A 54218-nucleotide genomic window follows, 5' to 3' on the forward strand; every position below is an offset into this window, starting at 1 on the left:
AGAGATCCGCTCCTTAACATGATAGGTTTATTCTACAAGCCCTTATTTTTCTTGTCCAATCAAGTGTAGCCGATCCACACACAATTCTGATGTGCAATACCTTAGGACAAGTTAAATTTTAGTGGTTTGGTTCTAACTTAATTTAACGAATAAAAAAATGTTACGTTGTTGTCTCAGCAATGCAGCACATATTATCTGTAAATTATAAGTTTTCACGTTACTTATAGTGATTGATTCGATAGCTCTTTAATTTAACTGAGGTTCAGCATTCACAATAAAGGAGGCTAACATGCAGGTTAATAGTAAAACAGCGAAAAAAATCTTAACTGAAATGAAAGGAGATTCCACTGTCGGTTTCACACACTCATTAAATCCGTATAGTGGTTGTGCTTTTGGATGTAAGTACTGCTATGTTAGAGAAATGCCTATTCAAAGGTACAGTGATACTCCGTGGGGAGAGTGGGTAAGTATCAAAACAAATGCGGCCGAAAATTATCGGAATGAGATGGCCAATCTCCGCCGAAGAAATAAACCCATTAATCTTTTTTTATCTACTGCAACTGATCCCTATCAACCACTGGAACGGAAGACGGAGCTAACTCGCTCTATTCTAGAGGAAATGATCAAACACCCTCCAAATTTCCTTCAGATACAAACTCGAAGTCCTCTTGTCGTAAGGGATCTAGATCTCTTACTTGAACTAAATCAAAAATGTGAGGTCCTTGTCTCTATGACTATAGAAACAGATCGGGAAGATATGAAACAATTGTTCGCTCCCCATGCTCCAGGCATTAAATTACGCTTGAAGGCATTAAAAGAAGTGAATAACGTAGGAATTGCTACCCAAGCTTCCATTTCGCCTGTTCTTCCATTCACACCCGATTTTCCTAAAACACTGGAGTCTTTCGTTGATCGGATCTATATCGACACACTTAACATTGGAGATGGGACAAGGGGAAAACGTTCTGAGCGCTTAGGAATGCCATTTTTGTTTAAAGAGAACGAGTTGTCCGAATGGTACCACATGGATATACATCTTAGAGTGGAAAAGTACTTTAAAAAGTTTTTTCCCGAAGAAATGATATTTGTTTCTTCCGATAAGGTGTATCCCTTAAAAGGAAAAGTATTTAAATAGTCGGGTCCTACCCTACTCTTATGGATAGGAAGATAAAGGAGAATGAACTATTGAATTTTACAGCCATTGATTTTGAAACTGCAAACTTTAACCGATCGAGTGCGTGCTCTCTGGGTTTAGTTCAAGTTAGAGATGGGATTGTAACTGGTGAATATGAATGGCTAATTAATCCACAACAGTCGTTTAATCGAATGAATATTGCCATCCATGGTATTACACCTTCCATGGTTGACAAGCAACCAAGAACTTTGGACAACCATTGAACCATTAGTATCTGGAGAAATTATTATTGCACATAATGCTGTTTTTGATATAAGCGTATTAAGGTATTGCTTAGATGCCGCTGAAAAAAGCTATCCAGAGATACAATATTTATGTACGTACAGAATCGGGAAAAAGCTGCTACAAGAGCTATCCTCCCATAAATTAGACATGATCTCTAACCATTTCGGTATCAGCCTAAATCACCATAACGCACTCGATGACGCCCGGACATGTGCCCAAACTATGTTAAATTTAATGGAACAGTATAAGGAATGTAATCCGCTTCATTTTGCGAAATCCCTGGGATTTCAGGCGGGATCACTGTATTCAGGGGGATATACGCCTTTTAGGAAATGTAAAATCAATCCTAAACAGGTAAAAAACAAAGCGGAATAAACACATGTTAACAACCCGTAATTTTCTATGGTAGGTGGCTGCGGCATTCAAGATATCTTCCCTCAAGTTGGACGTGTACACACCAACACAGCATCCTTAATCACTCTAAGGAAGATGAGATTAACTTCCATGTCCCAAATATGTCATTTTAAGTCTAGATTTCACCTTTCATTATTATAAACAATGACCTAAAATGATCATAATGCTTCACCTATGAAAGGAGAAATACAAATGAAACCTGACCACACTCTCAAAGGAAAGAATCATCATACGAACAACACGGATACCACTGCCCGAGCGATCCGCTCCTGGCTGGGCATCCCCTACGCCAGCGCAGAACGCTTCCGTCGCCCCATCTTGCTACCGTTCAACCCTGATCTGCCATACGACCAAAAGGGACCCGCACCGCTACAACCCGGCGACAATAGCTGGTTGGAGGCCGACAACGGATTCAGTGAGGACTGCCTTAACCTCAACGTCTGGGCACCGAAAGACGCTGGCGACGAACCGCTCCCCGTGATCGTCTACATCTACGGTGGAGGCTTCGAACGCGGCGCAAACACACAGACTACCTCGAACGCCTCAGGCCTCGCAGCCACCGGCCGCGCCATTGGGGTGTCCCTGAACTACCGGCTCGGCCCTTTCGGCTGGCTCTCGCTCTCCCAATACGGTGGCGCGTTCGCGGACGCCACCAACCTCGGCCTACAGGACATCATCACCGCGCTTAGATGGGTGAAGGAGAACATCGCTCGCTTCGGTGGTGACCCTCAGAACGTCACCGTCACCGGCCACAGCGCCGGCGCGTTCTCCTCGATAGCGCTCCTCGCAGCGCCGGCAGCTGACGGACTCTACCAGCGCCTCGCTGCGTTCTCCGGCGGCGCCTCTCGGATCGTTCCGGCTTGGTGGGCTGAAGAACTAGCGAACAAGTTTCTCACCGAACTTGGCATCGCGGAAGATCCCGAACAACTGCTCACCCTGGATGGAAAGCTCCTCTCTGAGACGCTCTTCAAGGTTGGCCCACGTGACATCGGCGACCGAAACGGCATCGACAACACGACGATTGGCATCGTGAACGATCACTCTCAGACCGGTGGCGTTCTCGTCGACACACCGCTGCGAGTTCTCGAATCCGGGCGTCACCACGATGTCGACATTCTCTTTAGCACGGCGACGAATGAGGTAGACTGGTGGGTTATTAACACGACCGAGCAGTTCGACCCGGGCAGCATCGACAACCTTGTTGACGAGCTGATAACGAAGTCTCGGATCCCTCGAAGCCGTGCTCGGGATATCGTCGCCGCCTACGACGTCAAAGGTCGTACTCCAGTCGAAGTACGCGGGGCGCTCTTGACCGACTACATCTATACCCTACCCGCAGCCCGTGCCGCACTCGCCCACGCCGCTGCAGGGGGAAAAGCCCACCTGCTCGCCGTTGGTCCTGTCGAGGGTGCGCCAGCGGTACACGGCACGGAGATGTACGGCATCGTCGGCCAGCAACGCCCCCGACATAGCGACGAGCAAGCGATCCGGGATAACCTTGTCCGAGACGCCCTCCTCGACTTTGCCGCAGGCAAACACGAACAGCTTTGGAACTCCGTAACTACGGAACCTATCACACATGGGATTGGCAATCCACCATTCGACCCCACCGCCCATGCGGCCGAAGTCCTGCGCATCTTCGCAGGCATTGAACGGCCCTGACCTAGCCCCATCGGCTTGAGGTTGATTAACGATCCAACTCACTTAGCTCCGCCGGCGGCCTCGCCGGTAGCACGTGAGATGACTACAAGCACCGAGAAAAGGAATAAGGTGGCCTGTTAAGGCAGCAAGTCCATTATCCGTTCCGGCAATGCGGACCAGTACTTGTCTCTCGGCCTAAAGCTATAGTACTATATGCATTTTAGTTGGATTCTCGACGAATATAGAATTAGTATATATTCAAGTCTAATTGATCCATCTGATTATACAACTAACCTGCCCGTTAGCTTAATGAAATAACGGGCAAATAACGATTAGATATACATCTAATCTGGAATAGGAACATGTTCTTGTCCATTCCGGCAATCGGTACAAGTTCTTGTCCTTGGCTCGGGACAAGAACTTGTACCTATAAAATAAAAAAGCCGCTAAAATAGCGACTTCAATGGGACCATGTTCTTGTCCCTCGACAAACATTGTTCCATTGATGTTAATTTGCTCTCTTCACTTTTTTTATGCTTCAACTTATTTTTGAATCATTTTATATTCATCAGTTTGGTTACTTATGACCTTGAGGTGTATAAGACCTCATTGATTGAACGTCGAGTCGTCATCATCTTTAAATTCGATTATTATTCATTCGTAAACAAGAACCCAATATTTTGCCCCAGGCTCTCCTTCTTCGACAACAGCTCTCCAGCCCCGCTTCTTATAGAAACTCAACGCTTTATGATTTTCGGAGACACATTTTAACGTGACGGGTGTGCCCAATTCTGCCACAGCGCTTTTGAGTAATAGATCGCCAACGCCTCTACCTGCAGCAGCCGGATGTACAAACAAATTGTGAATAAAGCGATTAGGTACATATAGTGAGGCGAATCCAAGGACTTGGTCGTTCTCTTCTGCCAAAAGAATTTGTTCTTCCGATGTATCCCGGTCAAAATCTTCAAGAGACATCTCATCGGCATTGGCCCAGTGAAAGCTCTCCCGACGGGACTCCAGATAGATTTGTCTCAATTGCGGATAGTCTTCAATACTCGCTTCTCTGATGAACATCAGATCAATCCCCCTATTCTTCTCCATATGTAGATGCAGCTTAATTTGGCTTCTACAATTCGTTTTGCCTGTGCATGGCCAGCCAGTAATAATTCCTAGGTTCTTGTACTTCTTGTTCATTTGATGCAGTGCCTTCTGCCAGGCTTACATATGGACTAATTAAGGCCAGTTGCAAACTTAAGCTAATTTTCTTGAAATCACTTTCTTGCTCCTCTATAAGTAAATTATAATATAGAACAATTTACAAGTATATTTATATTAGAGTCTGCTTCTCCAATCGCCATTTAATTGTTTCATATAATAGATTAATGCTTGATTCAGCCATTCTTCTTCTTCCTCTGTAAATGGAGAAGGCATCATTTCTTTAATTTCAGTAAAATCTAACGTCTCTACGTTTTTCTCAGAAAAACTTTCTATAATCTCTGGTCCGCTGTACGCTAAGGATACTTCCAGATATTTTTGCACTAATGCTTGAACCTCTGGTTTCTCAATAGGTGTACTGTATAGTTGTTTTATTTCCTTGTACACTTTTTGAATGGCCGATATTGATTTTTCGATATGCGTGTAATCTCTTCCAAGCTATACCCTAAGAACTTTAAATTCATAATTTTTTGCAGGGTTATAAGATCTTGATATGAGTAGATACGATGGCCCGAGCTCGTATCCCGTTCAGGTTTTAAAACACCGATTCTCATCATAATAATGCAAGCTTCGAATAGAAAGCCCCGTCTTTTCCGAGAATTCCCCAATAGCGTACTTGTTATTGTTATTCATAAATACCTCCTTTGTAATTTAGATTAATTATAAAATCTCACGTCACTGGAGGTGCAAGAGTATTTTTTAATACAAGGGATCTAAATTTAGTAGTTTCCGTTTTTTTGAGTCTATAAACGAGAAAATACCTGCCCTTCTCCTGGGCAGGTATTAAAGGTGAATTGTATGAATGGCTTAGCATCGATCACTAAATATTAGTCCAGAAGGTTGTAAATCTGAATGCTCTCCACCTTGGCATCCTTGATATGAAACGACATCACATCCACATAATTGGATGGCTCATAGCGGAAGTCATCCTCCTCATTAGGGGCTCCATCACCAAGCAGTTTCCCCTCAGGGTAGGCGTTTTTGAGTGTATCCAGGCTATCTCCTGCTTTAATGTTTCGCACTGTCGCGTACTTAGGATTTGTAATTTCGATATGAAAGATGGAGTCTTGTTTGCCCTCCGGTATACTGATTGTTTTAATCTCCAGACCAGGATACGTATAAACCTTTTCTGTAAAACCGATTAACGTATCCATGTTTGTTCCATCGCCGGCACTGTACGTATGAGATTTCAGGTTATCCGGTTTGCCCAGCATCTGTTGCATCTGATCTTCATTCGCTGTATCCGAAATCGCAATGGTGTGCTCATTATAGACAAAAGCAAGCTCCTTCAGCACCACATTGCCCTCCTTCTCCATCGAACCTTCCTTAATAGCTTCAGCACTCTGTCCTTCCGAATTTTCTAAAGCAGGCGCAGTAGAATTTGAGGCTCCTTCGCCTTTGGCCTGTTCGTTCGACGTGTTTTTTTCAGCCGAGTTCTGCGCCGCTTCTGGCGACTTGGCACCATTGGACTGACAGCCCGTCAGTGCCATCGTTAGTAAAATACTCAGCAAGATAACAGCTGTAGCTTTGTTTATCCATTTCATCATGATCCCTCCATAAATGTGTGATTTCTTCTTATGAAGTGATTATAAAAAAAGCATTAGTTAGTCTCATAGCAGAATTGTATTAATCTTGTAACGTAACTATTTACGCGCCTGTTTACGCACGGGGTAACACAATCGTAACGGTCGTTCCTTCCCCGATTTGACTTTCCAAGTCGATATATCCATTAAACCGCTCTACAATCTCTTTGCAAATAGAAAGTCCAAGACCTGAACCGTTCGCTGTGCTTGCATTTTTCGCCCGGTAAAAGCGTTCCTCCACTCTCTCCAGCTCATCGCCCGCTATACCGATACCTTGATCACGTATCCGTATAACTACCTCACTTGGCGTATATTCCAACTTCAATTCGATTAGCGATGGACTGCCTGAATATTTGATGGCATTGTCCACAAGGTTGGCGATCGCATGGGACATCAGCATTGGATTCACGTTGGCGTGGACTCTCGTCAGAAGCTTATCCTCCGGTTCCGCTTCCGCCTCCCTGAACATAATCTCGATTCCTTTATCTTTGGCCTTGGCCCCCATACTCGTTGCGACTTGCTGAATCAGTACGTTCATTTCCGTCTTCTCGACTTCCAGTTCGTTAGAACCAGCCTTGTCGAATCGGGATAGCAACAATAGTTCATTAATCAAGCGCGTCAGCCGATCCGATTCCTGCAGCAGATGAGCATAGATTTTTTGCAGCTCCTTGTTCTCGTTCTCCCCTTCAACCAAGTATTGAGAGAAACCACGAATTGCTGCCAATGGTGTTTTTAACTCGTGAGATACGTTGGAGACAAATTGTTTCTGGTACTGAATGTAATCATGAAGCTGTCGCCCCATGGAATCCAGCCCATCTGCCAGCATGCCCAGCTCATCCTTCCGATTTAGATGAACTCTCCGAAACTCCTGTCTGGAGAAACTTTGCGCAGCGCCAAGCAACAGCTTAATCGGCTTGGTTGTGTTGCGGGCAATCCACAGACTGGATAACGTAATCAGTACAATAAATCCGCCTGCACCCGCAAACAGGATATAGCGGATTTGATCCATAATCGCATAAAAGTAGGAAATGTCCTCCACGAACTCATACACATAAGCGTTTTGGTAGTATTGATCCCGAATGGGAGTGGCAAAATAAAGCAGATGATCTTCCGTTACAGTGTAGGCATAACTGCCGCTCAGGGCTTTCTCAATATTCTTTTCAAAAATAAGAGGTTTGCCATCATTAATGATGATGCCATCCACAGCCAAGCCCAGCAACTGCTTGGAGCTATCATAGATACGTACTTCCTTGCCTGAAGCTTTCAGCTTCTCCAGAGCAAGTCTGACAATTTCTTTGGTCTGCGGCTCTCCTGTCGATGATCTATGCTGTGCCAACACCTCACGGAAGGACAACTCGGACAGATCCGCCTTCTCCATCATCTGTTTTTCAATAGTAATGAAGCTGTAGTAATCGATGGCTTTATTCACCGCGAAAATGATGATGCCAAAGGACAGTACGGAGAAAAATAAATAATTCAGCAGTAACCGGGTTGCATACTTCAGGCCTCGCCACCTCCAAGTTGATAGCCAAATCCATAGATCGTCCTGACATACTTCGGTTCGTCCGCGTTATCCTCCAGCTTCTTCCGTAATCGCATGATGGTCATATCCACACTGCGACTGTCTCCCATAAAGTCATATCCCCATCCGATCTGCAGCAGCTCATCCCGGGTAAAGATTTTGTCTGGCCTTTTGAGTAATGTTTCCAGAATTTTAAACTCTTTGGCCGTTAAAGACACGGGGACGCCGTTTTTCAGCACCCTTCGGCTTTCCAGATCAAATGTCAGCTCTTCATGAATGATGCGCGTAGATTTTACTTCTGTTCCTTCACTTGATTCCTCCTTGTTCTCGTTTCTTCTCAGAATCACCTTGATCCGAGCGAGCAATTCACGATTGTCAAAGGGTTTAGTCATGTAATCTTCCGCCCCTAGCTCCAGTCCCAACACCTTGTCGATTACCTCATTTTTGGCAGAGAGCATGATCACAGGAACGGAACGTTTCCCAGTGATTTGCTTGCACAGGTCATATCCGGAGCAGTCAGGCAGCATCAAGTCAAGCACCACCAGGTCCGGTTGGAAAGCATCCAGCAGCTGCAGGGCTATTTTACCGTTTTCAGCCGTTTGAACGACGTAGTTTTCTCTTCTCAGTACGAGCTCAATTAAATCTCTGATTGCGATTTCATCGTCAATGACAAGTATTTTCTTCAATGTGCACCCCTTCTAGCCCGTTCCCCAGCTTGAATCATTAATTTATTTTTCCCTCATCTTAGCACAGACACTTTAGATTCCTCCACCAACTGGAAGATGTGGTATTTCACTGAGCCCAATATAACTTATAATAAACCCGAAGAATGGAGAACAATCCATGGATCTGCTCGTGGTACTCATTGTTGGTGGACTTATTGGCTGGTTAAGCGGCAACCTGGATAGGGCGGGACGTACCGAGTGGTGTACTTGGGAATATAGTTAGATATTCATATAATCGGGAATCGGATCAGCTTCTTGTTCTTTGTGGTAATCGATACAAGTTTTATCTTATTTATCCATAGATATAGAAACAGCGGCATGGCAGGACACAAATATCCTGGAATGCCGCTGTATGATTCATACTATAAACACTCACCCGCCAGTATAACAATGCATCATCTCTGCAGTACAGAGGAGTTAATGTACAATGAGAACTGGGCAAATTGATAGCTGTGAAACCTTGTGGCTGACACTTCCAAGCATTATTTCTTTTATGCCGCTTAGCCCACGGCTTCCAATAATAATGAGTTGCTGCTCAGTATCCCTTGCATATTTTAATATTTCATGTGCAGGGTTTCCCTTAAGATGAACTGTTTTCGGGTTAATCCCCGCAGATTCTAATTTGGATTTGGCTTGTTGTAATTGTTCCAGACTCGCTTTCTCCATTTCGTTCAATATTTCTTCCAAGAAATTCTCTGGTACATATGTCATGCCATTCGATACATATTCCTGGCTGACATTAATTAAGGTAACTTGAGCTGGTTTGTTTCGGGCTATTTCAACGGTTGCATCGAGGATTTTGTTCGTTATTTCATCTTGATCAATGGCCACCATAATGTTCTCAAACATTTTTATCGTCCTTTCCGTGCAGCTCGTAATGATATTGGAACTTCCGTAAAGAAGTCCGAGCGTTCCCGTCAAAAGCAAATTGGTTGTGATGACCACTAACTATACCCATAAACAAGGTTACTTGCCAGGCAAGAGGGGATCGCCAAACATTCACATTGTTGCTGTCCTTCTGTTGGCTCGTAAATATTAGTGCAATCAAAATGATGCGTTCACCCCCATACATTCGTCCTAATTTGGGTACTAGAGGCGATAATAAAGCAAAGGCAAGCAAGGGTAGCGTTGTTATTTTGTCTGTTCGGCATTCTTCAATTCTCCTTTTCTGAATTCATACGCATTGTTTGTTTCCTGCTGATTGAAAAAAAAGAGGCAATAACATCCGCGTGGACAAGAAAAGTATATTATAATATATTATTTTTTACAATAAACATTCTATAATATAATTAAAATCGTTTAAAAACAAAAATACAACTCTGAATTCCCGTCATGGAATTCGGAGTTGCATGATAAGTAGAATTTTGATTTTTAGAAACCATACTTTAAGGAGATATGGAGCACTGTTTCGCTATTCGTAGGATTGGTATAAGAGTGAGGACAATCTGCACGAAAACTGATCGTATCATATTGATTCAATGTGTAAATCTCTTCGTTGACTTGAATTTCAATGGAACCAGTCATTACTGTTGCAATTTCAGTTGTATTCACATGATGACCTTCAGGGTGATACGAGCTATTCGGCTGTAAGTAAGCCCGACACATTTCAATACCGTTGCTTTTAAAGACTGGTTCAATGATCCAATTTTTTTGATCATTAGAAAATCGCAGTCCTTCGCCTGCTCGATACAAACTAACAGAGTCTTCTGATTTGAACAAAGCCAATAGCGGTAAAGATATACCTTTTGATATTTTCCATATAATCGCCAAAGTTGGATTGGTCTCGCCACGTTCGATATTCCCCAGAGTAAGTTTGCTTACGCCCGTTAATTCCGCTAAGTCATCTAAGCTCATATTTTTTTCTTTTCTGTACTTTTTCAAGGCACCGCCCAATTGTAATACAATTTGTTTTGATTCATTGACTTCATCCATTTAATATTCACCCCAACAATAAACTGTTATAGCTAGTATATTGTTTATCTGAATTCTTTTCCATACGATTAGTATTTGTTCCGTTACTAGCTTCTGCTAATGAATGTGTTAGGGGGAATTATTCCAATAAGCAAAATATATAGTTCACAAATATTTGAGATTTACAACATTATACTTTATGCTTTTAATAGAGACGAGGGATCCAATCCTCACTGGAGAGTTCTCGTCCTGATCAATGACCTTTTCTACTACCGATGAAGTTTATAATAAGGCAATAATTACTGCTTCTTTAAAAGGATAAAATGACGAGCATCTAACGGGTTTTATTCGAAGAATGGTATGAGTTATGAAAGGTGGTTTAGCAATGAAGATTCTCATCGTTGGCTATTTTAGCGAGACCTCAAAATCAAATATTGTAAGGTATTTTCCGCAAGACTGGAACGTTGTAGTTGTCCCGCCCGGAAAAGAAATGCTGCATCATATTGAAGATTGCCAGGTAATCATCCCTGAACATATTAAAGTGGATCACACCCTGCTTTCTGTCGCAAAAAAATTAAAATTGGTACAGACGGGTGCAGGATTTGATAATGTAGATGTTCCTGCCTGTACACAGCTCGGCATTTGGGTCGCTAATGCTGCAGGGGTGAATGCACAGGCAGTGGCCGAGCACGTAATGGCAATGATATTGTCTTTTTATAAAAACATATCGTTTCTTGATACTTTCATGAAAAACAAGATGGATGAAAATCAATTGGACTATACAGGGAGTGAATTAAAGGGCAAAACGATTGGGATTATCGGTTTGGGCGCTATCGGAAAAAAAGTAGCTGCGTTTTGCAGGGTTTTTGATATGAATGTGCTGGCTTATGCGAGAAATGCCAATGTACAATCGGATGGTTTTGTGAAAATGACGGATTTCGATACTCTTGTAAGCACATCGGACATAGTCAGTGTACATATTCCTTTGAATCAGCAAACCAAACAACTGATCAACAAAGCGGTATTCAAGAAAATGAAGAATACCACACTTTTTATCAATACAGCCCGCGGCGGGATTGTCAACGAAAGAGACTTGATTAATGCATTAAAAAACGGGGATATTTCAGGCGCATGTCTGGATGTGTTTGAATCTGAACCGCTTCCTATGGACAGTGAGCTCCGGAATCTGGGTAATGTGATACTTACCCCCCATACAGCAGGAATGCCTGATGGTCGGAAATTTCATAAAAAAAGATATGATTTCTTTATAAAGAATATAAAACGTGTAGAAAATGGTGAAGAGCCTGAAAGCAAGCTCAATCAGATATTATAGTTTTGGCGCAATAAAAATGAGCTATCGGACGCAGTTCGAGTAAAAACTCGTGTTTCTTTTGCATGTTGTATCCCCTGTCTATTTTTTTACAGCAAGAAGATTACTTGTATTATGCTCATTTTGTTCGCTCTACAGAATACAGAAAAAATTCCATATCTATATTCCTAAAATTCTTAGTATCTTTATCAATAATATTCATACCGTTTCGAACAGCAACTTTTTGAGAGGCTATATTTGTGTCCCTAATAATAGAATAAACCCTATTTGCATTAAGAACTGAGAAAGCGTATTCCTTGCAAGCAATTGCCGCTTCTGTTGCGTAACCTTTGTGCCAATACGCTTTTTGAAACAAAAATCCTATTTCCAAAATTTCTTTTTCTCTCCAGCCTTGCATTGTCAAGCCACATTGACCAATCATTTTGTTTGTTTCTTTTAATACAACAGCCCAAAGTCCAAAACCATACTCTTCATATCTTTTGAGATGTCTGTTAAGCCAATTTTGTGCTTCTTCTAAGTTGAATGCACTTTCATAAGCAGCACGCATTACTTCCTCATCACACAATATTCCGCACAATGCATCATAATCGGACTGCACCATTTCTCTAATTATAAGACGTTTTGTTTCTATCAAAAATCTCCCACCTTTCTATCAGCTCCATCCCCCAGTTAATTGGTATCATTATCCGAGGTTTCATTAATAATGCTAATTAAGGAGTTCAATAGTCCCCAACGATTAATATAGTCCATATCAATCACTCTCTTCTCTTCGTTGTGTGGGAATAGCATAGTTATTTCTTCATGTTACCCTTTGTTAATATAATTATTCTCATGAGGAATAAGCAACATAAAAATCTTTTTAAGAAAAGCTGACCTTTAGAATCACAAACCCTTACCATACCCAAAATATAAAAAAAGTCACTTTAATATCGACTAGTACAAGCTCTATGGTTGAGCTGAGTTCATCTTACCTGTAGAAACTCTTGCCTATCCCTTAAAACTTCCATACTACTTGACATGTGAATTAATTATCGTTATAGTGAGAATCAATTCACACTTCACCTTAAGGAGTACTCTATGCCAAAAAATACTTTCTTTCGTTTAGATGAACCAAGGCGCGAGGAAATATCGAATAGCGCTATGCATCTTTTTGTTGATCATCTTTACGAGGATATAACTATGAAGATGGTTTTGGATCGTTTGTCCATGCACCCTGGAACATTTTATCGGTATTTTGAAGACAAAGATGACCTTTATTGTCTCTTAATACGTAATGTGACCCAAAAAAGAGCTGCGTATTTTAATAACAGTAATGAAGATTCCCTTTTCCAGTTTTTCCTTACCGGCTTATTTGGTAACGTTAATGGCACTGTGACTGAGCCACTGAATGAGTTGGAGATCAAACTCATTGAAACATTTTTATACATTCCTGAGAATGTTTTGCTTAAAGTATATCTGAATGTGCTAAAGGGTGAGTCATTCCCCTTAATCAAGGACATTTTACGCCGAATGAGGGTTGATGGATATCTCCGACCTGATATTGACGACGACCTGATTTCTTTTATGTTTGAGTCAATGCAGTTTAATTTAGTCATGTTTTTTAGGGAATTCGATATTAAGGACTCTAAGCTGCAACATAAGATTAGCAAGTACTTTGCTGACTTTATGGGTCATGGGCTGCTTGAAGATCATAAATATTCTGAAATTGTTAGCGAACTCAAGAAAGCCAAGGGGGAACAAGAAAATGAAAACTTTTGACGCATTTCCAGAACCAATTGGCGGCTATACTGTCGGTCGAACCCAGATGGACTTTGAGTACACGGCATCAGATCACTCAAAAAGAGAACTGACGGCGTTTGTGTACTATCCGTCCGACAGTAACGAAGGTAAGACTACATCAACGTACATGTTTCCTGAAGTCTACGAGATGTTGAATGAGCAGCCACTTCTCGCTGCGTTGAAGGATGCTTACTCTATAGATATCAAGACCCAGTGTTACGACGACCTTGCTCTCTCCGGGAAGGAAGAGCGCTATCCGGTGTTATTCTATGTTTGCGGCGGGGGCGGTTCTCCAGAATGGGGTACTGTGATCTGTACAGACTTGGCAAGCATGGGATATATTGTGGTAAGCATCGGCCATCAGAATAGCACGATGTATAAGCGTAAAGATGGGCGCCTGTTTAATGTATCAAAGGATTTTTCGGATGTCATTATGGCGTTTTCGGAAGATCCGGAGATGGTGGCGTTGGCTGGTAAGATGGAGATGCGGCCTGACGATGAAACTGCCATTGAGATGTGCCAAAGCGTGCTTACACTTCCGATACTTTCCAAGTTAACGGAGTATAGCAAATTACAGGCAGAAGATGTAAGGTATGTAGCCGATTATCTTTACAAACTGGACTCTGGAGAGCTGAATTCCATCTTTAAGGGCAGATTGTTGCTTGACATCGGCATGGGCATAGTCGGACATTCTTATGGAGGGCCTACGACGGCGATTGTTTGCCGGGACGACGACCGGTTCGCCTGCGGGATTGGCTTGGATAGCGGTGCGTTCGGCCTTCTCGACAGCGACCTTAAGAAACCCTTCTTGCTACTGTTTTGTGAACCTAACTATAACATGAATGCGATAATTGGCGCTAACAATAGCATGGAAACCTATTATTTCTCTGTTGATCGTGTTGCGCATTTAGATTACTGCGATATCGTGTTTACCGGTGTTAATGAGGAAATCAGAGGCGAACGGGATGCTATGGAGATGCGAAATCTTGTTACCGACTATACGAAGAACTTTTTTGATCATTACTTACTGCAGAAGGCTGCAAGTGTGGAAAGTCTGGCATACGATGGCGTGGACTTGATCAAGAAGACCGGCAACAAGTGACATAACCGGGAGGTTGCTGATAAACGCATGTCAAAGAGCTAGCCGCACAGACACAGAGCTGATAACCCTATTACGCGGTTATCGGCTCTTTCATATTTCAGGCATTGTTTTCTATTTGAGATGATAACCGGTGTTTTCACCGTGAAAAACACACTTGCCGGAACTTGAAGTTCCATTTAGAAAAACTAATATCCCTGGCTTCTATTTAATCATCCCTTCAAAAAATAATTATTTCGTATCTTTCAGATAACGCTATATTCACAAAGTTCATACAATTAGCATATCAAAACCGGTAGCCTGCTCCATACTTTATAGTGAGGTTACGAACTTCACCTCCGGAAAGCGGCTATCCGCTCCTTTCATTAAGATACCGCCCTGATTTTTCAGATACATATCGAAGAAATCCAGCATATAGGCATTGATAACGGAGTTCGCTCTTTCGGGGGCAATCTTTCCTGTAATGCCCAGCATGTTGAAAACCGGAGAAATGAACTGTATGTCGGCAAAATTCAAATGCTCCGTATTTTCGATATAGAGGACTTGTCCCCCAGCGTCAACCGTTTCGCGCATCCTTTCAAGCTCCAACTTCTTATCTTCCGTTACTTGGTCCTCCCACTCTCTTGTTGAGCCCATACGGTTAAGTTCTGCATCTGTGTAGATTCGGTTATCCATCACCCTTTTTAATGTTTCGAAATAGCTTTCCGAGTGGATGAACAAAAACGGCTTTCGCAGTCCCTCTCGGTCACGCAGTCGATAAAGCCCTCCATCAAGGTCGATTCCAACCGCGATGCGCGGATCGTAAGAAACGTCATAGGCCGTCGCTCCGCCGATGGAATGGCCGAACACCCCGACATTACCGAGATCCATCCTCCCTTTGAGATGACTTGGAATCTGCCCCGATTGGATGAGCTCGAATTGGTCCAGCACGAACGTCACATCGTCGGTTAGAACTTTTCCCAACTTGTCACGAATTCCTCTACTCGTCCGGTAATCCTGGTCGGGCGAGAATAAGTTGTTCGTTGTGCCGGTCGTGATTCGCCCGTCCGGAAACTTGGTTGCGAATGTATTGTAGGTGTGGTCGATCACGGCCACGATATATCCGTGACTCGCGAGATTTTCGGCTTGCGACGTGTGGAGGAACCTTGAGGAGCTGTTGCCGGGATTCGCAAGGATCAGCGGGTATGAAGTTTGTGCCGAAGAGACTTTGGCCCCCGAATAAGCATGACTGGATACGTACTTCAGGTGTTGAAAAGTAAACCCGGGAAGGCCATAGTCCGCGGCCATATAACGTAAAATCTGGGCATCGGGAACAAAGGGAGCGTACCTGCCGGTGCCGGATTGAGCCGGATACCATACCTGAACCATCAATTCTCTCTTGCCATCTCGGCCTTCGTCGAAAATCTCTTCCCTATTCGTATCCACGAAATGAAAGGTTTGCGTTCCCACCTTAAATTCGCCAGTCGGTTCAGGTAGTTTAAATACGGGGAAAGCATACATGAGACCCGCTGTTCCGACCAGCATTATTGCTATAGTAGTATAAGCTGAACCCGCCAGGAATCGGGGGATTCTCATTTGACCATTTTTTTTAAAATAGCGATAACCTGTCACGGCTAAAAAAAGGATCGTCATGCAATATAGGAAAAATAGCTGAACTCTGTATCCTTCCACCGTCCAATGAATGACCAGTAACAGCATGGCAGCCCCGCTTGCAACGAATACTGGAATTCTAGGCCGTCCGTTTTTTAATACGACTGTTAATGCAAGCAAGCTGATGTTTGACAATAAAAGCAACAGTTCAAACAATCTCACCTCTATTCTCCTTTCAAAAAGCTTCCATTTTCGTTCGTTACAATCTTACCTGCCAGGCTAGCCTAAGCCCCTCCCTTCTTTCGCTGCTTCAGTATAAAGACGGTTTCAAGATCCAAAATGTATCAGTTACGTTTATGTAAACTGCCCGTTAGCTTAACTCTCCCTCTTTTATTAACTTTAAAAAAGGACAACCAGAAAAATCCGGTCGTCCTCTTTTCGTATTTTTGATTATGGGAAGTCAAATCTTATTTAGTTAATCCATAGGCTTTTCGAACAAGCGAGAAGTATTCGTCAGCTTTAACGACCTCATATTCTGGCCCAAGTGATTCCGAAATCGCTAGAACATCGGATGGCGTCATTCCCCACGCGTTGATCCCAATGGAAATAAATATCGGAGATTCGCCATCCCAGTCTTTCTTGGCATCGGCCAATACATTTTTGCCGTCCTGAACAGTTGAGATGCCGCGCATCATGGATACCGGAAGGCTCCCGTTCATGACTTTAATATTGTCTTGTTCATCTCCGGCCAAGAACAGACCCTGGAGTTTATAATATTTCTCATACGCTGCTGCTATAGCTTCGCTGAGCGGAACATCTCTGCCTGATTCACGGTTCAGTACATAAGGGTACGACATGCCGGTTTGTTTAAGATAGGAATAGGACTTTTTCAGAAATTCCGCAAAAGTCTCTTGAGGCCAGACTTGCGGGTAGAAGTAGCCCGCTCCGGATGGTCCTGCAACTAGCAGATCGTTGTCCGTCGCCGTTGAACGGTAATAATTTAGAATGGCTGGTGCTGCGTCATACAAAAGCGGGCTTGCCGTCCAGTTAATAGGAACTTTCCCCCGGTTTGGATCATCCCACAGGTCGCGCAGATGGTTCTGGTCGTATTGCAGATTATCCCCTTCGCCAAAGGTGTAGGTCACATAAATTTTATTCTCCAGCTTAAGGTTCGATCGACTGGGTGTCGGTGCTTGTTTTACTTTGGTTCCCGCAAATACGGTCATGTTATGGAACCAGTCGGATGGAAGCACATACACACTGTGACGGGACGTTAGTTCGAGGCCGGCGACCTCTCCTTCAACATCATTGTCGAACCACCCCAGATAAGGGGTCCCCGGTTTGACATCCGATAGAATCTTCTCGAACAGCTCTTTTTCCTCCGGCACACTTGTGGACAGCCAGAAAACCATTGCTTTATTGGCTACAGCATAATCACGGAGATAACCAAAAGGCTCCTTCTCTTCGGAGGATAGGGGTTTAATATTGCTTGCAGATACTTTGTATTGGTTCCACATTTCCACAGATACGGTTAATTGTTTCGTTTCGGCAGAAGGTTTAAATTCATAAACGAAGTAATTGCCATTGTCGGCGAAGCGGTGATCGCTGCCAGGTAGAAATTTGGAGCCTTGCCGATCATACAGGAAAGGTTCTTCCTCAGCGGAACCTGTTTTAAAATCTGCGATGACCTGACCGTCTGCCTTTACAGTAACTTGATGCACGGCTGGTCCCCAGCCATCCTGAGGAAAGGCGTCCTGGAAGCGGAGATAAACACCCTCATTGCCCAGGTAAGGGGACAAATCATATTCATATGTTTTCCGATTGCTTGCATCGCGCAGTTGTTCCGTCTCCATGCCAATCGTTTGGAACGAATCAAAATTATCCGGGGGAATCGGAATGGAGGTATTTGGGCTTAACCCGACCAGCATTCTTTGTGTTGTTTGGCTCCAAAGATTCTCATACTGCCAATTGTATGCGTCCATCCGACTCTTGAATTTGCCTTGCAGATCTTGCAGGACCGGCAGCTTATACGGTGCCGCTGTTAATTGCTCAGCAAGTTCAGGACTGGCCACAACGGCGTTTTTGAGTCCGGCAAGAGTGGTTGCTACATTAATCGAATCCGGCAGATCAGGATCATAAATAATAATGCCTTTAATTTCTTTTGCATATTTCTTGAAAACATCCATAGCGTTATCGTGCTGTTTGTATGGAACCTGGAGATCTTTCAGCCAAGGATCCTCTTTATTCTGCTGCACATAAATTCGTGGCTGTACTCTATTTATGACTCCTTCAAGTGTTGTTAGGAGCAATTTGATATCTCCCGGTGCCTCGTATACATTGGCCACATCCAAAGATTTTGCTTTGCCGAAGGTTGGAAGCGCTTGAGATTCAGGCCATTTCAAAGCATTTACTTCCATAGAAGCATCATCAGCAGCAAAGGCGCCAGCTGATAACACCGTTGAACAGACAAGGGAAATACACAAAATGGCTAACTTACGAATCATCATTTTCATTTCTCCTTTAATTGAGATGAGATGAGTAAATAGATGAAGAAGCCCCCCACAACAGAACGATTCTGAAAATTCTTCTGCTCCGTAGTGATTGTGTCATACCAGTCCGTTAACGGCACACGAGCGATGGTTTGATTCATAAAATCCCATAGAGGTGTAATCAAGGCTTCAAACTCTTCCTGGGTTGAACTCATGGAGGCACACCATACCAGCCAATCCGATTTGGTATACGTATCACGGCTATCCAGCGGGAGGCCGAAGCGATTTTGTTTGTTCCTGTAATATTGGAGCTCTTTAGCAGCAACCTCTTGTGGGAACAGATTGAAGCCAAGAAGGTGATCCCACACCAAATTGTATTTCATGCTCCAGGTCTCTGGTCCGCTGTCGAAAGTGAGCTTATAGTGATCCCCGGCATCTGCCATGGATACCCACTCTTTTGCCATCGTTTCAGCTGCCGCAAGATAAGTGGCCCCTTCCTGTAAACCAAGCTTTTCACACATATACGCATAAGCGGCAATGCCTAATATCGCCTTAACGGACAGATTGGCGTTGTGTGCCAAATGACCGGCGAAGTCATCGGTGCACAGCTGGTTTTCTGGATCAAGCCCGTTCTGCAGAAGATACCCCGCCCATTTCGTAAGCAGCTCCCAATGTTCCCTGGCAAAGTCTGCACTTCCCTCATATTTGCATACCGCTGCAGTCATTAGGAGCATATTTCCACATTCTTCAATCGGCATTTGATTTTCCAACGCATTGTCTCCATATACCTGACCATTGGCTTTCGGATAAGTCCCTACGTCGTGGGGCGCAAACTCAAACGTCCAATTGAGGCTCTTGGCATACTGAAATATCGGACGCATCATGCCCTTAATCAGTTCCGGATTATACCTAAGAAACAACGGAATCGACGGATAACTGACATCCACCGTTGCGATGCATCCATTACTGAAGTTCTCTTTGGAGAAAAATAAAACGTCACCCGAAACATCAGCAACCAATTTATGTGCAGCAATCGCCTGCCTGTACGAAAGGGCCAGGATGTCACGGTATTTCTCACCGCCTGCAGCTTCACTTTCTGCTAACAGCTCCCGATTCAAGCTCCCGCATCTTTGCAGGATCTCTTCATATTGATCGGCAGCCAATAGCAGCATTTCATGAAACGTTAACCCGTTTCGTCTCCAATAGGCATCCAGCGGTTTATGAAAATATTCAATCGAATGTATATCGTCATACGCAAGCATCAGAAACCGGGTTTCCGGCACATCTCGGATGATGCCCATGTCTATCTCTGCTGCCATTACAGGCATGTTATCGGAGACAGCCCTCGGCTGGTGCGGATCATCCTCTGCTGGCAGTTGACCGGTTCGGAAATAATGCTCTCGGCTTGCCATGGAATGTATAACCGTCCGGATGCGGGGAGACTGAGGAACCGCAAGAACCATATATCCCCAATCAATCCGTGTGTCATCTCCAACACGCTGCAATACCGGCTGTTCTACGGTCCCCACCGACATGACATTAAGTTGCTCCTCAATCACGTGCTGTTTCCAGGTCACTTGCTGATCCGGTGAATGTACACACCACTCGCTTGTAACGTCGAAATAAATCTTAAGTTGATGGGACTTCCCATCCATAGATTTGGCTTGAAAAGTCACGTAGGTCACCGGCCGGGATAACAATTCAAGATCATCCAGCAGCAAAGGTGTGGTGAACTGGACCTGAAGTTCAATTCCTTCCCCTTGAAAAGTATATTGAGTGGTTACGGGATCCACCGTCAGCCCGGTTTGAGCAAGTGCCTCCGGCTCAGGAAATCCTGATTCATCCTGAGAGGCCGTTTTTCCCATAAAACGTCTGGCATGACCGTCAATGATCGCAAGCCCAACCATGCCGTGGACCTTGTTCGTCCAATGCCGGGTGTGATCATCGTACAGGTGATCTGCAGAAGACCAAACGCTAAAATAAGGGTCCACGGTTACAAGAGGAACGGATGGAGGTCTGAATGGCTTTGTTGTCATTTTACTTCATCTCCTTAAAAGCATGTTGTCATCAGTTCGGCATCTGAACGGTCACCATATCTTTTCCTTTCAAACTATCGTTCGTGAACTGCATGGCTTTCTCGTATCCCGTCTTCATGAGCTGCTCCCGGAGTTCGTTGATCATGTTCATCGCGGCTTCGTCCGACTTTGCAAAAACCGCTTCCTTCCAGGCATCTCCCATCCGGTCCATTGAAGGCTTCAGCATTTCCCATTCCGGCGCTTTTGTAATAACATCACCCGGATTATAGGCAGTAATTACTTGAATGCCGTTTGGACGGAGGATTTTTCGTGCTTGCTCCATGGCTTCGATCCGTTCCGGATCAGCCCAAATGTCTCCGCCGGCGCTGGAATTGATGCGATCAAGCCCCGTGAGGGACTCCAGGCCAATGCTTATGCCTTCATTTTTGCGAAGCTTCATGGTAGTGTCCGTGCTGAACTTATCAAACCATTCCTGTTTAGCGACAGGTTTGCCATCCTTCATCTCCCAATGAACGCCCTGCACCCCGTACCGGGCCAGCATGAAGCCTTCATCTGACGCCATGAAATCGAGGAATTTAAGGGCTGCATCTACACAAGCGCCTTTACAATTCTTGGTGATAGCGGTTACATTATTGCCTTGAATCCCCAGATCCACGGGCCGGTCAGGCTCAACGCCCGCCCGCTCCAGCGGTCCGATAGGAATAAATTCGCTTCCCGGATGTGAGAGGGTATATTCTTTGGTTGCATCCAGAATGGCCGGATAGTGAGCGGCCAGGATCGCGATGCGGCCTTGATTGATTTTTTCCTTGGCAATCGGGTCCGTTTGGGTGAAGGCTTCAGGATCTGTCAGTCCTTCTTCAAGCAGCTTGCGATAATACAGTGTATAGTCTTCATAACCCTTCGTGAAGAAGCTGTGCTCGGCGGTGCCGTCTCCCTTATCTACATAGTTTGCGCCCGGGAAGAACATGGTGTTGCCGATGCCAACAGCCCAGCCGTTACTGAAACCGCCCAGCGGAAAGACCGGCTGGCCGTTCTCCTCCAAATGGGCATCCTTAATCTTCTTGAGGAAGTTGTAGAAATCGTCCTTTGTAACAATGGATTGCGGATCGACGCCGACCTTCTCAGCAATGTCTTTGCGGACATAGAAGCCATAGAGCCAATCCATGCCGTCTTCGTTTGTAGCCGGTTGATTTTGCAGAAGCAGATATTTTTTGCCGCCGTATGCATCAATCGCCTTTTCATATAATGCCGGGGGTACATTTTCTGGTGCAATAGACTTGGATAGGTTTGGATAATCCTTTAACTTGTCAGAGATATCCACCAATTGCCCCTCGTTGGCTGCCTTAATCATGCCATCCAATTCGCCTCCCCAAGCAGGTCCGGTATAAATATCCGGAAGATCCTGTGTGGCGAAAATCTGGTTTACTTTTTCGGTTTCGCTGCCTTTGGTATACTCCCACTCGAGGGTAACGCCGGTTTTTTCCTTGATAACTTCCTCTACAGGGGTTATTTTATCCGACCCGTTCGAGCCATTCCAATTGTGCAGGATTTTGAGCCTGTTACCTTCATTTCCTGATGAATTCGTGCAGCTGACCAGCAAACCTCCAACCATGACGGACACGAGTAATGCGGATACGCCTTTCGACCAAACCCACTTCAAACCAATCGCCTCCTGGAATAGGAATATCAATGATTTTCATAAAGCTTTGGATAAATTCCGGGTCGGGATGATCTAGCCTTTAACCGATCCAATCATAACCCCCTTTACGAAATATCGTTGCAGAAACGGATAAATACACAGAATGGGAAAGACCGTGATAACAAGCAGCGCCATGCGAAGTGATTCTGGCGTAGCGCCTGCGCCGCCGGTTCCCCCAACCGTCTGTCCTCCCTGCTGCGCGGCTCGCTGCATCGAATTGGATAACGCTTCAGCTTCCGTCAGCATTTCTTGAAGGAGTGTTTGTACCGGAATCAAATCTTTATTGGATACGTAATAGGCCCCTGAGAACCAGTCATTCCAATGGGCCACCCCGATAAAAAGGGAAATGGTAGCCAAGACAGGTCCGGAAAGCGGCAAGACAATCTTGACGAAGATTTGAAAATCACCATAACCGTCAATATGGGCGGATTCCTCGAGCTCCTCGGGTATGCCCTGCAGAAAGGTACGGATGATAACGATGTGCATGAAATTAAACAGCATAGGAAGAACGTACACCCAGAAGCTGTTGATTAAGTGCAGCTTCTGCAGCGTAATGAAATAGGGAATGAAACCGGCATTGAAGATGGTAGGCAGGAAAATATAAAAGGTGAAAAATGAGCGGCCGGGCAGCGTCTTTTTGGAAAGCGCATAAGCCATGAGCGTACACAGGATCACATGCAGGAATGTTCCCAGTACGGTGCGCATGAGCGTAATTTGGTACGCCTTCCAGATACGGGGATTGTCAAAAACCTGGGCATAGTTATCAAGTGTGAATTTACGAGGAAGGAAATAGATGGCGCCCAGCATCGAATCTTTACCGTCATTCAGCGAATAAGCCAAAATATAAATAAACGGGTAGATCATGGAGAAGCCAATCAAAGCAAGTAAGCTATAGTTGACAATGGAGAATATAGACCATTTACGTTCCATAACGTCACCTCCTTAGAACAGGGAAACATCACTGGCTTTGCGCGCAATCCGATTGACCGTTAGAACCAGAATCAGACCAATAATGCTCTGAAATAATCCGACAGCTGCGGCGTAACTGAGGCGCCCTTCCCGGATACCGGAATTGATGGCATGCACATCCAGTACAGTGCCCATATTCGCAGTTGCAGGTCCATTCAGGAGAAGCAGCTGCTCATATCCAGCACTCATCAAATTGCCCACGGCCAGAATAAACAGGATAATGGCTACATTACGGATACCTGGTAGTGTTATGTGCCACATCTGTTGAAAACGTCCAGCGCCATCGATCTTGGCTGCTTCATATTGCTGCTGGTCAATTCCCGCAATGGCAGCCATATAGATAATAGAGTTCCAACCAATATTTTTCCAAATATCGGATCCTACGATCAATTGATAGAACCAGGACGGATTGTTAAGGAACTGGATGGGCTCCACTCCAAATGATCCCAATAAATCATTGACTGGACCGCCATATGGAGTAAGCAGTCTCTGCATCAGGGTGACTACCACGATCCAGGATACGAAATAAGGTAAATAGGACAAGGTCTGAACTGTTTTCTTGAATTTCAATAGCCGCACCTCATTCAAGAGAAGTGCAAGAAGGATTGGCATTGGAAAGCCGACAAGCAGTTTCATGAAGCTGATGATAACGGTGTTACGGATGATATCACCCGATTGATAATAGTTAAAGAATTGCTGGAAATACTTCATGCCGGCCCAAGGGCTTCCGCTGAAACCGCCAATGAAAGTGTAATCCCTGAAGGCAACTTGAATGCCATACAGGGGCACATAAGAGAATAGAAAGAACCAGACGATACCAGGCAGCATGAACAAGTAAAAGAGCTTATGTTTCCAGATCCGCTTCATCAATGGATGGGTGGGCTTCATCACATTCCCATCTCTCCTTTCGCTAAAGGGGAGCTGCCCCCTGTTATTCCTGCTTTACTTTTAATCGCAGCGAAATAATTTCAAATGGTTTGAAGAATAAATCTACCTCGGATTGTTCTTTAATCGATTGCCCTTGAATTTCTAACGATGAAATCTCATTTTCCAGGAGATCAACCATCCAAACTTCACTTACTTCCAACCCGATAAATAGTCTGGTTTTGATTTGGGTACCCGATGTCTCATACAGACGGATAATGATGTCGTTGCTGTCCTCGGCCTTCTTGACCGATTCCACCATAATGCCCGGATGGTTCGGCTGGAAGAACACTTTCGAATGTGGCAGCTTTTCCTTGGGCCGGTCTGATGATGATGGTGACAAGATAACCGGACGAAGCGGAATATTCAGCTCATTCCCTCTGCGATAAATTTCTGCCTGTACATGGTTCCCTTGATGCGGGTATAACGAGTAAGTGAACTTATGCTCGGCTCGATCTGCAGCCGGATCAGGATAAGAGGTGCTGCGAAGTAGATTAAGGTCTATTACGTTCTGGATCGCCCGGTGGCCGTATTTGCAATCATTGAGCAGCGCTACTCCGTAATCAGGCTCCGATAAGTCCACCCATTGGTGAGCGCATATCTCATCTTTCGCATAATCCCACATGGTGTTGCGGTGGGTTGGCCTGCTCAGGCTGCCGAACTGAATTTCACAGTGTACCTGATCGGTACGGATATCAACAGGGAAAGAGGTGCGCAGCATTTTACCCTCCTCTCTCCAATCTGCAGTGGTCTCGAAGTCGATACGCCGGCTCCCCTCTGTTAGAACGACTGTCTGGGTTAGTGTGGATGCTCCGTAACTATAGGCGAAGATCAGGCCGGTTCTTGGACCATCGACAAGTTCATGGACATGCTGAAGAATTAACGGCATGCCGGGGCTTGCCGAATAATCATGACGGAAATCCCATGCGTCCCCGTCGTCATGATACACACGAAGGTCATTACCCAGTCCGCCCTGCCGGATGACTTCACGGGCTTCCTCCTTATCCAGGATCGAGAGAATGCCGCCGTTCTCGGCAAATTTCACAATACATTTGTCATTCTCAAGGCTGCATTCCTTCGTTCTTGCATGAACGTAGGAGTCCGGTGTTTCCGTGTTTATTTCAATGCCGGACGCTGCTTCAACTTCGACTGCAGGGTCGGCCGCATCCGATACGACGGTATATCCCATGGCCGGAACCTGGACGATACGCCATCGCCCATTGACCTGGAGCCACTCCTCACGTTCCCAAGGCAGTGAATTGAACACCACAATTCCTTTCTCATCCACCTCACTCGTCGAGATATGCCCTGCTAAATAACGGTGGGTTTCGGTGATCATGGCTTCTGTCTGCCGGAGTAATTCCTCATACCGTATTAATGATTCATCGTATACCCGCTTAATTGAAGACCCTGGAAGGATGTCGTGGAACTGGTACAGAAGAACCTCCTTCCAGAGGGTCTCCAGTTTCTCGGATGGATATGGCATTCCTAACTGGGCAGCAAGCACAGCGGCAAATTCCAGTTCACGCAGCGCTTTCTCCATCTTCCGGTTGTACCGCTTATTTCGTGCCTGACTGGTCAAGGTTCCTTGATGTTTCTCCAGATACAGCTCGCCACGCCATGTCTGGAAATGATCTCGTTCTTCATTCAGCCGCTCGAAGAATTTCCAGGAAGGCTCCTGTGTAACCGGAGCCAGCCCAAGCAGGTTCTTCTCACGAGCCAGCCGTTCCAAATGTTCTTCTCCTGGCCCCCCGCCTCCATCCCCTATACCAAACAGCATCAGTGCGTGGCTGGATACATTCTTGTCTAAGTACTCCCGCTCAGCTTTGATCATCGAGCGTGGAGCAGCAGGGCTGTTGTAAGTATCTTCCGGAGGCATATGCGTTAAAACTGTAGAGCCATCGATACCCTCCCATAGGAAGGAATGGTGTGGATGGCGGTTATACTCACTCCAGGACAGCTTTTGAGTCATCATGTAATGCACACCGGATTTCCTCAATAGCTGCGGTAAGCTTGCGGAGTATCCAAATACGTCTGGCATCCAAAGTGTCCTCATCTCGAGCCCGAATTCCTGTTGAAAGTAACGTTTACCATACAAAATCTGGCGTACAAGGGATTCCCCACCCGGCACATTGGTGTCTGACTCCACCCACATGGCCCCTTGCGGTTCCCATCGCCCTTCCCGCACCCGTTCCTTGATCTGGTCATACAGCTTCGGATAGTGCGACTTCATCCAATCATATAACTGGGGCTGGCTTGCTCCGAATACATAATCCGGATACCGTTCCATCATGCGAAGCACCGTCGAAAAAGTTCTTGCGCCCTTGCGGATGGTTTCGCGGATCGGCCATAACCAAGCCAAATCAATATGGGCATGGCCAACGGCGCTTATACTGAATACAGGGTCCCCACCACGAAGTGATAATTGTCTCTCCAATAATTCCTTAGCCTGATGAATACGGTCAGGTGTGAATTTCGCCAATTGCAATGAAACGTCATATAGAGTTTGAAGAATCTTTTCTCTGCGCGCAGTGCCGGCGGGAAGATGCTCGGCCGTTTCAAGCAGCACCTCTATGTCGTAATACAGCCCCCGGATGTCTTCATGGCAGATCGCGATAACCGCTTCTTTTAAGGTTCCGCCGCAGTACTTGCCAAATAAGTCATTATTGCCGGCATCTGCCCATATTTCAATTTCCCCGCTGCTTATCGAAGAAGGGTCTACTTGAACTACTCTCTTACCGGGGAGGCCTAGTGTAAAATCAAATTCCGAATTGATTGTGGTTAAACCTTGAACGGGTGTCCCTTCGTGATCCACTAGACAAAGTTCGCCATTAACATCCAGCAGAAGAACGACCTTTGTATCCGGTGTGGATTGTGAAATATGACCCGTAAAGCAAAACCAGGCGCAATCCCATAAATCGCCCCATCGCTTCCCGGGCGAAAGTGTGATTTTTTCCCCCGACATTCTTTCAGCGAACGAGACGGGCTCTGGTGTAACCCATGCTGTCGCTTTCAACTGGGTAACCGGTTCATAAATGGCTTCACGGAGTTTGGACAATAATTGTTTTAAGGGTTCGAATCGTATCGGTTCGTACGGCATGATTGTTTTTACTCCCTCCCGTTCATCAGGCTTTTAGAGTTTCACTACTCCAACTTGCCTGAACCTTGATTTCATTCTCGCTGCCATGCTCATACCGTAGAAGTACGGTTTGTGATTTCGGATCCCATTCCCATTCCCATTCCCATACTGCAGCCGCTTCCTCTCCCTGGCCCATACAGCAGACCGCTACCGGTTCGGCAGGGCAGTATAGTCTGGCAGTTGCCTGCAGGTTGGCTGGGCCTTTGGCTGCAAATTGGAAACCCGCATCTGTTATCGTTAAGTTTTCTATCCTGGAGGAGGCAGAGATGAGTTTTACTTTGCCATGTTGTGGTCGTCCAGCCGTAACATCATATAACAGAGCCTGCTCTCCTGGGGCTAAACGAACTTCCGGCAGAACGCGAAGGACAGGATCAAACAAGTCAATAACCGGACCAAGGATCACCAAGGCTTCTTCCGATACCGACTCCTCCAGAACGGAGGCAATAATATAGGGACCTCGCTTGATTTTGAAGTAATTTTTTGATTTCCAGGGTTCATGAGAACCATAAATTTTGTCCACTGCTTCCCTTACAGACTGCCGTAGTTGATCTGCACCAGTCTTCGATGAAGAACAGACAGCCGGATGCACACAGAGCCAATTCACCAATCCTTTACCGGCGTACTGAATGCCCTGCTGCTTTGTTTCAAGACCAAGCTGTTCAAATAAGTGCTCGCGAGGAGAGTGATAAACCTGATTTGGACTTCCACTGCGAAGGTCGTCATTCCACCATGCACGAATGTTGTGATAGGGGTCGCTGTCATCACCGACATAGACTAATGCTCCGCCATCCTGTACCCATTGGGCTAGTGCAAAATGGATATCCGAGTACTCCGGCTTCATAAACTCATAACTCAAAAGAAGCACACGATAGGGGGCCAGGTAATGCGGATATCGCCTCACATTATCGAGCTGGACAGGCCTCACAGGTATCCCATGTTTAAGTAAGGGCAGCGCCAGTCCATAGAATGGAGAGAAATCGAGCAGTTCCGTATCCCCGTCCTCCTGGAATGCTTCTGGATCTGTTCCGTCATATTTTCCGGCATCGGGTGCTTCCGGCTCCGGCTTCATGCGCTGAAACATCGCCGAATCGGCAATGAATACACCGACCTGAAGAGACTCATCTTCTGTTTCGATGTTGTCCTGATTCATGTTCCCGAGTGTGTGCATGACGTTCAGCAGCGTCGTTGCATAATCGGCGGGAATCCCCACTTTTTCCTGCCCCTCATCCGCTTTATAAGTCCCTTTAAAAATTCTTCGCGGCCATGGCGCGACTTCATAATGAGAAACTCCGGGATGGAGCAGTGAAGCTGCAACCGTTTTCAAATAATTCTGCTTATAATCGGCCCATGTATGATTCGGATTGTCTTCAATGGGATCATGAAGAAACCACATTCGTCTATCTGTTCCCCTTACCAGCTCTTGCATCACCCCATATTCCAGGTAGGCGGTTTCAAAAGTGCGTTCCTTTCGTACGCCTTCATATACGTTGGGAGTACGTGACGTCCCGGTCCAAATTTGTGCTATATATCCATCCACAGAAGGAAGTTCTATCAAGCGGGATTGGGGGCTAACGATCCGCCACTGTGTATAATTGATCAAACTGTGTGTTGGAACGTAAAAACGAAGGACGCGATTGTAGCGTTTGAGAGCATAATCTTTCATCTCGGTACATAAGCGATCTAATACGCGTGTATATAGAAACGCTTTCAATTTAGAGGCTCTATACTGTGCGTCGGGCGAAGCGTGAGGCGGACACCAGGGTTCTTTGTAATACAGCTGCCACTCTCTTTTAAAGGATTCGGAGTATCCGCCGTTCACCCAAAATTCAGGTTCCTCCAAATGGATCGCTTCCACGCCGGAATCAACGGCCAAACGAATTCGATCAGAGAGAAATCTGCCGAAAGAGACGGTAGGTACCATATAAGGGATAACAGGCTTCTTTCCATGAAGAATCATCTCCCCATGCCGATCCGTCTGTGCTTCATCCCAATGTGTCTCTCCGTCTACTTCGCCGTCTAAGTAACTGTTATAAGTCCCCCATGCTACCCCGGTCATCAAATGAACAATGTATCCTTGTGCCTTCCATTCCTGAATACGCTCCGGCATCGTCTCATCAATCCCGTAGACCATGACAAAGTCTGTCTGCAGATCATAATCTGGATGATAAGGGGCAGATTCCTGAAATCCAATTCTTTCTTCATTACGGTTTCGCATCCCAGTTCTAACCTCCCTGACTGTGTGAGGAGACCCATTTATCAAAATATAATATACATTAATAATATATTCAATATGTTTTATTGAAAATAAAAAAGTCTTTTCCGTAAATTCGGAAAAGACTTTAATATCAATACTCAAAACTTAAGACAAAGGACTGGTGCCTGATGTTTGTTTAATGACAAGTTCAGGTTCAATCAGTGTCTTGCTGAACCCTTTAATATCTCCATTACTGCGGATGACTTCAAGTAGCTGGATTGCTGCGCGGAATCCCATATCCCTTTCAAACTGCTTGACGTGAGTGAAGATGCTGAACTCTTCCACGATAGAGGTTGGATCATCAAAGCTTACGATTGATAAGTCTTCGGGAATACGAAGCCCTGCTTGTTTGGCCATTTGAAAGATCTGTACACCAAGCCTGCCGTTAAGGGATATATAAGCCGTAACCATTTTGTTGCGGATATATCGATACAGCGGATGGTCTTCCGCGTCCTTTAGAACTGTCAGTGGCTTGAAATCCGTAATCATATGGGCGGGATTAATAAGCGCTCCTTTATCTTTTAATGCTTCCATATAACCTTCTATCCGGTCCTGGACCGTAACGGTTTGCAGCGGTGAATCCGAGCAGATGGCAATATCACGGTGTCCCAGCTCCCAGAGATGTTCAACCGCCAGCTTTGCACCCAGTTTTCCATCTGCCGCGATATAATGGGTTTCGACTCCCGGCAAATACCGGTCAATCAGCAGGAAAGGGAACCCGGACAGCTTCATGCCGAGAATTTCCTCATTATAATTCTCTTCATCGACAGGAAAGATGAGTAGTCCCTCCGCTCCAAGCGCTCTAAGCTCCTTGATCGCGGCCTTCTCTTTCTCGCTCTTGCCATCCGTCAACATGATCATGCTGCGATAACCTTCCTGATTGAGCGCTTGTTCAATCCCTTCAATCAGCCGGATAGCGAAGTAATCGTGGATCGTGGGCATAATAAGCCCAATCATCCCCGTATGTAGTCCCCTTCTACTCATAAGCGAAGGTTCAGAATTAGAATTAGCTGTGACGGTCTCTTCCGCGACAAAACTCCCTTTACCAGGCACACGATCGATCAGCTTCTCATTAGCTAAACCTGTAAGGGCATTTACAACCGTGATTTTACTGACATTAAATTGATCCATCAGCTCCTTATCTGTCGGTATTCGATCACCTGGCTTCATTTTCTCTGTGATGATTATTGTGCGGATATATTCTTGAATTTGTTGGTATAACGGTATTCGGTCATTCGTGTTCATGATTATCACATCACCAATTCACTTAATAAGATTTATATATATAATATATTTTTACAGGCATAAGCACAATAGACAACCTAGAGAGGGATGCAGTGTTCTAAAAAGACAGGGAATTGGGTTGATAAACCTATTGATTACGGAAAATATTAGCTTATGTACAAATTGTTGCCCAAAGAGTAAGTAAGACGTTTTAAAGAATAATATCCTAACAAAAAAATAGCCGCAGCTATGCGGCTATTAAGCGTGTATGTTCTTGTCGTCTTACAATCAGCTTATATAGACTCCTCTGCCTGAGTTGATACATCGGCTTATTAGGAATTACTAAATGACAACTCATCCCTTCTGATTCAAGGTCAGACTTGAGCCATACCGCCGTCTACGAACAATTCGACACCGTTCACATAGCTGCTTTCCTCCGAGGCCAGAAACATCACCGCGCTGGCAATCTCCTCCGTCTTGCCCAAGCGGCTTAACGGAACGACATTCTTCGCCGATTCAAGAACTTGATTTAGCGCCTCGCCAAACAGATCATCATAAGCTGGCGTGTGGACCATGCCAGGGCTCAGTACATTAAGTCTTATCCCTGTGCCTTTCAAATCCATTATCCAGCTCCTCGCCATCTGACGGAGAGCCGCCTTGGTACCTCCGTAGACACTAAACCCTGCGTCGCCGATCGTACCCGCCGTCGAGCCGGTTAAGATGATGGTTCCCGTCATATTTGGAAACAGCGGCAAAGCCTTTTGGATGGTGAACAAAGTACCCTTTACGTTCACGTCGAAGGTCGTGTCGTACTGCTCTTCCGTAATTTGACCCAAGGGCAGAATGCTGCCAAGTCCAGCGTTTGCGAATAGAATATCCAGATGTCCTTTCTCCTGCTTTACCGTATCAAACAGTTTGTCCAAGTCCTTCAAATTAGAAATGTCACCTTGAACGCCGGTAACCCGGTCACCGATCAATTTTACTGCCGCGTCCAGCTCGCTTTGTCTGCGGCCGGTAATGAATACGTAGGCCCCTTCCGAAACGAATCGTTGTGCCGTCGTAAGTCCGATACCGCTTGTTCCTCCGGTGATAACTGCTACCTTTCCTTCAAATTTCCCCATGTCTATATGCCTCCCATAAAATTAATGCATCCTCCTGGACCTTAAAGAGGTAGTTCAAAAAGTCATCTTTTGATCACGAAGGAAATCAGGAAGCGGACTCGACATCGAATCTTGAATTCAGCCGGGACTTCCGGTGCTCACGACCCCTAAGTACGCTCCGCTCCTCAGTCCCTATCTTCATTCAACCTTCTCGGTGCTGAAAATCTGACTTTTTGAACACGCACTTAAAGCGTTAAAGATTCTACGTCATCACACATTCGTTATATGACTTCCCCATTCGCCCTTCGGTTGCAACCAGCTGACGCTTCTATCCACAATTAAATCGCCCAGTGTTCCTTCGTAATTCTTGTTGAACTTGTTGATTGGACATGTTGGCTCCTCCTATAAGTTTCATATTTAGCAGTGATTCCGTTACGGCATTTATCATAACGCTAGATGAACAATTCGACAGTAATTTAGATTACGTCGAAAAACATACAGTCGAAGGGAAATTCATACGGGTCATGAAATCAAGCTAGTTCTTTCATCGCTTTTTCGATATGAATCATGACCATTCTACGGCTGGTCACGATAATACCTTCATTGGATAGTTCCTGTAAGGTAAGCGATACCGCTTCTCTTGTGGCACCGATCATATTGGCCAATTCTTGATGAGTCAGGGGAATATCAATTTTTCGGTATCCATTTTCCTCTACGCCGAACTTTTTAGATAGCCGGTGGAGAAAGTAAAGCACTTTACCGCGTAGATCCCTAAAAACCAATTTTTCCACCAATTCATCCTGATCTCGCAGGCGTTTGCTTATTTCCGATAAAAATCGTAAAGACAATTCAGGATACTTGCCTAAAAGCGGTTCGAATTGTTCAGTCGGAATTGAAAAAACAATCGAGTCTTCCATTGTCTCCACATAAGTCCCTCTTGTGCCCAATGAAAACGTTTCAACTTCACCAAACATGCCGCCTTCGCTTAGGATGCAGACCGTATGTTGTTTGCCGGCCGAATTGGTTTTGTATAAGCGAAGTTTACCGGCGATTACGAAAAACAAGCCATTCCTTTCATCACCGGGCGTCTGAAGAATAGAGTTTTTTGAAAGCTTATACGTATTTGATCTTGTTACCAATTGTTCGATTTCACGGATAATTTCTGCCGGAAGCGATTCAAATATCTTTATTTGTGGCAAAAATGATGTTATGTTTTCCATCGCTTCATAATGTAACATTTTGCTCCTCCTTTCAATGTTGCAAACGACAACCGCTCCACGCTCCGCGATAATCGTTCCTCGTGTAACATAACCTATAGCGGAGTGTTACATCCATCATAAACCACCATAATTTCCTCTTCTGTAATCCAGATTACAAAGCTTTTCGCTTAGAATCCAGAGACGGATAAGAAAAAGGACATTTCTGTTCCAATGAAACGGATGTCCACATAGATGTGTAACACTGTATGAAAATACAGTAGAATCATAGGCTCGTCAATAAAACTTAGAAATTGATATTATATACTATTTTGTACATATGTATGTATCAATCAAATCGTCACTGCTGGATGGTTTGTTGGGTGACCACAAAAAAACCATTAATCATCAACTCTCTGATTAATGGTTTAAAAGTTTAATCTTTTACGTATGCTTCAACTGATTTTTGAAGCATATGTAAAAAGTTCTCAGGAAAAGTGTTTGGACTTCAAAGTATTTACCCCCCTCCTCCTTTTGTTAGACAACAAGCGTCAGTATTTTATCTTGTGCTGTAACCGAAGAGTTTGTTGTTTCAATAACATCCAAATAGTCGGCAGTATTCGAAATAATAACAGGAGTGATCGGATTGTACCCAGCTTCCTTGATTTTCTCCAGATCAAAATCAATCAATAGATCTCCTTGTTTGACCTGATCCCCTGCTTTAACCCGAGGCATGAAATGTTGTCCTTTTAATTGAACTGTGTTGATTCCAACATGAATCAATATTTCTCCCCCGTTCTCAGACATAAGAATCACAGCATGTCCTGATTTGAGGATGGTACCCACGGTGCCATTCACCGGAGACACAACTTGTCCAACTGTAGGAAGAATAGCAATGCCTTTTCCCATAGCACCTTCCGCAAATGCAGGATCGGGAACTTCAGTCAAGGGTTTTACATCTCCAGTTAATGGGCTGAGAAGCACTTCCTTCTTCAAAATCGGTACAGCATCCGTTGGACTAGGCCTAGCACTTGCTTCTGACTGAACCATTTTTTCTTTTGCAGTAGGAGGCACATCGATTTGTTCAGCAACAACAACATTTTTTTTGTCCTGATACCCAAAAAGAATCGTCAGTATCAAACCAATCCCCATAGAAACGGCGATACCAATTAAGTAATAACCAACGGGTTCGAATGCACCAATGGAGAAAACATTCTGAAAAACAAAAGCTGTAGCATACGTATGGAATCCACCATTAATGGCCCCACCAACAGCTCCGGCAATGATGACAAATGGGATTGTACGTTTGTAACGCAGCAATATTCCGTAGACCGTTGGCTCAGAGACACCGGCTAACAATAAACTTAACGTAGAAGAACCAGCAATGGATCTTAACGACTTTTCCTTTTGAGACTTAAGGAAGACAGCAAGTGCCACCCCTGCCATTGCAAAGTTAGAGGCAGCCCACATCGCAAGAATTGGATCGGTTCCTTTCGTAAGATTTGCCAGAACGATCGGAATGATGCCCCAATGAAGACCAAAAATAACAAGGAAAAAGATTAATCCACCAATGACAGCTCCTGTTAACAACCCGCTTACTCCCATAAGATAATTAATGGCATCTGCTATGGCGTTTCCGATATACACTCCAAACGGACCAAAAATCATGACGGTGAGCGGCACAATGATGACTAGACATAACAAGGGAACCAAGAACGTCTGAAGCTCTTTGTGAATGACTTTTTTAAGGATTTTTTCAACGTAAGAGAAAATCCAAATGGCAACGAATACCGGGAAGACAGTTGCCGAATAATCCATTAAGACTACAGGAATACCCAAAAAGGAAGAGGTATCTCCTTTCGCCAATAACCCCGTAAAGTTCGGTTCCATTAATGATGCACCGATCACTCCGCCTACGTAAGGATTAGCGCCAAATTTGATGGCCGCAGTAATACCTAAAAATATAGGCAGGAAATAAAAGACGGCATTTGCTGCTGCAGCCAAAATGAGATAAGTTCCACTTTCAGCAGATATCCACCCAAAAGAAATAAACAGTGTTAAAAAGGCTTTAAGAATCCCGGCCCCAGCCATTGCAGGTAACAGTGGAGATAAACTTCCGGAAATCACTGCAAAAATTCTGGACATCAGTTTTTCTTTGGATTGTTCCACGTCTGCTGAGTCAGAATTCCCATGATCCAGTTTGTTGCTCTTCTTGATCTCTTGGTATACATGTGAAACGTCATTCCCGATAACAACTTGAAATTGACCCCCACTTTCTACGACCGTCAGTACGCCTTCCAAGCTTTTCAGCTTCTCTTTGTCCGGCAACTGGTTATCCTTTAGATTAAATCTCAACCGAGTTGCACAATGAACAAGATTGGAAACATTCTCCTCCCCACCAATATAGTGCATAATATCCTTTGCTAATTTTTCGTACTTCATTGCACAGCTCCTTTAAACTTATTCTGGGTATCATGGGTATATATAAAATAAAAAAACCTGAATAGGTGATGAAATACACCAAAAAAGTGTACTTATCACTTATCCAGGCTTTGCCCAACGAATGGTAACAACCCTGTTCTTTATTGTGAATAAACTAATTCCTACTGGTCACGCGCCTGATATGGAGTATGAAATAAACCATTTCACTCTCGGTCGTCTCAATCTGATACTCTTCCCATAAATAAGTCCTAACCTTCTCACTGCAGGCAAAAGCTTCCGGATACTTGGAAACAACTTGTTTATAGAGTTCATCATCCTCAGAAGGAATCGTTTCGTGACGCATAGCGCGATATGAAAAATATCTCAAATGAGTCACAAAGCGACTGTAGTTTAACGAATTCTCATCCAATTCAATCCCATAGTGAAGCGTTACTATATTTAGGATTCCTTGAACCATTTGGGTAACTAGCACGGTCTGCTCCATTTCCTGACCGTCCTGCTGACCATTTACAAAATGCATTGCGATAAAACCAGCTTCATCTAAAGGAAGCTTAAAGCCGGTTTTCTTTTCAATAATTTGTAAAGCATGCAATGCTGTTTGATATTCTTTTGGATAGAATTTCTGTATCTCCCAGAGCAGTGCGTTTTTGAGGCCCATTCCCTGCGCAGAGCGCGTAATTGCATAACTAATATGATCGGTAAGGGCCAAGTATATATTATTGCTGAAGGAAGTTTGCAGATCCTTCACTGCGTAACGAATAATTTGGTCCGTTAATTCTAGATGCTCTGGAGGAATTTCACTTAATAATGTAGAAAGCCGCTCAGACAATTCTTTTGTTTCCATTACAAAAGTCTTTTCAATTCTCGCCGGGTCTATATGTTCACCTGGAGTTTTATGGTAGGCTAGTCCCTTCCCAATAACAATCATCTCAGATCGATTAGGCCCTTCAACTAGAGCAACATTATTGTTGAATATTTTCTTAATTCTCACGATTTCGCCCACTTTGTTTTTTTAATAACAAAAAAGCCCAAACAAACCCAAGACTAAATATCATTTAGTTCGGATCGGTTTAGGCTTTGCCTGCTATACAGTAACAACCCTAATATTAATTGTAAATCTATTATATAAGATCGAAAGAACGTTTTCAATAAAAAAATATAGGAATCCGCAGTGCCCCCTACTTTTGATCAAGGGGGATATTTATTCTTCCAGGTCGTGTTGCCAGGAGCGATCAATTCGTTCAATTTAATTATTATGCGAACTGCATTTCAAGGCATTCCGGCAAGTTAGGAGGAATCCGCACGCATCGACGGAGCGAATGACTGGGTTATTATGACCAGGATTATGATCCCCCTTTCCATGTCCGTAATTGCCGTCATGATTTTATGGTACGCCGTCGGACATTGGAACTCGTATTTCAATGCATTGATTTATTTATGTGACCGGGAACTGTTCCCCCTTCAACTGGTGCTCAGGGAGATTCTGATTTCCAACAGCACAGATAGTATGATGACAGGAGCAGCGACCGGCGATCGTTTGGATATCGGCATAACGATAAAATACGCCACGATCATGGTGTCTACATTGCCGATCTTGGTCCTGTATCCGTTTCTGCAAAAATATTTTGTGCATGGCGTTATGATCGGTGCGCTCAAAGAATAGTGGATAGCATGGTTTCAAGGTAGCACAGATACTCATCTAATCGGTAATCGGAACATGTTCTTGTCCATTACGGCAATCGGTACAAGTTCTTGACCTTGGCTCGGGACAAGAGCTTGTACCGATAAAATAAAAAAGCCGCTAAAATAGCGACTTTCAATGGGACTATGTTCTTGTCCCTCGACACAACAATACAATCCAGTCCGACCCATAATATCCCTTGACAATAGATAGATGAAACGGCATGTCCCTCTCTTTGACAGGAACACGCCGTTTGCCCGGTTTGGCGCAATATTTGATTATTGCATGCCTTGCATGATGGCATTAATGATGCCTTGCTGGGTAACGGTATAGTTTGAACGGTTAAACAAAGCGAAACCATGCTGACCGTTATGTCCATTGTCCCAATAAACGGGAACCATTTTATATTTCTTCGCGGTTGCTGTCACAGCTTTGGCATAGGCTTGACGATATACATTATTGCTTGGATCATACGCCGTTTTATCGATGGAGCCGAATTCACCGATTACAACAGGATAGCCTTGAGTTACAAACTTATCGTACATGGATTTGAATTGCGAATCCAGATAATCCTCTTGTCCCCAAGTAGACTTTTTGGAAGGATTCGTTGCTGTTGCTCCCCACTGTGTAATCGTACCGGATTCTTCACCTGCATAATCCCAAGGAGAGTAATAGTGTGCCGAGATCATGATTCTCTTTTGCGAGTTAGGAATTGCCGGGGATCTGAAATGATCTGTCGGAAGAACGAAGCCATAGTTACCTGCAGTATAATCAATATTGGTATTCCAGCCCGGAATTAGCAACCATCTGGCATTGTTATTGCCACCGGTCTTTCGGACAGTATCCACGAAGAGTTGATTGTAGGCGTTCAGATTCGCGTAATATGCCGGATTGGGATTGCCGTAGTTCCCATCAAACACTTCGTTCATGGATTCAAAAATAAGACGCTCACTATAGCTGCTGAACTTGGTAGCAATCTGCTGCCAAACCCGCTGATACTTTTCCTTAATAGCAGCTTGGTCGCCTCCATTCACCAGCAACCATGCACCCGGTATGGAATTGTACCCATCGCCATGAATGTTTATGACGACATACAAGCCTTCATTGTAAGCATAGTCAACTACGGTTTGGATGCGATTCAACCATGCGGCGTTAATGGTATAATTGGGAGCGCTTCCAATATGATTGAAGTAGGAAACGGGGATCCGAATCGTTTTGAAGCCCGCAGCCTTCACTTTTTTGATCAGCTCCGGGGTAACGACCGGATTGCCCCAAGCTGTCTCATTCGGTATGCCGTTTACCGTTGCTTCAAGCTGATTCCCCAAATTCCATCCTGCACCCATCTCCGACACAATTTGCGAAGCCTGCAATGATCTGAAATCAGCTGCTGAAGCGCGGGTACTCCATCCGGTAAATACCACAGAAGCCAGCAATACAAGTGCTAAGCTGCAAACTCCATATTTCTTCATCTTTTTGAGCATAACCTAACCCCCGCTTATCATATTGTTTTTTCAACAAGCAGTGAAGTTACTCTCTTGATGCAGATTTAATGATTCGAGAATCCGCCCCTCCCTTCCTTATCGACCAAACAAAGAAAATCATCGCCCGTTTCCAATAATAACATATTTATGGAAAATAAATAACTATATTCATCATACATTCACCCCCATCCGACTGATAGAAGGGGGTGATTTGATGTTCACAAAGTGACGTTCAGGAAGAGGCTTACGTTTGCCGTTCATCCTACAAAATACTTAAACCAGAGTAGAACCGCCATCCACGACAACGATCTGACCGGTAGAATAGTTCTCCCGCATTAAGTATAAAAATGCTTCGGCACCATCCTCCGGTTCGCCGATTCGCCCAACTGGAAGTGATTCCCCTACATTTTCATACATTGTGTTCCGGTGTTCCTCAGGAACGTCATTCCAAAACTCGGTACGCATAATGCCGAAGCAAACGGCGTTGACGCGAAGCGGACTCAGTTCGACGGCCAACGCCCTGGTGAGCGACTCGACAGCGCCGCATATGCTGGCTGCAACAGTAAGCCCCTTCTGCGGACGAGCTCCGGCAACGCCGGAAGTCAATGTGATTGAACCGCCCCGCCTGATGTTTCGGCTGCCGTATTTGGCAGCCATAAACGCTCCCCAGTATCGCACGTTAAACAATCGGTGCGCTGTCTCGACGTCGATGGCGTCGAGACTTTCGACCATCATTGGGTCGCCGGCAGTAAAGAGCAAGTGATCGAATTCCCCGATCTCGCTGAAAAATTGTCGAACCTGTTCCTCATCCGTCAAATCAACCACATACCCTTCGGTACCTTCGGGCAAACGCGAAACGGCACGGTCAACTCTTTCTTTTCGACTGGACACGACGACCAAGAATGCCCCTTCCCGTGCAGCGGCTTCAGCTGCCGCAAACCCGATTCCAGACGTTCCTCCAAGAATAACAACACGTTTGCCTTTGAAGCTATGCCCACTTTCGATCTGCTCTGTTTTCACAATAGACTCCTCCTTCCCAACGGACGATAACGCAATTATAATGGGTCATGGAACCGACAAACAGGTCTGCATTTATAGTATTGTTCCGAATACTATTGGCACGAATACTAGTATAAATTCTATCACCATATGGAGAGGTAACATCTTTATGAATGATGAAAGAAGACGAAAACAATTGGCTGACTTTCTCCGGTCACGTCGCTTGCGTTTATCCCCGAGAGAGGTGGGTTTGCAGGTTGAAACGTCACGCCGCCGCATGACAGGCTTGAGACGGGAAGAAGTGTCGAGCTTATCAGGCATTTCCTTAGCTTGGTATACCGCGCTGGAGCAAGGCCGGGACATTCGTGTGTCGGAGCAAGTCTTGGAAAGCTTGGCACGAACATTACGTCTCAGCAGCGACGAACGCAACCATCTTCTCGTATTGGCCAATCCTTCCTCGCTTCCAGAGCCAAAAGCGGACGATTCCGTCCCTTCTTCCCTGCAGAAGATTCTGGACAGGATGGGAACCTATCCGGCCTACATTATCGACAAACGCTGGAACGTTCTCGCATGGAACCAAATATCGGGTACTTTGTGCAAAGACTTCAGTCGAGACCCGGAGCTCGGAAGAAATATGCTTTGGCGCGTCTTTGCGGTGGAGGAAAGCAAGTCTCGCATCGTGAATTGGGAGAATGTCGCCTCTGCGATGGTGGCTCATTTCAGAAGTCGGTTTGCCTTGTACATGAACGATTCGTGGTATCAAGAACTAGTTGACAAGTTATGTGACAGGAGCGAGGAATTCCGGACACTATGGGAACGACATGATGTTTCCGGTACTTTGGAAGGGGAACAAATAATCCGTCTTCCCGAAGCTGGGCTGCTGACCTTCCGTTACCATACGTTTACAATCTCTGAGAGCAGTGATTTTGCGATGAGGGTGTTCACGCCAGTCGAAAACTTGGGGACCGACGAACTGTTGGAAGATTTGCTGAAGTAAGTTCATGATCCAAAAACGCCTTTTTGTTGCTATAATTCATGAAGGACTTTGTCCTCGAGATGCTCAGCCGCTTTAAGAACAGTCCATGAAAGAGGGTTCCGTGAGCTCAAGTAAAAGAGAGCAAACTTTTCGATAGATGCTCTCTTTTTCCTTGGTACTCATTGATAATGCTGAGAAGTCTTTATTCGGTCGAGTAAACGATTTTATTCATCGATACGGCAATCTGCTAATATTTCAGGTTTAAAGCGCATGCTGTCAGCTTCAGTTATAGGGCGAATGACCTTACACGGAACGCCAGCAGCAAAGGTATTCGCCGGAATATCACGAGTTACCACGCTCCCGGCACCAATCACACAACCGTCACCGATGGTAACCCCGCCACAAACCGTTACATTGGCTGCGAGCCATACATTGTTGCCAATCGTTACGGGTTTTGCATAACATAAGGACTTCATCTCTCCGTGCTGGTCGATCATCTGTTTTCGTTCCGAAGCGATAAAGGGGTGGATTGGTGTAGCGATGGTTACATTGGGGCCAAAAAGGGTATGGCTTCCAATCGTAACCTTGGTGTCGTCCTGGACCGTTAGATTATAATTGGCAAAAAAATAATCGCCGATTTCGGTATGTGTTCCATAATGAAAAAAGATTGGCCCTTGCATAAAGCAATGCTTTCCTACACGTCCGAGCAATTGCTGGAGTATAGCTTCACGTTCTTCTCCCTGCTCCTCGTAAGTGTCACTATATTGATGGCTAAGCTTATGAGCACGCTGTTTTATCATTCTCAAATCAGGATGTGCTGGACTAAATAACATACCTTGGAAAATACGCTCTTCTTCTTTCATATTTATCAGCCCCTCTTATTTGTTTGTTAGCCAAATCCAATGAAATGATCTAATTATACCGTGATTTCAATTTGAATAGACTCAGGTCCTAAGATACAACTTTCATAATAGCCATCACCGGTTGTGCGAGGGCCGCTTAAGATGGGGTAACCCGCCTCCACGATCTTCTTGGTTAATGAATCCACTTTTTCTTTACTTCCTACACTAAATGCGAGATGAATTAAACCTGTTCGCATCAACTCTTTCTGTTCATCCACCATGTTTGGTCGATTCATAATTTCTAGTCTTGCTCCGTTTTCGAATGTTAGAAAGTATGTTCTTAATCCCGTCGTTGGGTTATGATACAGGTCATTCGACGTTGCATTGAAAAATTTAATGTAAAATTCTTTATTAAGCGATAAATCATTAACGTACATAGCAATATGTTCAATTTTCATCATGTGACCCTCCTGTTTGTCTCATTTTGCTTGAATCAGTGAGTAGTAATATCTTTTTATAGATACTTTATAATGATTCTTTATTAAGTGTCCAGCATTATTTTATTTTCAAGTTATGTACCTCTCAGATCAAGTGTAAATCATATAACTGGTTTCAGGTCATAAACGACCGTTCCCCGGCGGAGTACCGAGAAACGGTCGCAGTATAATGGTGTCTTTTTATTAGCAGCTGTTTCATTTCATGTAGCGATATTCCAGGAGATTCTTCAAATTTGAGATTCTCTGCAGCAGCTTCTCCCCAACATTGGTTTCCCTCACCAGCTTCCGCTCCAGTTCTTTGTCCACCAGTCTTTTTATAGACAATACATCCGTTCCGTTACATAACACATCTTCTTTTGAGTTGAATTTCTGGTGGGCGACGAGCTGCATGCCAAAGGAATTATACAACAAGGTATATCCGGCGATGCCCGTTGTGGATTGATAAGCTTTGGAAAAACCGCCGTCAATGACAACCATTTTCCCGTTTGCTTTAACGGGATTCTCTCCACGAATTTCTCTAACTGGCGTGTGGCCGTTAATGATATGTCCATGATCCGGATTCAAATCAAACTCCAGCAGGATTTTCCGGCAGATATCTTCATTTTCACGCAAATGGTAGTAAGGGTTCTTTCTCTCCTTATGGCTTTCTTTATCTTGGATAAAGTACCGTTCAAAGGTGGTCATTTCTCTTTTTCCAAAGAGCGAGGAACATTCCCCTGTCCAGATGTACCATACCATATCCGTAGCCAGATCATCAGTCTCTTCCGGATGCGCAAAGGCATAACGTAAATAATATTCAAGAACATCGAGCAGTTGACGGCCTGAATACGTCTTGTCTTCAATCTGCATTTCTTCCATGTTTCCTTCTTCATCCAAAGGAATACAGCCGTGGATTAACAAATTCCCGTTGTATTTTAAATAAAGACTGCCCTTTTTCATAAGAAAATTCATATGTCTGGCCAGCTTTTCGGAATGCTGAACGGAGAACAGCAGCTTCTCCAGCACATCCTGTTCTTCCTCCAGTAATTGTTCAGGCTGCTGCGGATTTACGGTTGCGAAACAGGTGTTTTCCAGCGGGTACGTTTTTCCGCCGATCTTGATTTCATTGTTGTCGTAATCAATCTGCTCAAGCAGAAGCCTTTCAGACATATTAAAATATGGGCGTCTCTTGATAATCGGGATTTCAAGTTTAAACTGGATCATGGCAATGGCTTGGTGAATTTTGGTGATCTGCAGGATTTCCTGCTCCGATACGTTATGGTTGGCCTGCAGCTTCGGTCTGAAGGCCGGATTGTCATCATAGTATTTCTCTGCCAAGTTCAGCAGTGGGCGAAGATTAATTCCGTATACGTCTTCGATGATGTCCAGATTGTCGTATCTGGCACAGATCCGGATAATATTCGCAAGGCAGACCAGGGAACCCGCATAGGCGCCTATCCACAGGACATCATGGTTCCCCCACTGAATGTCTACAGAATGGTAGTTAATTAGCGTGTCCATAATTTTATCGGGGTCCGGCCCGCGGTCATAGATATCTCCGACCACATGAAGATGGTCAACCACCAGGCGCTGGGTCGTATAAGCAAGGCCGATAATGAGCTTGTCCGCCAGACCCAGGGAGATAATTTGCCGGTATATTTCCTCATAATAAGGATCCTTATTGTGGGTCGAATCCGTCTTATATAGAAGCTCTTCTACAACATAGACAAACTGCTCCGGCAGAGCTTTACGCAATTTCGAGCGCGTATATTTGGAAGAGGCATAAGAAATGAGCTTAAGCATTTGTTCAATCATTTGTCTATACCACCGGTTCAAGGCTTGTTTATTGCACAGGTCCCCTTTAACCAGCTGTATTTTTTCTTCCGGATAATAAACTAACGCCGCAAAATCATTGATTTCATGATCCGTCCAAACCTCACGGAATAAATCTTTGATTTTCTCTTTTACGGTACCCGAACCGTTTCTTAGTACATGCTGAAAAGCCTGGAACTCCCCATGCAAATCACTGACAAAATGCTCAGTTCCCTTGGGGAGATTGGAGATCGCTTCAAGGTTGATGATCTCTGTTATGACTTTTTCTTCCGTATCATATTTCTGGGCCAATAAATCTAGAAACTGCGCATCCAAAACAGATGTCTCCCCTCAAGGAAATATGGTGATGGAACCTGAACATTACTATTCGTCCCATGAATAGATTAATACTGAGCAGTTATTATCTGTCCGTTCTAACAAATGAATAGAAACTTATATATTTACAGTTAATTATTCATATCATAACATATACCAAAAATTTTAGCTTACTTACGTTGTCTGCGGTCTTTTTACCAGGGTCCCGTTATGATAAATCCAAAGTGGTACGTTTCTCCAGCCAGGAGTCCGAAATACCGTCAAAAGGTGATCATTATGTGTTGGATTTCAACTTGATCACCTCTTCACATGTATAGTTAACAAAAAAATTAAAATTATTTATGTAGTGGTATCAAAAACGCAACATAAAAAAGCCGCGTATTCCGCGGCGTCTTATGCGTGTATGTGCTTGTCCTCCGACATCAAATCTCTATTTTTGTCTCCAAAAACTCAAGATACTTTGGGTCATCCTCCATGAAAATCCCCATACCGGCACCCATGTAAGCCCGTGTTAACTCGTCCGCCGCCTTTTCAAGGTTCTCCTGTTCATAATACAACTGTCCTAACCGAAGATGAATATAGGGATTCCCTATTCCCTTCGGACATTGTACAGCGTTATAAAAGCATTTGAATGCCTTATCGTAATTCTTCATATGGAAATGAACATCCCCAATAGCCACGTATAACCACGTAGCGGCCTCCCATTCTTGATGGTCTTCCGGCAATAAGCGGAGGGCCTCGACATACTTATGCTTGCCCGCCTCAAGATCGCCTGCCCTCACCAAATCATCACCTTGTTTACACAGAGCGGTAATCTCGGTATGGGTTGAATCTGAAAGTTGCATCGCTATTTCTCCTGTCCTATTCAATTTGATTTGAATTGAAGCGCAGAATGTATCACCTCTCATATTTCGAAATCTAACGAATTATCTCTTTTTGATTTTCATCAAAAATGATTGCGCCCGGTATCGCCAACAAATACTCTATCGCCCAAATGATATGATTCGTGAAATCTCGTTTGTCATCTGGCGAGAGGCCTAGTCAACAATATTAAGACCTGGAATTGTTTGCAAGAGCGCACGTATTTCGCTCAAAGGCAACCCGCTTTCCTTAGCCAATGCACTTGCATCGCCAATTATAGCGACACATTCCCGATCCGTATCCGTATAAATGTCTAAAATCAGACCCATTTTTTTCGGCAATTGTTGTGAGACCACAAAATCCCGGGCTTCCGCCGGATCCAACAAGCAAAAGCATGGCCATTTGGGAATAAGAATTCCCTTCATATCACAATTCAACAAACGGCACTCGTGCAAGCTTGCAGATGAAAAATCGCACTCCGATACGGATGATCTGTCCATGTCATCCCAGTCACCAAAGTCACAGCCAGTGTATTTGCCTATAAACCTGACTCGTGAAAAATGCGCCCTGAAAATGAAAGTTCTCCAAGGCTTGCTTTTGACCGAAAATACCTCCATACATCCTCAGTCCAGCAAAAACCATTCCTTTCCCATCGGTTTCCGAAATTACAGTGCAATCATGCAGTTCCAGTTTCGGACCCAATATACTTACCTGATCCCGCTCAAGCTCAATCGTTTGGCCAGAAAGCGCTTGAAAATCCATTTTCACTTCTTCGTCTTCCTTTCGTGCAAAAGTCCGGGATTCAAAGAATGCCACCGGAATCTACAATGTTGGAGTAGTTTCCTTTTTTCAATTCTTTTAGATGACTTTCCAGTTGATTAAATCTCTCCCCCCAGACGCGGCGAAATGATTCCAGCCAGGAATCCAATTCTTTAAACGGTTCCGACCGCAGCCTGTAGATTCGCCGATTGGCAACTGCCTGCACTTTGACAATCCCCGCCTTGCTTAATACATGAAGGTGTTTTGATTCGAATTTTCATTAATTCTTGAAGATCTTTTTCAAGTGGTCCGTCATTTTTTTGAATTTTTCATGCCGTCTGAAGTTCTTCCAAAAGCTCAGCCAAATTACCGTTAATGGTCATTGAAAGTCCTTCCTTCATGCCCATTTTCAATGTTGTCTCGAGTTCTTCGGCTGAATCAAACTCGATCCGAACCGTAAGATTGGTTTTTCCTTCCTGCTCGGTGAATGTGACTGTGGCCAAATGCTCCGGCTGGCCTGCGACAGGATTTGCTTTTTCATCCGAAAAACCGCCGGTATAAACAATTCGTTCCGGCTCTACGATTTCCTGATAAACCGCCCTACTCCAATGTCTGTTACCCTCTGGCGATTCCATGCAATAGTGCCAAATCCCCCCTGGGTGGAGGTCGATGTTGCAAACCGGGATTGTAAATGGTCTCGGTGCCCACCAGCGGGACACATGCTCAGGTTCGGTAAATGCCTTGAATACAAGCTTTCGAGGTGCATCAAAGACACGCTCCAATGTAAATTCCCGCTCTCCTACTCTTGAGGTGATGTTTTCCAATGAGTTGCTTTCTGTCATTACAAATCTCTCCTTATTGAATATTTGACACCGGTCTAAAGCCTATTTGGTTCGCTGAAAAACGGCCGTGTCATCTTATGAATTAAATATACCTCGCCAAGAATATTCTCGTCAAGGAATATTGTGATTTTTATATCCCTTTTGAGTGTTTGATAACAAATTGTCCTAAAACTTACTTAACGTTGTTAAAAACGGGGGAATCGTCAGGATAATGGGCTTATCGTTGTAAATCCACATTTTCCTGACGGTACCCTCATACGCGCAGTCCACATTCATAATATGTAGGAATGATGAAACAGAATTGACAATAACTAATATCGTTAAACCAAAAAAGCCGCCAATAAGGCGACTTCAGAAGCGTACAAGTTAATTCCAAAAGGTTCGATGCAACGATTTTTTACATTTTCTCTATATTCACTTTTGTGTAAGTCGTTGTTGTTTTTAAACTGTACAGGGAGCTATTCCTGCGCAGTCAAAATGACAGGTCCCGCTTTCGTAATGGCAATTGTATGTTCATACTGAGCGGATAGTTTCCCGTCAGCGGTTCGAGCGGTCCAACCGTCGTCGTCGATCGTCATGCGATACGTTCCCTCGTTCAACATCGGCTCAATGGTAATAACCATTCCTTCCTTAAGGCGGAATCCTTTGCCCGGCGACCCAACATGCGGAAAATTAGGCTCCTCATGCATGCTTCTACCCACTCCATGGGCAAGCAAATCGCGCACGACGCCAAAACCGTTTTGCTCCGCATGTTGTTGAATCGCATGGACGACATCGCCGATTCGGCTGCCGACGGTTGCCCGTTCGATACCGATGTACATGCACTCCTTCGCCACCCGCATCAGCTTCTCGGCTTCCTCCGAGACGGAGCCGACCGCATAACTCCACGCGGAATCGCCGACCCAACCGTTCAGCTCCGCAACGATGTCGACGGTGACGATGTCTCCCTGCCGCAGCGGCTTGCTGTTCGGGAACCCGTGCGCGATCACATCGTTCACGGAAGTGCACGTTGCATACGGGTAGCCATTGTAGCCCAAAGTGGGAGCCCTTCCCCCGGCTTTCGTGATGAGCCGCTCCACTTCGTCGTTAATCTCCTGCGTCGTAATGCCCGGACGAATCATTTCGGCCACTCTTTTGTGGCATGCCGCGACGAATTGCCCGGCTATTTTCATCTCTTCGATTTCCGCCGCCGATTTCAAAGTCACCATATTATCTGCTCCCTCCCGGCAAAATTCCCATAAGCAAAGTTTCCGCAGCCTCGTCGCCATCCATCTCTTCATGCTGATGATAGATATGCAATCCGGCATAACCGACCAGCGAGCCAATCAGCATGTTGGCCGCCTTTTCCGGGCTTCGCCCGCCGGCGCATTCCCGCAAAACCTCCGCAAGCGGCAAGTACAGCTCTTCGTGGAACCGCTCGGACAGCTCCCTATAACGGCCGCCGGGCAGCTGATGAAAATTTTCCGCCGACATTTTATACAGGATGAACACCGATAGATCCTCCGACCACTGGCGAAGCATGAGCACGATATAATTCCGCAGCCGCTCAGGCCATGGTCCTCCCCCGCCCAAGGCGGTTTCCGTGACCGATTTCGCCTGTTCGAAAGCAGACCACAGCAAATCGTAAAACAATTCGTATTTATTTTTGTAATAATGATAGACTGTTCCGTAACCGAGCGCGGCTTGGGCCGCGACATCGCGCATCTCCATAGTTATGCCTTTATCAATATACACTTGCGCAGCCGCCCGCAGCATTTGCTGGATCCGGATCGCACGAATCTCTTCGTTCTGCTCCTTCGTTCGGGGAGACATGATCGGAAAGCCCTCCTTTTTTTGACCTACTGCAATGTCGAAATAAGAATACACTAATTTTTCCTTTGCAGTCAACCCGAAAATACCTGGCTCGTGTCCTGTTTACGGTTCAGTCTGATTAAAGGGAGCAAACGACCAACCCCATAATGGATGAGACTGACAACAACGTTGCTTACCGGATCCTGATCGTGGGTGCAAGAGCCGGGTATCACATCCGATGCGGTTTTCCGGCTCTTACATCTTACCTGTATGTTATCGTCCAACATTAACGATCTTCCTGACCCATGCTGGCTCACTCGTTGCCGCCCGCACAAGGCAGTCGGCACAGTCTGCGAAGGGCAGCGGCCGAAACGGAGCGATGCGTGCTGATGGACCTGCTGTATAGTTCAGAGTGGCAGCCGCGTCATTCAGCCCCGCCGGTCGTACAATGACCCAATCCAGGTCACTCCGCTCAACCGCATGCTCGGCAATAGCCTTATCCTTGATCGCCTTAGAGAAGATGCGGCGATTAATGCCTAACGCCCACCGATTGCCTGCGGAAAGCTCCTCCCCGTCGCTCAAACCAATGCCGCTCTGCATGACTAGGCGCTTAACACCAACACGCTGACAAGCCGCAAGGATATTCGAGATTCCCTCCGACATGACGGTACCCGGTGAGAAGTTTGCCGCAAGGACATTCAGGATTCCCTTCGACATGGCGGTACTCGGCGTGATGTTACTGCTTGGACCTATGCAACTGATTACCACATCTGTACCGGCAATGGCTTTGCCTATACTCGACGCGTCGAATACATCCCCCTGCCGAGTGCTGAGCCGCTCTGCGGGGGGAATGACTTCCGGCCGGCGAGCCACGGCCACAACCTCATGCCCCAATTCGAGTGCCCGCTCCGTCACTTTCCTTCCAGTTCCCCCTGTTGCTCCAATAACCGCAATTTTCATTGAAATATTCCCCTTTGATTGGTGATCATGATTAACCCCATCCCTGATATACGTGTAAAATGCACATTAGTGTATTAAGAAACAGCTATGTATAATTGTAAACAGAAGTAGAAAGTCTACAATTATTAAAAAGGCAGGTTCCGTGCATTAGTTCACAAATCCTTTAGAATTGTGTATTTATTTTCAGGAAAGCTGGTGATTCTCAGGTGTCAAAGATGGATCGAAGGATACGCAAATCCCAAGAAGCCATAAAAAAGGCTCTGATTGAACTGATGATTGAAAAAAATTTTGATCAGATTACGATACAAGATATTTCCGACAGGGCAGATGTTAGCCGCAGAACCATCTATCTTCACTACATGGACAAATTTGATCTTCTGGATAAGCTCATCGAAGAACATATTGACGAGATGCGGGAACTCTGCGATTCGACAGATGATGACGCCGATTATAAAGATGCGGGATTGATATGGTTCGAGTATTTCGAGAGTCACTATTTATTCTTCTCCGCGATGCTTGCGAGTAAAGGGGACTCTTTTTTCCGCAATCGATTCCTTGAGTTTTTCCTGCAAGAGTTAAAGAATAAAGAGAACGATATGCCCGAAGCGAGCAATCAAGGGTTAACTGATGGTGAGGATGTTGATATTCAATTTTTAGGAGCGGCTATTGTGGGGGTCGTGGAATGGTGGTTCAAGAATGGAAAGCCTCACTCTCCTTCCTTCATGGCTCGACGAGTGGGGGCATTGCTTGAACGGAATCTTGAAGCTGATTTATGGCTTGTATGAAGGAAACTTCAGGCTGCAGACCTTCTAACACGCTTGAAAGTCCGCAGCCTGTTTGGCTCTTCCGTTCTCCATGAAATCACTTAGGTTTAACGAGGTTCATTTTCGGTGGGATATACCCGAGTTGCCTGCCTATTTTTAAAATTTGTCCTCTGTGATGAAATTCGTGGGTGATGGTGTGCGTAAAAAGCCATAATTCGGTTAACTCTACGCTGTCACTCTGCCAGGATGCTTGAATGTTTGCATCCGATATGTTTTTAAATTCAGTCAGAAATTCATGAACAAGGGCATCCGTTTTTCTAAAAACATCACGCATTTTCTGTACATTATCAACGGATTCTGGTTTTATTCTAGGCAGCGATTTACCAAGAGCACGAATCCCCAGCCATACTTGATAACAATCGGCTACATGAGCATGCAGATTGCGAATAGAAGCTCCGCCTTCAAGTTCTTTAACATAATCTGTGGGGGACAAAGTTTCGCAATAGCGAAATAATGATTCCCTTGTGCGTTGGATCAAATCATATTGGCTTTCGAATACATCCATCTTCTCGCGCTCCTTTTGATAAGTAATATTATAGATTTTAAGGGCATTTGTTATCTTTAATTGATTTAAAAAAGAATGGGAGTCGCCGCAGTAAGGAAAAATCATCGTATGGAGATAATCGGTAGCCTTAGAGAAATTCGTTCCTAATCACCATTAACTCAGACTTAACATATCTATAATAACTATTGTATTTCATTACGTCAAGGATGAAGCATACCTGCGATTTTCTCAATGGATGTCTTTACTTCTTTCGTCACGAGCTTAAATTTCTGTGTTTGTACCCAATTCTGAAAAATATCCACGAAAGCCCCTTGAAGCTTGAGGATTCTCGCGGATACTTATTTTAGGCTTATGATGCTTTACTTCGAGGAAGTTACTCCAGGGGAGGTAAGCCCCAATTCGTTCTCGAATTGATCTAGAAATGTGGTCATCACCTGATGCCGCTGCGCAGCCATTCGTCTCCCGGGCATCGTATGCATACCGTAATTCTTTTTTCAATAAAAAGCGGCTCCACTCATTGCAGATAATCCGGTTTTTATCTACGTAAATAATCTCCCGGTCCTTCAGTTCCTTGAGCACCCGGTTTACACTGCGCAGCGTCACTCCCCACTGGGAAGCAATATCTTCGCGAGAGATGGGAATGATAAATGACGCTTGCTGGTTAAAGTTGATATGCTCGACCTGGCCGTACAAATAGCGAAGCAGCTTGTGCTTGAGGGACATCGACACATTGTCAATCGATTTACGGACCGTCTCTTGCAGCTTGCCGGCAAATTGTTTCGTCAAGTACAGTAAGAAGTGGTTATCCGCCAGCAGCCATTTTTGGTAGATATTCTTTTTCAGCACAAGCGCAGAAGCCTGGGACTCGGCCGTAATGCGACAGATATACGGCGTCTCTAACGCAATTTCGATATCGCTGATCATCTGACCCTGATGAAGATAGGCGATAATGAGGACAGTGCCGTCTTCCAGAATATGCTCTACTTTCAAGCGTCCCTCTATAACGATAAAGAAGACATCAGGCTGATCACCTTGCTCGCATACCAGTTCTTCCGGATAATAGCGCCAGAACTCCCAATGGACAAACAGCTCCGGCGGCATGTTTTTCAACATTTCATGCAGCCATCTGTAGTTGTTCATCAAGTTGAGTAGGGCTGACTTGTCCATTTACAGCCTCCATTGCCTTTTTACATCTATTATTCCCCTAGTGCTTCTGATCTTGCAAGACTCGCTTGGCGATTTCACGAACAATTCGTTTCTGTTCGATCTGTTCTCACCCCCATTTCCTTGCCTTGTTTGATTCTTATTTTAGAGATCCTTTCGACACGAAAAAAGGACAATTGTCTAGTAACGTTAAATAAGGTAACATATTCGGTAAAATGATTATTAAACAAAAGAAACACGTCTATCTAGGCCCTTTTCCGGAAGAGTAGCAAATAAATTCTTGTTTGCCGCTAGCGTCCCATGCGCCAGTGAGCTTTTTGAGTATAGCCTTGAAACATAAAAAAAGCCGTGGATTCCACGACTTCTTAAGCATATATGTCCTTGTCCTCCGACAGCTGCTGTATTTAGACATTCAAAAATATTGACCTAACGAGGATACTGTGTTCGAATTTATATCCTATCTCTTAGACACTGCCGTTCACCGGTTTGTGCTGCTTTTTCCACGGTATCAAGTAACTGATGAAGTTTTACAGCGTCTGCAAAACTTGGAGTAAAGGTTGTTCCTTTTTCGATATCCTGAGCGAATTTACTGTAGGCCTGAGCTACATTAAGAACTAAGCCTGAGTCATTTTTCAGAGAATCTGGTACCCAGTAATAGGAATCGGGAATTGTCAGCTCATGAAGCTCTTTATCAGCAGGTCCTGCACCTCGCAATTGGAGTGACCCAAATTGAATGGTAGCAGGCGCGCTCAGCACGATCGTACCCTTATCACCGAAGATTTCAAGCGTGAGTCCTGTCTGATGTTTGACTCCCCCTTGAATATGAACGCTGGCTGCTGCACCGTTAGTCAGTCTTCCTGTGATCAGTATTTGATCATCTGTCGTTTTCTCAATAACTTTTTGGATATCCACCAACTCGACTTCAGGGAATTGTTGCGCTGTAACGGCTGAAAGCTCTGTAAAGTCCCCGAGCATGTAAGTAAATGCATCCAGATTATGTCCGCCTACAATCGTGAGCAAGTTCCCTCCGATCTTGCGATCAAATAAGTATGCAGTAGCTTTGTCAGCGACGCCCCCCAGTCCATCAATCGAAATCTTCATATTGGCCGAAAGGATTTTTCCAACATAACCTTCCTTCAATAAATCCTTAACATAATTGATAGCTGGAGCCTGTCTTGCCTGTAAACCTATTGCGTTTGGCAATTGCCGGGACTCTACCCATTCCTGCATTTCGAGCGCTTCAGCGGTATTTGATCCCAGTGGCCACTCGCAGTACATCGGTTTTCCAGCAGGGGTAATTGCTTTGACTGCCTTATAGTGATCTTTCACGTTTATGCTGACGACTACCATATCCACATCTGGATGTTGAGCCAATTCCTCCATGTCATCAAAGCCATGATTTGCCTGAAAGGCCTCAGCACTCTTCTTTGCGCTCTGCATATTGCTTGTCCCAACTGCCGTGAGCTCAAACTCATTCAGATGCTTAATGGCAGGAATATGAGTACCGCTTGCCCATCCGTTGTTAATTGACCCGCCTATAATTCCTGTGCGAATTTTTTTACTCATGTAAAAACAGCTCCCTATTTTGAATTTTCTATAACTCCTTGATTTGTGATATTAAAATCACAAATATTTAGCTTGCTAAATATTTTGCGAAAGACGGAGAACTCAAGATAAATTATTCTCCATCTTTTGCATGAATTGTCTTAGTATCAACCGTTCCTCCGTTGAAAAGGAATGCAGCAATTTTTCCTGTTGCGCCCTCCATTTCGCTCCAACCGGAGCCTCTAATTCTTTGCCTTTGTCTGTAAGATAAATTCGCATTACTCTTGCATCTTGTTCATCACGTTTGCGGTATATAAATCCATTTTGCTCTAGTGATTTAACCATATTCGTTACTGTAGGAGGTTCGCATTTTAAATGTTCACATAGTTGCATTTGTGTGACCCCATCGCCCAACCACAAACGATACAGTAAATTATCCTGCCCAACATAAAGGTTAAGTTCTCTTAAAGATTCGCTGTAATCTCGTCGCATTTGCGAAGAGATTCGATCTAACGACTGACGAATATCACAATCCACTTGATCTGTCATGAATTAATCACCCCTCGAATGTTATTTAGCGGGCTAACTATATCATGACGGATTTGATGTGTCAAATTCATTTATGGTGACTTCCTCCTGTTCAAAAATGTTCTTTCCCCCGCT

General features: G+C 44.7%; 43 protein-coding genes and 4 pseudogenes. 9 read left to right on the forward strand and 38 right to left on the reverse strand.

Annotation, left to right across the window (positions count from 1 at the left end):
- The first annotated feature begins 289 nt into the window (after positions 1-289).
- From ACI1P2_RS27705 to ACI1P2_RS27715, 3 genes and pseudogenes are all read left to right on the forward strand, one after another.
- The gene (locus ACI1P2_RS27705) at positions 290-1135 is read left to right on the forward strand and encodes an SPL family radical SAM protein (protein WP_355323537.1); all 846 of its coding nucleotides are present in this window, start codon (positions 290-292) and stop codon (positions 1133-1135) included.
- Positions 1136-1155: 20 nt separating this feature from the next.
- Positions 1156-1795, forward strand: a pseudogene (locus ACI1P2_RS27710) (3'-5' exonuclease).
- 231 nt (positions 1796-2026) lie between these two features.
- Complete coding sequence (locus tag ACI1P2_RS27715; protein ID WP_355323540.1) at positions 2027-3496, forward strand: carboxylesterase family protein; 1470 nt, start codon at positions 2027-2029, stop codon at positions 3494-3496.
- A gap of 633 nt (positions 3497-4129) precedes the next feature.
- Here the strand turns inward: ACI1P2_RS27715 and ACI1P2_RS27720 are convergent.
- From ACI1P2_RS27720 to ACI1P2_RS27750, 7 genes and pseudogenes are all read right to left on the reverse strand, one after another.
- Entirely contained in the window at positions 4130-4549 is a 420-nt protein-coding gene (locus tag ACI1P2_RS27720; protein WP_355323543.1) for a GNAT family N-acetyltransferase, read from the reverse strand.
- A 258-nt stretch (positions 4550-4807) separates the two neighbouring features.
- Positions 4808-5323, reverse strand: a pseudogene (locus tag ACI1P2_RS27725) (MerR family transcriptional regulator).
- Positions 5324-5517: 194 nt separating this feature from the next.
- Positions 5518-6234 (reverse strand): hypothetical protein, encoded by a 717-nt coding sequence (locus ACI1P2_RS27730; RefSeq protein ID WP_355323546.1) that lies wholly within the window; start codon positions 6232-6234, stop codon positions 5518-5520.
- A gap of 115 nt (positions 6235-6349) precedes the next feature.
- On the reverse strand, positions 6350-7702 hold the full coding sequence (locus ACI1P2_RS27735; protein ID WP_355323549.1) for a sensor histidine kinase: 1353 nt from the start codon (positions 7700-7702) through the stop codon (positions 6350-6352).
- A gap of 71 nt (positions 7703-7773) precedes the next feature.
- Complete coding sequence (locus ACI1P2_RS27740; protein ID WP_355323552.1) at positions 7774-8481, reverse strand: response regulator transcription factor; 708 nt, start codon at positions 8479-8481, stop codon at positions 7774-7776.
- Positions 8482-8937: 456 nt separating this feature from the next.
- Positions 8938-9369 (reverse strand): universal stress protein, encoded by a 432-nt coding sequence (locus ACI1P2_RS27745; protein WP_355323555.1) that lies wholly within the window; start codon positions 9367-9369, stop codon positions 8938-8940.
- Positions 9370-9891: 522 nt separating this feature from the next.
- The gene (locus ACI1P2_RS27750) at positions 9892-10452 is read right to left on the reverse strand and encodes a helix-turn-helix domain-containing protein (RefSeq protein ID WP_355323558.1); all 561 of its coding nucleotides are present in this window, start codon (positions 10450-10452) and stop codon (positions 9892-9894) included.
- A gap of 364 nt (positions 10453-10816) precedes the next feature.
- On the opposite strand from ACI1P2_RS27750, the gene ACI1P2_RS27755 reads away from it, so the two are divergent.
- Positions 10817-11764: an NAD(P)-dependent oxidoreductase gene (locus ACI1P2_RS27755; protein WP_355323560.1), complete on the forward strand. Its 948-nt coding sequence runs from the start codon at positions 10817-10819 to the stop codon at positions 11762-11764.
- 115 nt (positions 11765-11879) lie between these two features.
- Here ACI1P2_RS27755 and ACI1P2_RS27760 read toward each other — a convergent pair whose 3' ends face one another.
- The gene (locus tag ACI1P2_RS27760) at positions 11880-12395 is read right to left on the reverse strand and encodes a GNAT family N-acetyltransferase (RefSeq protein ID WP_355323563.1); all 516 of its coding nucleotides are present in this window, start codon (positions 12393-12395) and stop codon (positions 11880-11882) included.
- Positions 12396-12838: 443 nt separating this feature from the next.
- Between ACI1P2_RS27760 and ACI1P2_RS27765 the strand changes: the two genes are divergently transcribed.
- Both ACI1P2_RS27765 and ACI1P2_RS27770 read left to right on the forward strand, forming a co-directional pair.
- The gene (locus ACI1P2_RS27765) at positions 12839-13519 is read left to right on the forward strand and encodes a TetR/AcrR family transcriptional regulator (protein WP_355323566.1); all 681 of its coding nucleotides are present in this window, start codon (positions 12839-12841) and stop codon (positions 13517-13519) included.
- On the forward strand, positions 13506-14642 hold the full coding sequence (locus tag ACI1P2_RS27770; RefSeq protein WP_355323569.1) for an alpha/beta hydrolase: 1137 nt from the start codon (positions 13506-13508) through the stop codon (positions 14640-14642). Before ACI1P2_RS27765 ends, ACI1P2_RS27770 begins: the two co-directional genes overlap by 14 nt.
- A gap of 309 nt (positions 14643-14951) precedes the next feature.
- Here the strand turns inward: ACI1P2_RS27770 and ACI1P2_RS27775 are convergent, their stop codons facing one another.
- The 13 genes from ACI1P2_RS27775 to licT form a co-directional block, all read right to left on the reverse strand.
- Positions 14952-16451 carry an alpha/beta hydrolase family protein gene (locus tag ACI1P2_RS27775; protein WP_355323572.1) on the reverse strand — a complete coding sequence of 500 codons (1500 nt, stop codon included), beginning with the start codon at positions 16449-16451 and terminating at the stop codon, positions 14952-14954.
- Between the two features lie 245 nt (positions 16452-16696).
- Positions 16697-18736: a GxGYxYP domain-containing protein gene (locus tag ACI1P2_RS27780; RefSeq protein WP_355323575.1), complete on the reverse strand. Its 2040-nt coding sequence runs from the start codon at positions 18734-18736 to the stop codon at positions 16697-16699.
- 2 nt (positions 18737-18738) lie between these two features.
- Positions 18739-20754 carry a glutaminase family protein gene (locus ACI1P2_RS27785; RefSeq protein WP_355323578.1) on the reverse strand — a complete coding sequence of 672 codons (2016 nt, stop codon included), beginning with the start codon at positions 20752-20754 and terminating at the stop codon, positions 18739-18741.
- Positions 20755-20785: 31 nt separating this feature from the next.
- Positions 20786-22414: an extracellular solute-binding protein gene (locus tag ACI1P2_RS27790; RefSeq protein WP_355323581.1), complete on the reverse strand. Its 1629-nt coding sequence runs from the start codon at positions 22412-22414 to the stop codon at positions 20786-20788.
- 72 nt (positions 22415-22486) lie between these two features.
- The gene (locus tag ACI1P2_RS27795; protein WP_355323584.1) at positions 22487-23383 is read right to left on the reverse strand and encodes a carbohydrate ABC transporter permease; all 897 of its coding nucleotides are present in this window, start codon (positions 23381-23383) and stop codon (positions 22487-22489) included.
- A gap of 12 nt (positions 23384-23395) precedes the next feature.
- Entirely contained in the window at positions 23396-24310 is a 915-nt protein-coding gene (locus ACI1P2_RS27800; protein WP_355323779.1) for an ABC transporter permease, read from the reverse strand.
- A 43-nt stretch (positions 24311-24353) separates the two neighbouring features.
- On the reverse strand, positions 24354-27446 hold the full coding sequence (locus tag ACI1P2_RS27805; RefSeq protein ID WP_355323587.1) for an alpha-mannosidase: 3093 nt from the start codon (positions 27444-27446) through the stop codon (positions 24354-24356).
- Positions 27447-27471: 25 nt separating this feature from the next.
- On the reverse strand, positions 27472-29700 hold the full coding sequence (locus ACI1P2_RS27810) for a hypothetical protein (protein WP_355323590.1): 2229 nt from the start codon (positions 29698-29700) through the stop codon (positions 27472-27474).
- 144 nt (positions 29701-29844) lie between these two features.
- Positions 29845-30984, reverse strand: coding sequence for a GntR family transcriptional regulator (locus ACI1P2_RS27815; protein WP_355323592.1), 1140 nt, complete (start codon positions 30982-30984; stop codon positions 29845-29847).
- A 353-nt stretch (positions 30985-31337) separates the two neighbouring features.
- Positions 31338-32084 (reverse strand): SDR family NAD(P)-dependent oxidoreductase, encoded by a 747-nt coding sequence (locus tag ACI1P2_RS27820; protein ID WP_355323595.1) that lies wholly within the window; start codon positions 32082-32084, stop codon positions 31338-31340.
- A gap of 509 nt (positions 32085-32593) precedes the next feature.
- Positions 32594-33301 (reverse strand): Crp/Fnr family transcriptional regulator, encoded by a 708-nt coding sequence (locus ACI1P2_RS27825; RefSeq protein ID WP_355323598.1) that lies wholly within the window; start codon positions 33299-33301, stop codon positions 32594-32596.
- 495 nt (positions 33302-33796) lie between these two features.
- Positions 33797-35701 carry a beta-glucoside-specific PTS transporter subunit IIABC gene (locus ACI1P2_RS27830; protein WP_355323601.1) on the reverse strand — a complete coding sequence of 635 codons (1905 nt, stop codon included), beginning with the start codon at positions 35699-35701 and terminating at the stop codon, positions 33797-33799.
- Positions 35702-35855: 154 nt separating this feature from the next.
- Positions 35856-36692 carry a BglG family transcription antiterminator LicT gene (gene licT / locus ACI1P2_RS27835; protein ID WP_355323603.1) on the reverse strand — a complete coding sequence of 279 codons (837 nt, stop codon included), beginning with the start codon at positions 36690-36692 and terminating at the stop codon, positions 35856-35858.
- A 222-nt stretch (positions 36693-36914) separates the two neighbouring features.
- Between licT and ACI1P2_RS27840 the strand changes: the two are divergent.
- Positions 36915-37364, forward strand: a pseudogene (locus ACI1P2_RS27840) (carbohydrate ABC transporter permease); the annotation flags it as partial.
- A 296-nt stretch (positions 37365-37660) separates the two neighbouring features.
- Here the strand turns inward: ACI1P2_RS27840 and ACI1P2_RS27845 are convergent.
- On the reverse strand, positions 37661-38863 hold the full coding sequence (locus ACI1P2_RS27845) for a glycoside hydrolase family 5 protein (RefSeq protein ID WP_355323606.1): 1203 nt from the start codon (positions 38861-38863) through the stop codon (positions 37661-37663).
- A 273-nt stretch (positions 38864-39136) separates the two neighbouring features.
- Entirely contained in the window at positions 39137-39883 is a 747-nt protein-coding gene (locus ACI1P2_RS27850) for an SDR family oxidoreductase (RefSeq protein WP_355323609.1), read from the reverse strand.
- A 148-nt stretch (positions 39884-40031) separates the two neighbouring features.
- Here ACI1P2_RS27850 and ACI1P2_RS27855 point away from each other — a divergent pair, with 148 nt between their 5' ends.
- Positions 40032-40859 carry a helix-turn-helix transcriptional regulator gene (locus ACI1P2_RS27855; protein WP_355323612.1) on the forward strand — a complete coding sequence of 276 codons (828 nt, stop codon included), beginning with the start codon at positions 40032-40034 and terminating at the stop codon, positions 40857-40859.
- Between the two features lie 203 nt (positions 40860-41062).
- Here the strand turns inward: ACI1P2_RS27855 and ACI1P2_RS27860 are convergent, their stop codons facing one another.
- From ACI1P2_RS27860 to ACI1P2_RS27910, 11 genes and pseudogenes are all read right to left on the reverse strand, one after another.
- Complete coding sequence (locus tag ACI1P2_RS27860) at positions 41063-41701, reverse strand: sugar O-acetyltransferase (RefSeq protein WP_355323615.1); 639 nt, start codon at positions 41699-41701, stop codon at positions 41063-41065.
- Positions 41702-41754: 53 nt separating this feature from the next.
- Positions 41755-42138, reverse strand: coding sequence for a VOC family protein (locus tag ACI1P2_RS27865; protein WP_355323618.1), 384 nt, complete (start codon positions 42136-42138; stop codon positions 41755-41757).
- Positions 42139-42372: 234 nt separating this feature from the next.
- A complete protein-coding gene (locus ACI1P2_RS27870; protein WP_355323621.1) occupies positions 42373-44304 on the reverse strand; it encodes a fructose-1,6-bisphosphatase in 1932 nt (643 codons plus the stop codon).
- 422 nt (positions 44305-44726) lie between these two features.
- Complete coding sequence (locus ACI1P2_RS27875) at positions 44727-45149, reverse strand: tetratricopeptide repeat protein (protein ID WP_355323624.1); 423 nt, start codon at positions 45147-45149, stop codon at positions 44727-44729.
- Between the two features lie 192 nt (positions 45150-45341).
- On the reverse strand, positions 45342-45665 hold the full coding sequence (locus ACI1P2_RS27880; RefSeq protein WP_408976365.1) for a MerR family transcriptional regulator: 324 nt from the start codon (positions 45663-45665) through the stop codon (positions 45342-45344).
- A gap of 19 nt (positions 45666-45684) precedes the next feature.
- Positions 45685-45933, reverse strand: a complete 249-nt coding sequence (locus ACI1P2_RS27885; RefSeq protein WP_408976366.1) for a hypothetical protein — start codon at positions 45931-45933, stop codon at positions 45685-45687.
- A 34-nt stretch (positions 45934-45967) separates the two neighbouring features.
- A pseudogene (locus ACI1P2_RS27890) lies at positions 45968-46192 on the reverse strand (ArsR/SmtB family transcription factor); the annotation flags it as partial.
- Between the two features lie 61 nt (positions 46193-46253).
- Positions 46254-46766: an SRPBCC family protein gene (locus ACI1P2_RS27895; RefSeq protein ID WP_355323633.1), complete on the reverse strand. Its 513-nt coding sequence runs from the start codon at positions 46764-46766 to the stop codon at positions 46254-46256.
- 458 nt (positions 46767-47224) lie between these two features.
- Positions 47225-47974, reverse strand: a complete 750-nt coding sequence (gene map, locus ACI1P2_RS27900) for a type I methionyl aminopeptidase (RefSeq protein WP_355323635.1) — start codon at positions 47972-47974, stop codon at positions 47225-47227.
- Position 47975: 1 nt separating this feature from the next.
- Entirely contained in the window at positions 47976-48578 is a 603-nt protein-coding gene (locus ACI1P2_RS27905; protein WP_355323638.1) for a TetR/AcrR family transcriptional regulator, read from the reverse strand.
- 252 nt (positions 48579-48830) lie between these two features.
- On the reverse strand, positions 48831-49517 hold the full coding sequence (locus tag ACI1P2_RS27910; protein ID WP_355323641.1) for an NAD(P)-dependent oxidoreductase: 687 nt from the start codon (positions 49515-49517) through the stop codon (positions 48831-48833).
- A 206-nt stretch (positions 49518-49723) separates the two neighbouring features.
- Between ACI1P2_RS27910 and ACI1P2_RS27915 the strand changes: the two genes are divergently transcribed.
- On the forward strand, positions 49724-50302 hold the full coding sequence (locus ACI1P2_RS27915; RefSeq protein ID WP_355323644.1) for a TetR/AcrR family transcriptional regulator: 579 nt from the start codon (positions 49724-49726) through the stop codon (positions 50300-50302).
- A 76-nt stretch (positions 50303-50378) separates the two neighbouring features.
- Here the strand turns inward: ACI1P2_RS27915 and ACI1P2_RS27920 are convergent, their stop codons facing one another.
- The 4 genes from ACI1P2_RS27920 to ACI1P2_RS27935 all read right to left on the reverse strand — a co-directional run bounded on the left by ACI1P2_RS27920 (position 50379) and on the right by ACI1P2_RS27935 (position 54104).
- Entirely contained in the window at positions 50379-50846 is a 468-nt protein-coding gene (locus tag ACI1P2_RS27920) for a DinB family protein (RefSeq protein WP_355323647.1), read from the reverse strand.
- A gap of 261 nt (positions 50847-51107) precedes the next feature.
- Positions 51108-52013 (reverse strand): Crp/Fnr family transcriptional regulator, encoded by a 906-nt coding sequence (locus ACI1P2_RS27925; protein WP_355323650.1) that lies wholly within the window; start codon positions 52011-52013, stop codon positions 51108-51110.
- A gap of 447 nt (positions 52014-52460) precedes the next feature.
- On the reverse strand, positions 52461-53576 hold the full coding sequence (locus ACI1P2_RS27930; protein ID WP_355323653.1) for a Gfo/Idh/MocA family protein: 1116 nt from the start codon (positions 53574-53576) through the stop codon (positions 52461-52463).
- A 102-nt stretch (positions 53577-53678) separates the two neighbouring features.
- Entirely contained in the window at positions 53679-54104 is a 426-nt protein-coding gene (locus ACI1P2_RS27935) for a MarR family winged helix-turn-helix transcriptional regulator (protein WP_355323656.1), read from the reverse strand.
- Between the last annotated feature and the right edge of the window lie 114 nt (positions 54105-54218).

Origin of the sequence: Paenibacillus jiangxiensis (assembly GCF_046098255.1) — a bacterium.
GTDB classification, from domain to species: domain Bacteria; phylum Bacillota; class Bacilli; order Paenibacillales; family Paenibacillaceae; genus Paenibacillus; species Paenibacillus jiagnxiensis.

What these genes read in the sequence shown, in the direction of transcription:
- ACI1P2_RS27705 (WP_355323537.1), top strand. Translation starts at nt 290, where the DNA reads ATGCAGGTTAATAGTAAAACAGCGAAAAAAATCTTAACTGAAATGAAA.
- ACI1P2_RS27715 (WP_355323540.1), top strand. Translation starts at nt 2,027, where the DNA reads ATGAAACCTGACCACACTCTCAAAGGAAAGAATCATCATACGAACAAC.
- ACI1P2_RS27720 (WP_355323543.1), bottom strand. Translation starts at nt 4,549, where the DNA reads ATGTTCATCAGAGAAGCGAGTATTGAAGACTATCCGCAATTGAGACAA.
- ACI1P2_RS27730 (WP_355323546.1), bottom strand. Translation starts at nt 6,234, where the DNA reads ATGAAATGGATAAACAAAGCTACAGCTGTTATCTTGCTGAGTATTTTA.
- ACI1P2_RS27745 (WP_355323555.1), bottom strand. Translation starts at nt 9,369, where the DNA reads ATGTTTGAGAACATTATGGTGGCCATTGATCAAGATGAAATAACGAAC.
- ACI1P2_RS27750 (WP_355323558.1), bottom strand. Translation starts at nt 10,452, where the DNA reads ATGGATGAAGTCAATGAATCAAAACAAATTGTATTACAATTGGGCGGT.
- ACI1P2_RS27755 (WP_355323560.1), top strand. Translation starts at nt 10,817, where the DNA reads ATGAAGATTCTCATCGTTGGCTATTTTAGCGAGACCTCAAAATCAAAT.
- ACI1P2_RS27765 (WP_355323566.1), top strand. Translation starts at nt 12,839, where the DNA reads ATGCCAAAAAATACTTTCTTTCGTTTAGATGAACCAAGGCGCGAGGAA.
- ACI1P2_RS27770 (WP_355323569.1), top strand. Translation starts at nt 13,506, where the DNA reads ATGAAAACTTTTGACGCATTTCCAGAACCAATTGGCGGCTATACTGTC.
- ACI1P2_RS27780 (WP_355323575.1), bottom strand. Translation starts at nt 18,736, where the DNA reads ATGATGATTCGTAAGTTAGCCATTTTGTGTATTTCCCTTGTCTGTTCA.
- ACI1P2_RS27785 (WP_355323578.1), bottom strand. Translation starts at nt 20,754, where the DNA reads ATGACAACAAAGCCATTCAGACCTCCATCCGTTCCTCTTGTAACCGTG.
- ACI1P2_RS27795 (WP_355323584.1), bottom strand. Translation starts at nt 23,383, where the DNA reads ATGGAACGTAAATGGTCTATATTCTCCATTGTCAACTATAGCTTACTT.
- ACI1P2_RS27800 (WP_355323779.1), bottom strand. Translation starts at nt 24,310, where the DNA reads ATGAAGCCCACCCATCCATTGATGAAGCGGATCTGGAAACATAAGCTC.
- ACI1P2_RS27805 (WP_355323587.1), bottom strand. Translation starts at nt 27,446, where the DNA reads ATGCCGTACGAACCGATACGATTCGAACCCTTAAAACAATTATTGTCC.
- ACI1P2_RS27810 (WP_355323590.1), bottom strand. Translation starts at nt 29,700, where the DNA reads ATGCGAAACCGTAATGAAGAAAGAATTGGATTTCAGGAATCTGCCCCT.
- ACI1P2_RS27815 (WP_355323592.1), bottom strand. Translation starts at nt 30,984, where the DNA reads ATGAACACGAATGACCGAATACCGTTATACCAACAAATTCAAGAATAT.
- ACI1P2_RS27820 (WP_355323595.1), bottom strand. Translation starts at nt 32,084, where the DNA reads ATGGGGAAATTTGAAGGAAAGGTAGCAGTTATCACCGGAGGAACAAGC.
- ACI1P2_RS27825 (WP_355323598.1), bottom strand. Translation starts at nt 33,301, where the DNA reads ATGTTACATTATGAAGCGATGGAAAACATAACATCATTTTTGCCACAA.
- ACI1P2_RS27830 (WP_355323601.1), bottom strand. Translation starts at nt 35,701, where the DNA reads ATGAAGTACGAAAAATTAGCAAAGGATATTATGCACTATATTGGTGGG.
- ACI1P2_RS27845 (WP_355323606.1), bottom strand. Translation starts at nt 38,863, where the DNA reads ATGCTCAAAAAGATGAAGAAATATGGAGTTTGCAGCTTAGCACTTGTA.
- ACI1P2_RS27855 (WP_355323612.1), top strand. Translation starts at nt 40,032, where the DNA reads ATGAATGATGAAAGAAGACGAAAACAATTGGCTGACTTTCTCCGGTCA.
- ACI1P2_RS27860 (WP_355323615.1), bottom strand. Translation starts at nt 41,701, where the DNA reads ATGAAAGAAGAAGAGCGTATTTTCCAAGGTATGTTATTTAGTCCAGCA.
- ACI1P2_RS27865 (WP_355323618.1), bottom strand. Translation starts at nt 42,138, where the DNA reads ATGAAAATTGAACATATTGCTATGTACGTTAATGATTTATCGCTTAAT.
- ACI1P2_RS27875 (WP_355323624.1), bottom strand. Translation starts at nt 45,149, where the DNA reads ATGCAACTTTCAGATTCAACCCATACCGAGATTACCGCTCTGTGTAAA.
- ACI1P2_RS27880 (WP_408976365.1), bottom strand. Translation starts at nt 45,665, where the DNA reads ATGGACAGATCATCCGTATCGGAGTGCGATTTTTCATCTGCAAGCTTG.
- ACI1P2_RS27895 (WP_355323633.1), bottom strand. Translation starts at nt 46,766, where the DNA reads ATGACAGAAAGCAACTCATTGGAAAACATCACCTCAAGAGTAGGAGAG.
- map (WP_355323635.1), bottom strand. Translation starts at nt 47,974, where the DNA reads ATGGTGACTTTGAAATCGGCGGCGGAAATCGAAGAGATGAAAATAGCC.
- ACI1P2_RS27905 (WP_355323638.1), bottom strand. Translation starts at nt 48,578, where the DNA reads ATGTCTCCCCGAACGAAGGAGCAGAACGAAGAGATTCGTGCGATCCGG.
- ACI1P2_RS27910 (WP_355323641.1), bottom strand. Translation starts at nt 49,517, where the DNA reads ATGAAAATTGCGGTTATTGGAGCAACAGGGGGAACTGGAAGGAAAGTG.
- ACI1P2_RS27920 (WP_355323647.1), bottom strand. Translation starts at nt 50,846, where the DNA reads ATGGATGTATTCGAAAGCCAATATGATTTGATCCAACGCACAAGGGAA.
- ACI1P2_RS27925 (WP_355323650.1), bottom strand. Translation starts at nt 52,013, where the DNA reads ATGGACAAGTCAGCCCTACTCAACTTGATGAACAACTACAGATGGCTG.
- ACI1P2_RS27930 (WP_355323653.1), bottom strand. Translation starts at nt 53,576, where the DNA reads ATGAGTAAAAAAATTCGCACAGGAATTATAGGCGGGTCAATTAACAAC.
- ACI1P2_RS27935 (WP_355323656.1), bottom strand. Translation starts at nt 54,104, where the DNA reads ATGACAGATCAAGTGGATTGTGATATTCGTCAGTCGTTAGATCGAATC.